The sequence below is a fragment of the Microcoleus sp. T2B6 genome (genome assembly GCF_036700475.1).
Lineage (GTDB): Bacteria > Cyanobacteriota > Cyanobacteriia > Cyanobacteriales > Microcoleaceae > Microcoleus.
The window spans coordinates 1-41,236 of the sequence record NZ_JAUBOZ010000043.1; the positions used below are offsets into that span (position 1 = coordinate 1).

Here is a 41,236-nt window from a genome sequence, read left to right on the forward strand (position 1 = left end):
TATTAATTATCTCACTAAAGCTATACCTTTCTTTATGTATCTTAACATAGTTTTGTTTTTTTTCGCCGACCTACTTAACGAGTAATTGCAAAACCCGCCCACCATTAATCCTCGATCCCAAATTCTGTCTTGAGTTGAGATACCCAAGATTTTACCCGTGCTTCCGTCAGATCGGATTGGTTGTCTTCATCGATCGCAAGACCCAAAAATTTGCCATTAACTACTGCTTTAGATTCATTAAAATCATAGCCCTCTACCGGCCAATAACCGACTGTTTCGCCGCCCTGTTCCGAAATTTTTTCAGCCAGAATGCCCATTGCATCCATAAAATTATCCGGGTAGCCCTCTTGGTCACCAGTTCCCACATAAGCTACTTTTTGGCCGCTAAAATCAATATCATCAAGTTCTGAGAAAAAGCCTTCCCAGTCGCTTTGCAGTTCGCCGATATTCCAGGTTGGACAGGCGATAATCAGACATTCATATTCAGCAAAATCATCATTTTCAATGCTGCCTATCTCGTGCAAAGTCACGATATCGCCACCAAATTCATCCCGAATCATTTCAGCGACAGACTCTGTTTTGCCAGTTGTAGTTCCGTAGAAAAGACCAATTGATTTCGACATTGTTACTCCGAAGGTGAAACTTGACAGGGTTTGAGATTTATTTTTTTTGATTCAGGATTTGGCATTTCCTGCCTGCAATTCATGCAAAAACAGTAGACGCGATTGTGGCAAACCTGATAAATTAGGGAGTCAAGACAGCAAGGACACTGTTTTTTCATTGGGTTAAATTTGAAAATTCATCAACCAAGCGGACTCGCTCATATCGGGGTCTGCTTCGCAGTCAATTAGTAACAGATTCAGCGTCGTTTGTACTTTTAGACTGCGCGGGATGCCGGCGGGTACAAACACAAATACTCCGGGTTTTAAAGTGACTGTTCGATCGCACACCGTGAGAGTTCCCCCTCCTTCTAAGACGGCGAGGGTTACATCTTTGGAGTTATCGAGGTCAGGTATTTCGGAATTTTTACCCAAACTCATCAGTTTTTGGCTGTCGGCGGGTTGTCCGTCGCTGATTTGATCGGCGGATGCGGAAACTATTGCTGCTGTCACGGTGATTGACCTCCAGGTACTATTAACTTCCGGCACTTATTGCAATTAATATTCAATAAGCTACCATGCAATTTAGATAAATTGTCAAGAGGAAAACATTAAGATTTGTTACACAAGGCTGTCAAACTCGGTTTACACTCAGCACAATCAGCCCCAAATTCACACGGGGCGGTGTTTTTGGATGTTCAGACAGCGCAGCGCCAGGGCTTAACGTAAAAAATAGTTGGTAATTATTTGCAGTTACTTCTTGAAAATACGTTTGTAGTGCGATCGCCAATATAGCAATTCTCACTTGCCCGCAATAGAGTAAGGATACGGCGTCGTGCCGTGTCCCTACGGAATATCTGTATTGCACTCAACAGGATAAGGTGTACCGCTGCGTGCGTACCCTAAAAAATGCAATAGAGGCGGGCTTTAGCCGGATTTGTCGATCGCAAAAATCCGTTTCCAACTCGCCCCAAATGACAACAGTTAACAATTAACTCGCTAATTCTTCGCCCCAACGCCAACATACATAATCGACTGATCCTCATTAATTTTGATTTTAAACAACCCAGACTTTTTGTAATCCATATAGTTAGCTAGATTAGAGGTTAGAGTTTGAGATACTTGTTTGAAAATACCCGCCGAAGGAAACACCTGCTTTCCGCGTGTAAAATCTTCCCAAAACCCGTGCATTGTGGCTAACATAGCGCCAATTTCGCCAAACATATCAAAACCTTTAATTTCAATCTTGCCAAAACCAATATCCTGCATTACCACAGATAGTTCCTCCGGGGTAATAAATTTTTCCCAATCGTGAACGCCCCGCCTAATCTCCTGCAAAATATTTTCCATCAGCCCAATCATCACAATTTGCGAAGAAAAAGTTCGGTTGATTGTATCAAAAAAGAACAGTCCCCCAGGCTTGAGAATCCTGTGAACCTCAGACACAACTTTTTTGTAATCGGCAACGTGTTCCAAAACATCCACGCAGATTACAACATCAAAGGTATTGTCGTCGTAGGGCATATTTTCGGCAAAACCTTGCCTGTAGTCAATCTCAAAACCGCTGGTAACTGCGTGATTTTGAGCGGCTACAATACATTTGTCCGATCGATCTATTCCAGAAACAATAGCACCTCTCTGGGCCATAAACTCGCAAGAAAAGCCGCCGCCGCACCCGACATCTAAGGTTTTCAGCCCTTGCCAATTAGTCGCGTGTCTGTCGAAAAACTCAAATCTGGGTTTGTTTAGATGGTATAAGGCATAAATTTTAGCATTTTCGTCCCACCAATTGTCGGCATTTTCCTCATAAAATTCTAAATCATTTTTTACTTCTGTTTTATGCACGATTTTCTCAGTCCTGCTTAGGGGAAAATATAGAGGGCGATTGCACTTTGGCTTGATTTTATAGGACGCCCCTCAACCTAATTTTTGTTAAAATTATGAGGTTTCGTGACGAGTTCGCAGGCAGACACCGGGTTTCTGAATCCGCGCGCGTAAGTTCTATTTTATCGTTAGTTGTGAATCGCCACAGTTTTTTATTATAATATCTCTGGCATAAATTTCAACCAGATGGATCGCGTTTCTATTATCATCCCAGCCCTCAACGAAGCGACTTGTCTGGAACGCACCCTCCGCCAACTCAGCATCCTCAATCCTCCCGCTTGGGAAGTGTTAGTGGTAGACGGCGGCAGTCAAGACGACACTGTGGCGATCGCACTTTCCGCCGCCACGCGCGTTATTTCTAGCAGTACAGCCGGACGTTCCGTGCAAATGAACTTAGGTGCTCAAGTCGCCACCGGTGAAATTCTGTGCTTTCTCCACGCCGATACTTTAGTTCCTGACGACATTGTAGCGGTCATCCAGAAAACATTGTCCGATGCCGAAATTTCCGGCGGCGGGTTTATCTCCCTGATGGCTGGTTCGCAGCAAACAAGATGGGGTTTTTCCCTCCACAATTACCTGAAAACTTATTACGCGCCGCTGTTATTTCGACCTCATTTATTTTTCAAAGGATTGCGCCTGCTGTTTGGCGACCAAGTTATTTTTTGCCGCCGTACCGATTTTTGGGAATGCGAGGGTTTCGATGCTGCGCTGCCAATTATGGAGGAAGCGGATTTGTGTTTGAAGTTAGTGCGACGGGGGAGACTTAAGTTAGTCAATCGGGTAGTGGAAAGTAGCGATCGTCGAGTTGCGAGTTGGGGCGAATTTAAAGCTATTGCCATCTATCTTTCGATTGGTTTTTTGTGGGGTTTTGGCGTTTCCCCAAGGTATCTCAAGCAGTTTTATGAAGACATCCGCTGACACACAAAATCAGATTAAATTCCCAGAATGTACTGGCTGTAATTTTTTGGCAAAACTTTCTGCAACAGGTAAATAATCGCCCAACAACCGAACAAAGTGCCTGTCACTAAAAAGCCGAGCTTCAGCAGCGGATGTACGGGGTCAATAAACTTATAAAACACTAACGCCACATATCTCACTACTGTCGAATCCAGGAGATATATAGGGAATGAGTAAGCAGCCAATATTTTGACTAACCCCGATACTCTACTGGGAAGTGCGATACTCTTAGAAAATGCGAGGATCGATAATACGAACAAAATTGCGTATCCTTGAGCAGATAGTTTAAAAAACGAGCGGAGAAACCATCCCTCCGAATTCACTCCACTTATCAGGTAATATTCCCAAATGCTCGCTAGATAAAAAAGTATCGTTGCCCCTAAAATTTGCATTTTTTTCCGTTCGAGAACGGGTTGAATTCTGTCATACGAGCCGCCCAAAAATAGACCAGTTGAAAATGGCAAAATCCAACTGAAAATCCAGCGCTCCATCAAAGGTAGAGGTATTGATATGTATTGGAAAGCGGTTAAGTAGAAGAAGATTGTAAAAATTGCTTGAATTGTTAAGCCCAAAGCCAAAACTTTTCGGGGTTGTAAAAATCTTAATTTCACGAGAAGCCACCACCAGCCGTAGCATTGAACAATCACAACGATGAAGTAATAGGGAGGCAGCACTGAACCCGTCAAGATATCTCGGAGTAATGAAAGTAAATCAAATTTTTGGAGTGCTCCCAAATTATTTAAGATGTACAAAGCTACTGACCAAAACAGATAAGGGGGTATAATTTTGGACAGTCTTTTTTTGACTACCAGTGCGGGATTATTTTGATTTTCCAGTTTGTTGGTGAGAAAAAAACCGCTCAACAGTAAAAATGCAGGTACGCAAAATAGTTGCAATGTATCGATCGCCACAAATAAAATTCTGCGATCGCGAAATGCGAAGAACCCAGCATGAGTAATCACAACACTGACGATCGCTAAAGCTCGGATCAAATCAAATTCAGCGAACCGATTAGAAACTTTTTGCATGGTAAAAATTAGATTGTAAAAATTAGAATCAAGTTAGGAATTTTTTGTCTGATACCCAATCCCGGTTTGCTACCCCTTTTATCATTCGGCGGTTGAAACCGCTGCATAGAGTCAAACGAAGTCCGAGCAAAGGGGGACTAAGAGATAAAGAGGGTTTTTAAGCCGGATTTGGTATGAGGATTACAATAGCATAAAATTTTATACTTGCTCCAATCTTCACAAAACTTATGTCTGCCAAAATAAGTCACCGAGTGCGGGGATTGAGGAAGAAAGACTATAGAGACTATTGCGAAAAAAAATCTACCTAAATTAGGTAGACTTTTAGAAATGTTCAAGCAATGAGTTCACTATTGGCTAACCGTTGTTGTGATGGATGTGCGACGCAGAAACACTATCCAACTGCTCGCGCCCGTTGCGGATCACGCGCAGCATATCGCTTAACTTGTGCTCGATATTATCGAGCACTTGGTCGGCATAATCATCGGCTCCGTTTTGAATTTCCTCGCATTCAGCCATCGCCCTGACTCTCATCTCTTCCAATTCCTCTTGAGCCTGGTAGCGAATTTGTTCGACTTCCGCCAGCGTGGCCTGCTGAATTGCCTCGCAGTCGAGCAAAACTTGCTGCCGCAACTGATCTGCCTCTATCTTCGCCTGCTGGAGCAGGCCCATATCGTTTAAAATTTCTGCTGCTCTCTGTTCTGCTGCTTCAATCACTTCCTGAGCGTAAAGTTCCGCCTCTTGAAGCAAGTCGTCCTTGTGCCGGATGATCGTCTCGGCTTCCTGAAAGGCGATCGGCAAATTTAGCCTCACCAAGTCTAACTGATCGAGCAACTGTTCTTCATCCACCAGAGTGCGTCTGGTCATAGGAATTCGCGGGCTGTCGAGAACAATTTCCTCAAGCCTGTTCAATTCCCGCTGGATGTCTACTCCTGCGGTTCGGGTGGGATCTCCGAAGACGGCTGTGTTCTGAGGTGATTCGTTCTCAGTGCCGAGGCCGGTAATGTCGGGTTCGATGCGAGTTGGTTCCTGCTGGCGTAACATTTGTAAATATCTAGGGCGACGTGTTTCGGAACAAGATGATCTACGGAGCCACCAAACTTGGCTATTTCTTTAACTACACTACTACTTAAAAAGCTGTACTCGTTAGAAGTTGCCAAAAAAACTGTTTCAATTTCACCCAGAAGGGTTTTATTGGTGTGGGCCATCTGGAGTTCCATTTCAAAATCTGTTAATACCCGGAGCCCCCGCAGCAGCACTTTGGCTTGTCGAATCTTAGCATAGTTTACTGTCAAACCCTCAAAACTGTCTACTTCTACATTTGGCAAGTGTTGGGTAGAGCGCCGGATCTGCTCGATCCGTTCCTCTACGGTGAAGAGAGGGGTTTTGCTGGGGTTTCTGACTACGGTAACAATTACCCGGTCAAAAAGTTTAGATCCCCGCTCGATAATGTCTGCGTGACCGAAGGTAATGGGGTCAAAGCTGCCTGGATAGATTGCAATCACGAGTTTGGCTCAACGAAGTGGGGGAGTGGGGGAATGTGGGATAGGGGGAGAGTGTGTGGGGGAGTGGGAGAGTCTATTATCCTTGTATCCGTGTAGTGCCTTCCTTCTGACAACTGTCAACCGACAACTGTCAACTGTCAACTGTCAACTGTCAACTGACAACTGTCAACTGTCAACAGACTTCTACTTTTTCATGGAATGAGCTTTGTAGAAAGTTTCGAGGCTTTGCTTGTCGCCCACAAACCGCCAATGCCAAGGCTCGTAACTGACGCCTTGGCGATTGTTTTTGGGGAAGGACATTTCAAAGCTGAAGGCGACGGCGTTGGCTTCTAACCACTTGAATGCTTCGGTATTTTCAAAACTGGGGCTGAGGTTGTGTTCCGGGGCGCTGCCGTCGCCGATGTCGATCGCATAACCGGTGTGGTGTTCGCTGTAACCTGGAGGAGCGCTGACTTCGGCTCGCTTGCTGGCGTTTTGCCTGCGTTCGGCTTTCACGTCAAAAAATACGTGCTGTTGGTCTTGCAGGGAGCGAAAGCCGGATATGGGAGCGAAATAGATGCCTGATGCCGCTGCGGCGTTGGCCATTTCCTGATATTTTGCTGCTGCTGAGGTGCGGAGTTTGACGCTACCGTCGGAGGTGACGCTTACCAAGTCTTTGGCTGGTGCTTCTGGGTACGGCAAGTGTCCCAGCAGGTTTTCTGGGATTGCGGGGACTTTTGGAGTGGTAGCTGGACTCGCGACAGACGGAGACGCGGAACTTGTCGGCGCTGAGTCTTGTTGAGTTTGCTCTGCCTGACTGGTGGCTGGGAACAAGTTAAAGTTGAGGTGCAGCCAGATGCTGACCCCAAAGGCTAATGCGGCCAACCCTAGCAGTTTCCAAATCAGCCCTTTTTTCTTAGACTGACTCTGCCCTGCTTCTGGGTATGGGTGATCTCGCACTGCTTCTGGAATTTCGTCGGCGACAAGCTCCGAGGCTTGCGCGGGTTTTCTTGACAGACTAGCGTTATCCAAGCCAGCTCCACTCCTGCACTTCAATAAGGCTCAACGTTACAAATTGTAGACCGATATGGGCGATCGGACAGCTACAATTGCCGCTGAGAGTATATCATCTCTTTCTGACCTCGCCCCGTCCCATCCGCCAACTCTCGCATTTGTTACTTGGGCCCACAGTCGATCGTCCCTGGGAGGTCGAACTGGTTGGCGCTGGTAGCGCTGGTTTATTTTAAGTGTAATTTGTTACTGTTGTTCGACAAAATCCAACAATTCTTCGATCGACACATCAAACGTCCGCGCCAATTTTAGCAGAGCACCGATGTCAGCCATTGCCATACCGGGCGATCGGGCATAACTTTTAACAGTATTGTAGGATACTCCAGAGCGATCGGCTACTTCCTTTAGCGTCCAGCCTTCCCTAGCAGCAAACTCTCTGATCCGCAATTTAACCACTTCGCCTCTTGACATTAGGGTGAAATTTCACCTCACACTATATATGAGATATAAAGCGCCGACCACCGCCACCGCACTCCCGGCGCCTAATCTTCCACAACCTCAAACAAATCTTCAATCAACAGGTCAAAAGTTCGAGCTAATTTTTGCAAATGAGTAACGTCAACCGTTGCTAACCCCGGCGAACGAGCATAATTCTTAAGCGTGCTGTAGTGAACTCCCGATCGCTCAGAAACCTCTGTCAAAGTCCAACCCTTCTCGGCAGCCAGCTCTCGAATCCGCAACTTAACCAATCCCATTTATTGACAATAGGCCAGTATTGGCCTTAAAATATTTACATCATAAATAGCGATCGCCCCCCGGCCTCGAAAACTGAAGAGCGAACAGCTATTTATTCAAATGACCGACAATTTGGCATTCACCAACAAAAAGTAGGATTCACCAACAAAAAGTAGGATTCACCAACAAAAAGTAGGATTCACCCAAAATTAAGTCGCCTTCACCCAAAAAAGTCGGAGTCACCCCAAACAAGTCGGAGTCACCAACCATGATACCAAAACAAAACTCAGAAGCCAAGCAAATAAATCCACTCTCTCGCTTTGTAACCAAAGAAGCAGTTGCCAAAGTCTTGAAAGTCAAGCCAGAACTGATTCGGGACATTCGCTGCTGGGCTTACGTCATCCACGTTGTGGGAGTTGGGATTAGTCGGTTTGTCAGCTACGGAGATATGCCGCCAATTTTAGGAGTCGAACCGCCGACGCTGCAAGATTGCAGTCGGTGGCGGAAACGCTGGAGAAGCAGCCAACATCAAGCACCGATATTTTGGGTAGATTTTTATGAGGGGAAATTTCGGCAGTCTCGCGGTGTGGAAGAACTCTTCAACTGGGGTAAGTTGGTAGGTAAGATTAAGCACGGGTTGTCAGAATTGCAGGTGCAGTTACTGCGGAACATTTATTGTCTGATGAAAGAGTGTATTCAGGCTTTTTGAGTAGAGTTTGTTTAGCAAACCCCTTAACTAATTTTATTCGTGAGTAGATCCATCGGGCATAATTGCACCAGTGAGTTTAGCATTTGTAAAGTTGGCTCCCCCTATTTTTGCACCAGTTAAGTTAGCGCCAGATAAGTGTGCATAACTTAAATTTGCTGCGCGGAGGTCGGCTGAAATTAGGTCAGCACCACTCAGTTTTGCACTGTTTAAGTCAGCTTGTCGCAAATCAGCTTCGGTTAAGTCTGCTGTAGTTAAATCGGCACTGTGTAATCTTGCATCGTTTAAGTTAACTTGTCTTAAATTAGCTCTGCTCAAATTTGTGCTATCCAGTGTTGATCCCTGAAGTTTTGCCCCACTTAAATTAACATCTCTCAAATCGGAATTATTCAATTGTGCCGAAATCAAATTAGCACCTTGTAAATTGGCTCCCATCAAGTTAACACTGCTCAAGTCCCTACCAGTTAGCTCGGCATTTTGCAGCGATACATAAGGAGCAATTAAGTAAGCGCCCGCTTTCACGGGATCGAAATCAGTAGGAAATAAAGTTGCTTGATTGCAAATCGCTCCTTGAAGTTGAACTCCTTTGAGATTTGCTCGATCGAGGTTGGCTTCTAAAAGGTTAGAATTACTCAGATTTGCATTTGTCAAATCAGCATTTTTCATGTCTACTTTCCTCAAGTTTAGCCCGCTTAAGTTAGTTTGAGCAAGGTTGGTCGTTGTGAATTTTGTTTGTTGATTGAGTTTAGCACCGCTGAGGTTTGCACCGTTCAAATCGGCTTCACTAAAATTTGCATATTCTAGCTTTGATCCTCTTAAGCTTGCTTTGCTTAATTTGGCTTTTTCTAGTTTAGCTGATTGTAAATTAGCCTGAGCGAGGTTGGCATAGATTAAATTTGCCTGATTCAGATTGGCACTGGATAAACTAGCCTGAGCAAGGTTGGCATAGATTAAATTTGTCTGATTCAGATTGGCACTGGATAAATTAGCCTGAGAAAGGTTGGCGTTGACTAAGTTGGCATGATTCATATTGGCACTGGATAAATTAGCCTGAGCAAGATTGGCATCGCCTAATTTTGCTTCGCTAAAATTGGTGCTACAGAAATAACCATCCCTCATATCTGCTCCCGTCAAAATTGCGCCGCTGAGGTTGAGGCTCTGCCAATTAACACCCCTTAAGTTAGCTTTTTTCAAATTAGCTTTACTCAGGTTGACATCAGAAGCTAGGTTTTTACCGGTTAGATTAGCATCGGCTAAATTAATCCCAGTAAAATCTCTTTCTCCCTGAGTGTAACGCTCCCAAAAATCCTCAACACTAACAACGGGTTCCAGACATTCCTCAGACTCATCCTCCACATCCTCACAGCTATCCTCTAAAGCCATATCTTCAGCATCCGGCGCCAATCCTTCCAAATAATCCGATCTATCCAAGTAATCCGAACTCGCTACAAACCGCCTTTCTATCTCCTCCTCATTTAATACTTCGCTGCTTTCAAATCGCTCAATTAATTGCTTGACTATTTGGCAGTCATTCGTGCGGATTCCCACTTCTTTCTCTGCACTTTGGTCGCTGTTAGTCAGAAAATTATGACTCCCCAACATGGCAAAACTAGAATCACACACTAAAAAGTTTTCGTGAGTTCCCAATAAATAGAGACAAAATTTATCGGGATATTCGCTGGCTAATTCTTGCAAATCAGCCAAAGCATTGTAGCGCCATCCCTTGCCGATTTTTTGCCTGTCTCCCAGATAACCCCACCCAATATTTATCAAACATCCTCGGTTCAAGCAATCCCTAAATTTTTGCAGCAATTCATCATTAATGCTGTTACAATTGAGCCAAGGGCAAACAATAATCAGCCGCTCTTGAGCTAGTGATAGCGCTTCCATCAACACAGCACGACTGTTGGGACGATCGCATACTAACTGATACTGAAAGTCTGACTTTTGCTTTTCTGTCTCCGTGTCAAGCTCGATCGGTCGATCGGCAATGACAGACATATCGCCATTTCCCAAATCACACGGCTGTTGCAGGGACGCAATTTCAGCAGTCAAACTTTCTAGCATTTGCGGTTCAGGGCGATCGTTAAATCGCTGTTCCTGTGCCTCTAACTGCCTCTTAAGTTTGGCTAAATATTTTTTCAGAATAACTTGCTCTTCTTCAATCTGCAATACTCTCGTGGCTATTGATACTAAATCTAGTTCGGTTTCTGACATAGTGCTACCCTAAAATCAAAAAAACTTAAAAAGCCATGTTTGGGAAATGGGCGAGTCATCAAACATTACCAACTTCCGCCAATTCAGCAGTACCAACAGAATCTTCCTCTTCCCCTTTATCCCCTTCATCAACCACAACCGTTAACTTCAATCCCAAAGCCTTCAGCCAATTAGCCAAAGCATAAATTGTGGCGCTTCCATTCTGCGACAACAAAACATCTAATTTTTCCAGATGCAATGAGGCCTCCTCATCAGACATAATTGGTTCGCCCAGAGCCTCAAATACATCTCGAAGCGATTTTCGCATTATTCCCATCTCTAAATCGCCTTCTTCCTCTTCTTCAAAGATCAGTGAGAGGTAAGCAGCAGCATAATTTGGGTCTTGGAAATTGGAAATTTTAAAAGAATGATAACTATCACTCGTCGGCACTTTGGCGTCTTTCATAATCTCTCCAGTATTCCTGAGCTTTAACAATGTCTTGGTCTTGAGTGCTTTTATCTCCACCGCACAGGATAAGCACAATCGTAGCTCCCGCTTGTCCAAAGTAGATTCGGTAGCCCGGGCCATAGTCAATCCTTAATTCCCAGACTCCTGCGCCAACTGAGCGATAGTCTCCTAAGTTGCCACCGCTAACCCGCTGAAGCCTTTTATCAATCCTAATTTTAGCGTTAACATCCCGCAGGGTTGTAAACCATTCTGCAAAGGGAACTGTGCCATTTTGTCTGATATAACGCTGAATTTCACGCTTGTTGTACTTCCATAAAGTCGATCGTACTTGCACCCTCATCTTAATACCGGCGATCGCCCCGTATCCAACCTTCTTCACCTGGGTCAACTCAACATCGCCGATCGAAAGAAACTCTGCCGTCATCGGTAGTGTAACGCTCAATTTATCTCGGTTGCGCTTCCATAATCTTGATTTTAGCGACGATCGCACTCCAATCTTACAGCCCCGCTCGATCGCCCCTTGACTTGATGCGCTACAATTATTAAGAAATCTTTAGTTAGATCCGTTTAACGTTCCAGACGCATTATGAGTCTTCCCATTCGCAACGTCGCCATCATTGCTCACGTCGATCACGGCAAAACCACCCTTGTGGACGCTCTCCTCAGACAGTCCGGGATCTTCCGCGAAGGGGAAGAAATCCCAGATTGCGTCATGGACTCCAACGACATCGAGCGCGAACGTGGCATTACCATCCTTTCCAAAAACACCGCCGTCAGGTACGGAGAAACCCTGATCAACATCGTCGATACCCCCGGACACGCGGACTTCGGCGGAGAAGTCGAACGAGTTCTCGGCATGGTTGACGGCTGTCTGCTGATCGTAGACGCCAACGAAGGCCCGATGCCGCAAACCCGGTTCGTGCTCAAAAAAGCCCTAGAAAAAGGACTGCGCCCGATCGTCTTTGTGAATAAGATCGATCGCGAGCGAGCAGACCCCCACAAAGCCGTCGATAAAGTTTTGGATCTGTTCCTCGAACTAGGTGCTGACGACGATCAGTGCGAATTTCCCTATCTCTTCGGTTCCGGCTTAAGCGGTTACGCCAAAAAACACCTCGAAGACGAAGGGGTAGATATGAAGCCCCTGTTTGAAGAAATCCTCGACCACGTACCACCCCCCGTAGGCGACCCCAACAAGCCACTACAACTGCAAGTAACCACCTTAGATTACTCAGAATACGTCGGTCGCATCGTCATCGGTCGCATCCACAACGGCACGATTAGAATTGGTCAACAAGCAGTCTTAATCACAGAAAGTGGCGCGCTTGTCAAATCAAAAATTACCAAATTGATGGGCTTTGAAGGCCTGAAGCGGATTGATATCCCAGAATCTTCTGCTGGTAATCTTGTCGCCGTTGCCGGTTTTGCTGATGCGTATATTGGCGAGACAATTACCTGCCCCAACGACCCGCAAGCGCTGCCTTTAATCAAGGTAGATGAACCGACTTTGCAGATGACTTTCTCTGTGAACGATTCGCCGTTCTGCGGTCAAGAAGGTAGTTTGGTGACATCTCGACAAATTCGCGATCGGCTAATGCGAGAACTCCAAACCAACGTCGCCTTGCGCGTCGAAGAAACCGACTCTCCCGACAAATTCCTCGTATCCGGCCGGGGCGAACTCCACCTCGGAATCCTGATCGAAAATATGCGTCGCGAAGGATACGAATTCCAAGTATCCCAGCCCCAAGTAATCTTCCGCGAAGTCGGCGGTCGTCCCTGCGAACCCTTTGAATGTTTGGTGTTAGACGTACCCGAAGAAGCCGTCGGCGGCTGCATCGAACGCCTCGGTCAGCGGAAAGCAGAAATGCAAGATATGCACGTCAGCAGCACCGGTCGCACCCAAATCGAATTTTCAGTCCCCGCTCGCGGTTTGATTGGATTCCGAGGCGAGTTCATGCGCTTGACTCGCGGCGCTGGAATTATGAACCACAGCTTCCTCGACTATCGCCCCCTCGGTGGAGAAATTATCGCCCGTCGCAACGGAGTATTGATTTCCTTTGAAGAAGGAGTTGCAACTACTTATTCACTGAAAAATGCTGAAGACCGCGGCGTGTTTTTCATTACCCCCGGAACCAAGGTTTACAGAGGGATGATTATCGGAGAAAACAACCGAGATGAAGACATGGAGCTGAATATTTGCAAGTCGAAGCAGTTGACAAACCACCGGGCATCTGGCGGTGAAGAATTGGCGCAATTGCAAGCGCCAGTCGATATGAGTTTGGAGCGCGCTTTGGAGTACATCGGCCAGGATGAATTGGTGGAAGTAACGCCAAAATCAATTCGTTTGCGGAAGGTTTCTAAGAAGTTAGTCAAACGCTAAAACAACTTGAGGGCTGGCAATTTTGCCAGCCCTTAGTGTCAACTTCAAACTCTATTTAATGGCCATATTAATAATTGTAAATAACCGAGTAATTATGAGAACCCTCTAAATTTGATAAGCAATTAAGCAGATGGCACCATGAAAACCACCGTTGAACTTAACTAAGAATTGGTTAAAGAAGCCTTTGGCTTAACCAATTTCAAGACATAAAAATAACTAATTGGCTTTGCTTTGCAAGTACAAAGTCTTGTGGGAGAACGGATGTATTTCTAATCGACCCTTAAATTGCTAATTATCCTAACGTTTATCAATAAAAATTATGCTGAAGAGAATTTATGTAAATAATTTTAGATGCCTGGTCAATTTTGAATTGACAGTAGATAGCTTAAATCTCTTTCTGGGTTCAAATGGATCGGGCAAAACTACCGTTTTCGAGGTTTTAAGAAAACTACAGAAATTTATTTTAGGCGATCAAGCTTTCCAGCAAGATTATAAAGTATCAGATTTGTTTGCAAGCAAGGATTTAACAAGATGGCAAAAATCAAACATTCAAAAATTTGAATTAGATATTGAAGGAAATGGTGGTATTTATAAATATACCCTAGAGATCGAACATCAAAGAGACTATGCACATCCTAGAATGCGACTAGAAAGCTTAACTTTTGACGGACAACCTCTGTTTAATTTCTGGGTTGATCCAGGCGATATAGGTATAACTGTAGGCCAAGCTAGGTTGTATAATGACGATCCCGATCGCGAAGGTGCTTTCGTGCCGTTCTTTGATTGGTCGCGTTCTGGCATTGGTTTTATTTACGAGAGGCCTGACAATCTAAAGCTTACATGGTTCAAAAAACGGATTTCTAACTTTTTTATTGTACAGATCAATCCTTATATAATGGAATCAGAAAGCCTTAAGGAGGAAAGTTCACCTAACTGGGATATGTCAAATTATGCAGCTTGGTACAGCTATTTATCTCAAGAATCTCAAGGTAAAATATTTAAGTTAACGCTGGAATTACAAAAGATTATCCAAGGATTTGATTCATTTCAAAATTCTAAATCCGGTGATGTTAGGATTTTGTCAGCATCTTTTACCCGTCCCAGCAAGGCTGCTTATAGGCTTAATGAATTATCACATGGTCAAAAAGCTTTAATTGCTCTATACACCTTAATATATTGTTCTCCTGATGATAATTTTACTTTGTGTATTGATGAACCAGAAAATTTCCTAGCTTTACCGGAAATAAAACCTTGGTGGGGTAGGGTGATGGACTATTGTCTGGAAAATCAAGCACAAGTAATGTTAATTTCTCATCACCCCTCATTAATTAATTACTTAGCAAGCAATTCAGGTTACTGGTTTGAACGAAGAGATAATGAAGCTGTCCGCGTGCGGCGAATTACTGATACTGAAGAAGAAGGTTTATCAGTTGCTAAGCTTATAGAACTTGGATGGATTTATGACGAGTAGAGATGATTTACCAGAAGTAACTATTCTCTGTGAAGATATTGACCAAGAGCGATTTATAAGACAATATCTGATCTGCTGCGGATTGGACGATCGCAAAATTAAAGACTTTGGCAATCCTAAAGGGAAAACAATTAAAAATAACAATGCTTTGATACTCAAGCATTATCCAGAGCTGATTAAAAGTTATAGAAGCCGTAAGTACAGAAATATTGCTGTAGTAGTGATGATTGATGCTGATGAAGATAGCTTGGACGATCGAATGCGTTCTTTAAATATAGCATTAGACGAAACAGCAGGTAATTTAAACAAAGATCCGCGACTGCCTAATGAGAAAGTTGCTATTTTTGTGCCCGCCCGAAATATTGAAACGTGGTTTTATTACATTAATAACAATATGGAAGGGCAAGAATGTAATGAAAATACTGATTATAAAGATAAAAAAATGAGTGCAGAAGAGAGGATTGAACTAGCTAAAAGAGCGGCAAAAAAATTGGCTAGAGAAATATGTCATCAGGGAGTCGATCGCATTACTTTGCCTTCTCTCCGTTATGCGTGTAGGGAGTTGCAAAGGCTACAGTTGTAAAGAATGAGTTAGTTGATGTGACATGATGTTCTGTTATATCCCCGATTTCTTAAAGCCATCGAGTATCGGCGTTTTCTGTTTTGTTTAAGTTCTTCTACTTAGTTAATGATATAATATCAAACTTTCCTTTTTATAGAAAAATTTGCACCTAGTGACCCTAATGCCCGATCGCGCGATCGACTAACCGCCACAATATGTTTTAATTTATATTTGAGCAAAATCCAAACAAAGCCAGCCATGAGTCCTAAATCAATAGCCGTAATCAACTTCAAAGGCGGTGTCGGGAAGACTACCGTCACTTGGAGTCTGGGAAATATTATATCCCAAGGAACCGACTTAGAAGTCTTGATGTTAGACTTAGATCCGCAAATGTCGCTCACAGAGGCGATCGGACTTAACGAAAATACAGGTCATTTAGATGATAAGTTTGGTAAGTGGTACGAACAATCTCTCAAGCATAGACTTACAATTTACGACGCTCTAGAAGTCTTTAAAAAAGCCGGACAGAATTTTAAATTTCCCGTTGGTTTCGACACCATTTATCAGATTGACGAACAGTTGCATTTTGTCCCTTCAGTTGAAGAATTGTATTGGTTGGATATCGATGGATTTGAGGGGAAAAGTGTTAAAGATTTCATCCGCAGATTCATCGGCAAAATCGCCAACTCTGCCAATCTCCCCAAATACGACTTGATGCTTTTTGACTGTTCGCCTTCCTTCAGTCTCCTCACCTACAGCGTACTCTCTTGCTGCGACTTAATATTAATTCCCGTCAATCCCGATTATTTTGGTTCTAGGGGATTAAGTTTAGTTTTAAACTCGCTTCAGAAACGGATTGAGCCTTATCCGTTTCCCAAGATAGCAGTCTTTATGAATAAAGCTAAAACCTATGGAGGATTGCTGACAAATGAAGTTCAGTTTTACATGAGAGAAGTAAAGAGACTTTGCGATGAGATATCAAAAGATAATAACATAGAAGTTAGATTTTTAGAATCGACGATTCGGGAAAGCGTCGGGCTAAAACGGGCGATAAATGAGGGAGAACTGCCGCGAGAATTAGTTAGAGAATTTGAAAAACTATGGCGCGAGTGTGAGGAGTATCTGAAATGAGTAAAAAAGAAATTTTGGCGGCTTCCGAACAAGAAAGCGGGGGGTTAGTTGAGGAAATTGGCGAACTTAAGGAAATCTTGCGGGACGTTGCTCGAAAACTAACCCGGCTTGAGACTCAAGTCAAGCGGGGAGTGATTTCTGCTGGCTCAAAAGCTTCGGATATCCCTAGGGGTGCTGATGTTAATAAACCTGCTAATTTATCGGCGACCAATGTTCTAGAAGTTTATGAAGAACTGCGTTTACAAGCTAAGAAGGGTAATGAAGAAGAGGTGAGGCAAAAGTTGTTGGCAATGAGTGCAACTGACTTGAACTTGATGTGTTGCGAGTTAGGGATGCCACCCAGCAGCAAGAATCCGTCCCGCAAAAAAATGTTTGAGCTAATTATTGGCAGAATTAAACAGAGTTTGAGGCTGTCGCGGCATATAGACCGACAAACACTTTGAAAATTAGCAGAGGAATCGATAAAATGCGTTTTAACTTGCATTTCCCGCTGCGATATGGAACAGGCAAGATGCCCGTTCCACAAAAGCTTGTTCCACAAGATTTTCAGTTGAGTGTGGGGAGTAGGGGTTGGGCATCTTGGCCGCCCCTGAAAAGCTTGTGGCAAATTCTGCAACTTTTCAGCTTCCATAAATTATGGCCGATAAGTGCGATCGGCCTATTTTCACTAACACTCTTAATCAGCTTGTTTTTGAGCCTTCACAGCCCTCCCCCAACCGCCGCCCAAAAACCAAGGATACTAGCGTTTACCGCCCTCCAGATGCGTGGCAGCGAGAACAGATCCCCTTTATTTGCGGTCAATGCTACCAGTTGGGCTCGCCGCGAACTTACACCTAATATAGATGTTATCGCTCCCCTAGTGTGGTCGCCCAACGGCCAGCGACTGGCTTTCGTTGGCGGATACAGCGACATCTATACAGTCAATGCTGACGGTTCTCGACTAACTAAACAGTTTGCTGAGGCTGGTTGCAAAGCAGCTAATTTTGAAATAGCTTGGTTTTCCAACAGCCAGAAACTTCTTTTTGCCCGTTCTTGCAACGGTTTTACCTCTGATGCTCCCGGCAGTGAGTCACTTTATATAAGCGACACTTCTGGCATCCAAGGAACTAAATTAGTTAGGAATTTGGAAGTAGGAGGATATCCGCCTAAAACAGAAATTTCATCGGAATTTTACATTTCACCCAACGACCAGCAGGTAGCATTTGTCAAGGATAAAAATATCTACAAAATGAATGCCGACGGTTCGGGAATGACCAAACTAACTAAAAGCCCCGGCGAATATATATCCGGCGGAAGTGAACTTGTTTGGTCGCCAGATGGCACAAAAATTGCTTTCCTGTTCGGCGCTTATCCGAAACAGCAAATTTACACAATTAATGCCGATGGAACCCACATCAAAAATTTGACAAACAACCCGCAAAATGAGGTTTACAACGTCAAACTATTTTGGTCGCCCGACAGCAGCCGCATTGCTTACTATTACAATAAACCCGGCGATTCATCAGGCGAACAGCAAGATATTTACCTGCTCGACATTAACCGGGGCACAGCAAAGAATCTCACCCAAAAACCCAGAAACTACGACGAATTTTCGTGGTCGCCGGATGGCAATTTTATTGCTTTCGTCACCGGAGAGTTCAACAATCAAAAACTCTACACAATCAAGGCTGACGGGAACCAGCTAAATCAACTCGCTCCTCGGCTAAAACCGTCGGGAATTTCAGAATTAGCTTGGTCTACAGACAGCCAGCAAATCGCTTTTATATTTAACGAAATCCAAGGAGACCAAAGCAACTTGTATGTAATTAATCGGGACGGTTCGGCCTTGACTAAATTGACAAACGACAAGGATTTGAATGCTAGCAATCCGGTTTGGCAACCGTAGTAAAGTTAAGAGCCACAATATGCTGTAGGGGTGGGTTTTAGCACAGATAAACCCAGAAGGGCGGGCTATATAGCAATCCTAAATGATTTGTGTAATTCTTGTAGGGGCAAAACCCACGCCCGGTTGCCCCGCCTTGACTGGGGTAGGCACTCTTAGCACTACCGCTACATATTTTTACAACTGATGCGAGGATTGCTATATTGCAATACGCTTGGGTTAGTGTTAAAAAAAACCGATCGTGCGTAGGTTGGGCGGAGTGGAACGAACCCTCCGTTTCACTCCGCCCAACATTTTCGCTACAATTTTCCACGGGCCCAAGCGTATTGGGCTATATTGGCATTACCCCGGAGCGAAAGCAGGTTACTGAACAAGAAAGAATCCACCAAACTCAACACTCAAAACTCTTCTCAAATTGGGGAAGATGCAATAATTTTTTTCTCATTTAATGCCTGGTGAACTTGCAATTCATTTGACTCAACTTCCTGATGTTTTTCATCCTGCACCTGTTTATCAATTTTGGGCAACTTTAAAATCGCCCCAGCTAAAACCCAATAATACACGGACACTGGATCTACATCCAGCGGATAGTATTGAGTATTGATCGTAATAAATGCAACAAACACCCAAAAACTAGCTCCGTAACTCCGCAAACTTTTGTCCTTGACTGATCGGTAAGCTCTAAAAGTTAGAAAAGCTAAGTGTAAAAGCATGATCTGAAAACTAATCATTCCCGGATAACCGAGTTCGTAGATTAACTTAGGTTGGAAAGTTTCAATTAGCTGCGTGGTACCAAATATTCGCGTTGAATTAGTCGCTCGTCCCACACCTTTACCGAGAGGTTTGTCAATGATAAAATTGTGGCTTTGCTCGAACTGATTAAAGAGAAACTGCTGGGGCGGTGCAGCATTCCAGCGACTAAGAAAACTCTCCCACCGCTGCTCGACAATTCCCGGGTTAATAGCTGCACCGACAAACAGCAGAATCGCCAGTCCTGCACCGATGGGAATAAATCGTTTTAAATTAACTAATTGACCGGTGAGAACTAGCAGGATTGCTGTAGCAAGGGGAACCATAACTAAAGCAGCTCTTTGACCGGAAATAACTGCATTGGCAAATACTAATGCCATGCCCAATAAACCGATAACTCGCCACCAGAATGAAGGATCGCAAAAGGCAGAGGCAAAGGTTAAAAAAGCATTAGAAATTAAAAACCAGGCCCACTGCCAAGGCGCGACAAAAGTTCCCGGCAAGCGGACCATCTTGACTTCTGGACTGAACACCAAAGAACCGCCGACAAAACATCTAGCTTGCAGCGTTGCTTTATATAATTCTGCTCCGGTCATTCCTCGGGTTCCGGCACACTTTCCACTTTGCAGCAACAGGTACTGAATCAAACCGAGAAGGCAGCAAACGATCGCCAAAACGATGTGCATTCGACTAAAAAATACCAAATCCTTCTTAGTGCGGAGCAGATAATAGGTACAAGCAATCAGCGGTATGTAACCTATCAATACTTTTAATCCGAGAATTCCTTGCAGAATTGGTTTGTCGCCCGCCCTAGGGTTGAGCTGCATCTCCCCGTTGACAAAAATTAAAGTCAGCATTGCCATCATCAACAGGATGCTGAAGGTAGAAAGCATTTGTTTGGGAATGAACATGGGCAACTGTTTCTTTTTGCAGCTTTGAATTAGGCCGATGAGGGCTGGTATGTAGAAAGCATCTTTGGCTACTTGAAATGCAGCATTCCCGCCGCCAACTGCGTAGGTAATTGTACCGCTGAAAGGCAGGTAAATTAGAAAAGTCCACAAAGCTTGACGGGGGTATTTGTAGGAAAGCAGCAAGATGGCTGCGGCGGCGCCTCCTGCAATAGCAATCTTAGGGCGGGCTACGAACAACAGGGGAATGCTGAGAGCAACGCTGACTAAGCAGCTTATGGCGATCGCCTGCACCAATTCATTGCGCTTTTCTGAAATTTTGCGTTTTTGTGCAGCTACTTCTTTTTTGCTTAGCGCTGTTGTTTTTTCGCTGTGATTGTGTTTGGATTTCTTGGATTTGCGCTTGGTTTTCAACATATAGCAGAAGCAAGAGGGAAGAAGGAAGAGGGAAGAGGGAAGAAGGAAGAGGGAAGAAGGAAGAAGGAAGTTCGGCAACGGATTATGTAACGGATGTAACGGATGTAACGGATGTCAGTCCGATGGAAGTCGGAAGAAGGAAGTCGGAAGAAGGAAGTCGGAAGAAGGAAGTCGGAAGAAGGAAGAAGGAAGAAGGAAGTCGGAAGAAGGAAGTCGGAAGAAGGAAGAGGGATTTAGTTGTCTAAGAGAGAAAGAAGAAGCAATCGAACCCTTATGTTTGTGCAATTAAGAAAGTCCTCCCCGTCAGGGCGGTTCCTAGAATTTTTATAAGGCACTTATGTAGAAGGCGGAAGACACTGTGATATAGAAGGCTGCAGATGTAGAAGGTAGAAGGCAGAAGGAATAGAAGCGAACAGATTTCTGCAGATGTGGTAACTTATTTTTAAAGTCAAGAACGAAAAAAAGTCTCGGTCGAGATGGTGGGTGTGACGCGGGCACAAATTACACGGGCGACATTGTAGAATATAACTGCTGCATCTATAATGTACAAAAATGTACAAATCTCGAAAAAATAATTTTAATCTAGCGGTGAATATGAAATTAACAAAATTTGTATCGATCGGCATTGCCCTACTTTTAGGAGCAAGCGGGAGCATATTATCTAGCAGCAGTAGAGCATTAGGGGCCGAAAAAGTTGTCCTCACATTTGGCCCGATCAGACAAGGCATCAATATCAGCGACTTAGAAGACTTTGCTAAAAACGGCACGACGACGCCAACCCTCCAACAAATTATCCGGTTCTCCAAAATGGACGCGCAAATGCTGCGGGGGTTCATGGGTTTAGAAATTGGTTTAAAGCCTGCTAATCTGGCGAGGGTAGTTTACAGCACTCCCGGAGAAAAAATCACTGACGACATCGGTCAAGCAATTCGGACTCAGCGCCGCACAGAAAGCGGGAAAGCTTTGCGGGCAGCGGTGATCCTGGCTGCCGGGGACGACGGTAAGGTATCGCTGCTGGAAATCCTGAAAAAGTATCCTCTTAACGAGGTTTACGTAGATGTTGCCAGCCTTCGCACCACTGTTGGGAAAGTTCAGAGTATAGCCGGAACTCTGCGAAGCCTGCTTGAAGATGTGACGCGATCGACAACTCGCACAACTGAAACAACTCCCACCGAAAGTCCGATCGAACCTCGCCGCAGCGTGCAGCCAACAACTCCGCCTCCAGCGCCGCGCCGCGCCGCCCCCTTGCCAGCACCCGCACCGCAGCCGGTGACGCCTGTCAGAGGGCTTTGGTAAAAAAATCATAAAAATGTCCTAAAGGCGGGTTGAAGCGGCTGTTGTGGCATTCTGCAGACACTTTTGATATCCAATCCCTTAGCATCGGAATAGGAAATCCGAGTTCACTGTTCACTGTTCACTGTTGACTGTTCACTGTTCACTGTTCACGGCGTCAACAGTCAACCGTCAACATCATGTATGAGTGTAACCGGAAATGATATGAGAGCAAACCCGCCCCCGCCCTACCCCTATCCCAACCCTCAAGAGGGTTAGGACTTTTGTGGAAACTCCAAACCAATCAATTTTTCTTGAGCAATTTTTTGAGCAACTTAGGAATCTCTGAAGGTCGAGCGGCCACAGGTATGTCGGCCTCTTCAAAGGCAGCCATTTTGTTTGGGGCCGAAACTCCAAAGGCTTTCTGGGCAGCCGCGCGAGAACTGATCAGGATGCCGGCGTGGCCCAAAGACGGCCCCTTGGGAGCGTAGCGGCCGGCCAGATAAGCAACCACGGGTTTGTCGATCGCCGAGGCGATGTAAGAAGCAGCAGCTTGTTCACTCCACCCGCCAACTTCCCCGACCAAAACCATCGCTTCCGTACTGTCGTCTTCGTCCAAAATTTGCAGCCACTGCATAAAAGAAGAACCGACAATCGCGTCGCAGCCAATACAAACCGCCATCGACTGTCCCAACCCAGCCTCCGTCAGTTCTAGGGCAACTTCGTAAGTCAAAGTGCTGCTGCGGCTGATTACTCCCACCGGGCCGGGAGTGTAAAATTCCTTGGGGTGAGTTCCCAGCAGCAGTTTGTCGGGCACAATAATCCCCGGACTGTTGGGCCCGATTACCAAAGTTTCGGTGGCTTCTGCTTTTCTGACTAAGCGCACCATATCCAGAGGAGGCACTCCCCCAGTGACGATCGCGATTTGCCGAATTCCTCCCGCGATCGCTTCTAGAGCCGCATCCAGCACCGAGTAAGCGTCTACCAAAATTACCGCAGTGTCAACGTGACCCACTGCCGCCACTGCTTGTTCTACCAAATCAAAAATCGGAATTCCCTCCACTTCCTGCCCCCCCCGACCGGGACTAACACCGGCAACTACATTCGTGCCGTATGCTTTCATCATCAGGGCGGCGCGGGTGGACGCGGGAGATTCTGTAATGCCCTGTACTAGGACTTTGCTTTCAGGAGTTAAATTCATTTTTTCCCAATTGACACTCGATCTGTAAAAAGCAGAAGGCCTTCATCTGTACCGAAATCTCGTTTTTTGCCGATCGACTGCCGCTACTTGGCGGAGGATACAGAAGCGGCCGCGGCCTCATCCAAAGTGCTAGCTAGCTGCACCGGCAACTGTCCCAAACGCTTTTTAACAGCATCAGCATCGATCTCTACCAGCCTCAGCACAACTTGGATGTGGCGGTTAGCGCGAGCTTTCCGTTCCAAATAGCCGGCTACTGCAGCGATTATTTCCTCGGTTTTGGAGGCGCTGCCCAAAATATTTACAAGTATCACCTTAACGCTTTTATCCTGAGCGACTAACTCCAGACCCAACTCCGTGCGATCGCGCAGGGCATTTGCTGCATAGTAGCGGTCTAGGGAACCAATATTCACAAAATTAGCTGGTTTTCCTCCTTGGTGGGTTACAGCATCTAAAGTTGCCATTGTCAGGCCCACTCCGTTGCACAAAATCGCGATATTCCCGTCTAGTTCGATTAATTGCACGGATTCGGAATTCGAGATTGAAGATTTAGATTTGGGGTCAAACTCCGGCGACTGCTGAACCTTGGACTGGGAATGGGAGCGATCGCCCCCAGCATGGGGACTTCTTCTTTCCCGTGCCAACCCGCCCAAGAGCTTCTTCTCCGAGAGTGCTGCCAAATCTGGATGTCGTCCCAAGGCATCGTCGTTGGCGGTGACTTTACCGTCTAAAGCCATTACCTCTCCCCTTGGACTGATGCCGAGAGGATTGATTTCTACTAGGTCTAAATCTTTTTCGACAAACAGCCGGTACATTTTTTCGACAATGGTGCTCACCGATTGAATCAAGTCTCCCTGCAATCCCATTTTCAGCGCGAGACGCCTCGCGTAGAATGGGGAAAATTCTTGATCTACGGCAACTTGCTGCATTTGCTCGATCGACCCTTCGACATCCATACCTCCTTGGCTCGAACCCAGAAGCACCGGGCGTCGTGCTACGGGGTCTAGGAGTACCGCTAAGTACAATTCTTGGTCGGCGTTGTACTTTGCTTCTGCCAGCAGGACTTGGGGATATTCATCCTCGATCGGCAAATTAAAAATTGTTTGAGCGGCTGCTACTGCATCGATCGTATTTTCCACAAACTTGATACCCCCCGCCCTGCCCCGTCCCCCAGCCCGCACTTGCGATTTGAGTACAACGGGGTAAGGAATTTTCAGTCCTTTGAGGTCGGCGGGATTGTCAATCCGCTGCGACGGCAAAATCGGAATTGCCATCTGGCGAAATAAAGATTTAGCTTGGTACTCTAACAAATCCATTTATCAATTACGGGTGACGGGTAGTTGGCAACAAGCAATTCGTCCTAATTGGCAATTCATAATTAATAGATAGTAATTGGTTTTTTGTCAAGTTAAAAGTTAAAAATTCTCGCTTTTATCTTTTAATTTTAGACTTTTGTATTGCCGATTACTTATTCGCTATTACCGCTCGCCGATTACCTATTACCTAAGCTGTTTCAAAGTGTTTTTTTCTCGGAATTGCCAAATTTTACTCTTAGGCTCTGGCGGGGAGATATTTGGCGAGCGTTGGTGTTTTTTTTGTCTCAGAAAATCTTCGGACGTTCGGCCATACTGTGCCGAGATATTTCTGCGAATTGTTTACTTGATGCTATTAACAGCGCCTTGATGGACGGTTTTGACCCATTTGAGCCGCTTGGGCCGTACCGCAATCCGAGCCGTCACAGTCCCTACCAGCAGCCAGTGGAACATATACACAGTACCCCGCAGCGTTTGCAGCAAGGTGAGAAAAACTCGCCTTACGTCCAATTTGGTCTCTTTGCGAGTGCGGCGCAAACCGACAAACATTCCCACCACCGACAAGGTAAGGGTCATAAAAGTTATGGGACTGGCGATCGGCATCCGGCGCAGCGCAATTGACATCACAAAGTCGGGTAGGGCTACTGTGGGTAAGAAATATTGAGATACCCAAAATCCAAATAAATCCCAAGTTTTCCCAGTTCCCATGCGGTTCCGCCAAATTAGCCGCCAGTAGTCAAGATAACGCTGATAGCCACCTTCTGCCCAGCGATTGCGCTGATGCCACAGGGCGCGAGCGTTAGTGACTCCTTCTTCTGACACGGCTGGGAAAGGGAGAAATTCAATGTCCCATCGGTTTAGGTGCAGCCTCACCGTCAAATCCAGGTCGTCGGTAATCGTCTCCTCGTTCCAGCCTCCGCAGCTTTCCAAGGCAGTGCGGCGCATGAATTGGCCGTTACCGCGCAATTCTCCAATGCCGCCGATCGCAATCCGCTGCTGCTGGAAAAAACTGTCGAGAGCCATTTCTGCTTCTTGGCCACGAGTCCAAAAATTTACCGAAGCATTGGCGATGGCTTTTCTGACTTGCACAGCGCCTACCTTTTCTCCTTGGAACACTGGCAGCACCCGGCGCAGCAAATCCGGCGTTACCGTCGCGTCGGCGTCAAATATTCCGACAAATTCCCCGCGAGTCAGCGGCAACACTTGATTCAGGGCTCCCGACTTGCCGCCGCTGGCATTTGCTCCCCTGCGAAATACTTTGAGCTGGGGGTACTTTTTGGTTAGCTGTTCCAATACTAGCGGTGTGCCGTCGCTGCTGTGATCGTCGATCGCCCAAACTTCGTAGCGGTCGATCGGATAATCTACATTGCAGATGGATTCTACGAATCTGGCAATCACCGCTTCCTCATTTTTCGCTGCCACCAGCAGCGACACGTAAGGCCAATCCTCTCGACTTTCATCGGCAAGAGGTGGCAGTGCGGGCTTGGGTTCGGCAAACAAAACTCGAAATGCTTGCATCCACAGCAATCCCGTCAACCCCCACACTACCCACGCACCCCAAGAAATCAAGTGCAGGGCGATCGTGCCGGCCCAAATCGCAGTCAGCACTGCGGCGGCTTTTCCGCGCCGTCCCCGGTACAGATTTTGAGGAAAAGAGGGAGTTCCCGGCACAGACACCGCAACCGGGAGCTCTGCTTTTGTTTCCGCGTCAAACACCTTGTCGCCAATGTCTGGTATAGCAAATACTTTGCTGAGCTTCGAGTGCGAGGTCAAACTCTTGAGCTCTTCTTGAGCTAAATCAGAGATGTCTAAGTTAAGCTCGCTGCGAGCGTCGTTTTCTGGCCAAGAACTCTCCTGCATAGGTTACTTGATTCAACCACCAATAGTTTTTGATTTTAGATATAAGCATCTACTGTATCAGTTTCTGGGCTTTTGTCGAAAGCGGACGGGAGGACTACCAGCGGGTTAGGTGCTTGTACGGCCCTGGTAAACGGGTACTGCATAGAGTATTTGGGTTGACTTTTGCTTGCGATCGACCTGGAATATCTGCTAGTTTTTTCTGGGGATCTAAACTATCTGTTAGTAATAATTGTCTGAGGTGGAAATATGTCTATTCCTCAACTCAAGCCAGCCGACGACAAAGAAGTGAAAGTCTACGCGCCTTTCTGTCAAGAGCCCAGGCGCAAGTTTTTGCCGCACGCGATTGCGCTCTACAAGCTCAAAAGCTTGGAGGGAGCAAGAAAAATTGACGGCGGGGACAGCGTGCCGTTTGTCGCTAGTTGGAATATCTCGTCGCTGCCGATCGACTTAACCCGCTGTCGGGTGTTGTTTGACGGCAATGCTGAACTCAGCTACGAAGTGACTATGCAAAGCTCTGAGTTTGTTAGTTGCTTAATTGAGGTTCTCCTGACTTTTCAGCGAACTCGTACCGTCGATTTTTCTAAAACATTTTACCGCAAGCTGATGCGAATGGATGAATAACTTTCACCGCAGCCACACTCCCGAAAGTCGGCAATTGACAATCAAGCAATTTAATCCGGGGCCCCCGGATTGATTCGTGGATCTAGAAAAAAGCTCCTCGCTCCCGATCGCCAGCCCCCGGATTTATCAGTGGGCTTGCTTTCTTCAATTCTTTAATCTAAAATCTAAAATCTAAAATCGATTGACGGGCGCTATAAATGGCGCACCAATAGTGTAAAGCCACGACGGCAACATTACATGATTGGTGCGCCAGTCCTATTTGAGAAGCGGGATAGTAACTGAGTTCTTGGATCATTCTCAATAATCCCTTTGGGGGTCAGCACTTATCCCCATTGGTAAAGTAAATCTACTGAAGTTTTCAGTTGAGCGTGATACAGATTTCGCGTAGGGACTCAGACAAAGCCTTAGTCCCTACCTGTATTTCATCCAATTGAAAACTGCTGTAGTTGTTGTGGGACAAGCCCAAAAGCCTATTTCAGACATTGGTACTGTGCGAGTACGCGCGAGCGAAGCTATCGCCGTGAGGCGAATCGCGCCGTCCGATTTTGTTCAAATTTTGCGACTCGGTAGCTGAGAGGAAAGGGCTGCAGATCCGCTCAAGGAAACTCAATCTACAGCCATTGAACTGCGATCGGGCCTAGCATCGCAATCAGCCTTGGGGCTGCCGAAATTCCAGCCCACGCCGCCCGACAATTTATGTGTTTAGAAGCTATAATCCCGATTCTAAGCAGCTTATTGCTGGCAGTGCCACCGCTCAGTTAGAACGCGGGCGATCGCACTAATAATGAATAACTAATCATACAACCTATCCATTTTTAATTATATGCAAAACTGCTTAGGCAAGCAGCGTGTTCTCTGGGAGCATCTCACCTTTGCAGCCCTCCGCTAGAAATTGGAGTTTTGAGGCAGGAGGCAGGAGGCAGGAGGCAGAAGGAAAGAGGAAGAAGGAAAGAGGAAGAAGGAAAGAGGAAGAAGGAAAGAGGAAGGAGGAAGGAGCCAGAAGAAGGAAGGAGCCAGAAGAAGTATTTTTACAAATATGAGATGCTCCCTGTTCTCTTCCTATACAATTCTCTATTTAGCCACTAGAAAAACTATTTTCAACCCTCTAAGTAGGCTTTTAAGGTAAGGTGAACCATTTTTGCCGTGTTATTTTTACTCGATAAAATTCGAGGTTGATATCTCAGCTACGCAATCCCAATGCCTAAAAATATTACCATTAAAATGTGTTTTTAAAGGAATCATGGGCGATAAATACTTATCAAAAACTGCGGGTAAAACAAACAATTTAAAAACTGCTTTCCCAAAATCAAGTAAAAAGAATGGGAAGAAAAGGGTTGCGAACAGGTGAATAAAAATTTTCCGCAAAAAAACAATTTGCCCAAAAGCGACAAAATCGAGTATAATAGTATTGCCAAATTGAGTCGCAGTTCAGAAATACTGTAGAAAAAACTAAATTTATTGAAATAGACAGGTGCAAATTGAGGATTGAAGGCGTACCAAAATTGACTAAATATTTGCTGATCGGTTCCACAAAAGCTTACAGTGGCAAGTCGGCCATCGCCCTGGGGATGGCACTCGGACTCCGGGGAAAAGGACTGGCCGTCGCCTACGGCAAACCTCTGGGAACCTGTTTCAGCTCGCCCGGAGCTGGGATCGAGGACGAAGACGTGCGGTTCGCGGTAGAGACGCTGAATCTCTCAGAAAGTCAGATGCCGTCAACATTGCTGTATTTGGATGAAGAGACGGTTCACAAGCGTTTGCGGGGAGAAGACAAGACAGATTACCGCCAGTCTTTAGCGCAATATTTGCAAGCTCCCAGCGGAGACTTGGCGCTGTTAGAAGGCCCAGCTAATTTGGAGGAAGGCAGTCTGTTTGACTTGTCTTTGGCTCAAATCGCTGAGGCAATTGATGCCTCTGTGCTGTTGGTAGCCCGCCCGATCGATCTGTATGTAGACGATTTGCTGTCTGCTAAACAGCGTTTGGGTTCGCGGTTGCTGGGCGTGGTACTCAACGACGTTCCCTCGGACAAACTCGAATCCGTAACGGCGACTGTGCGGCCTTTTCTGGAGGCTGCGGGTATTCCAGTTTTGGGAATGCTGCCGAGAAGTGCTTTGCTGCGAAGTGTCAGCGTCAAAGAATTGGTGCACCAATTGAAAGCTGATGTGCTCTGCCGTAAAGACCGTTTGGACTTGATGGTGGAAACCTTGACAATTGGCGCGATGAATGTTAGTTCGGCTATGAAGTATTTCCGCAAAGCGAGAAATATGGCGGTGGTGACGGGGGGCGATCGCACGGACATTCAGCTAGCGGCTCTGGAAAGCTCGACTCAGTGCTTGATTTTGACAGGTCACTTGCCTCCTTCTCCCTTGGTGATTGGCAGGGCAGAAGAAATGGAAATTCCGGTTTTGTCTGTTGATTTGGATACCTTAACCACGGTGGAAATTATCGACAGCACCTTTGGCAGCGTGCGCCTGCACGAACCGATCAAGGTGGAATGCGTTACTCAGCTAATGGCAGAACATTTTGACCTTGAGGGCATGATGGCATCCTTGGGGCTGAGCGATCGAGTCCATTAAGAAGAGAGCCGGAGCTGAGGGAAGAAGGTATTCGGCAGAGAGAACTTTTTGTTTAAATAAATAAAAAGCTAAAATTCTTAAATTCTCAATTTTTCTTGAATTCTACCTTGAGCTCCGGCTGGCCAATGTCGGAAGACATTCTGCCTTCTGGCTTCCTCAAATCTCCCCATCCTCTAGTCTGATCCGGTAAATCAGCAATTCTTAACTTCTTTTTGGCGGCAATGGCTAGTGAGTCTGCTAAAATCCACAACGTAGTTTTATTTAATTTAATAAATTCTTTGAGTCAATCAATTGAGCTACCCAGAGTAGATGATTTTTTACAAGAACTAGCGGCGATCCAGCAAACCAGCTCCAAGCGGATTGCTCTTTTGGGTTCTCGCCACGTTCCTATTACCCACCAGCAGCTAATTGAGATGCTGAGCTACGCCATAGTTCTGGGAGGCAATCAGCTCATCACTTCTGGCGCTACAGGCACCAATTCAGCAGCAATTCGGGGGGCAATGCGAGCAGATCCTAATCTGCTGACGGTGATTTTGCCACAAAGCATGAGTCGCCAGCCTCGGGAGTCTCGCGACCAACTCGAACAAGTGATACATTTGGTAGAAAATCCCAAAAATGATAGCTTGTCTCTCCCGGAAGCAAGCGCCATGTGCAATCAGGAGATTATTTCTCGCTGCCAGCAACTGATATGTTTTGCTTTTCACGAAAGCCACACTTTGCTGAAAACTTGCCAGGATGCGGAGGAACAGCGCAAGGTGGTTACTCTGTTCTATTTTGATTGAACTGCGAGGCGGATGATGCTGTTGGGATTACCTGTGTCGGTTATTCTGCTTGATTGTATTGCAGCTGCTGCTGCGCTGGTTTACGCACCGTTTTTGGTGGTTGCGTTCGCCCGCTTGCAGCTAGGCTACGATCGAGCAGCCCCCCGCGCTATGTTTGAGAGGTTGCCTGCTTACGCTCAGCGGGCAACTTGGGCTCACCAAAATTCGTTTGAGACGTTTATGCTGTTTTCAGCGGCGGCTTTGATGGCTTTTGTGACGGGGGTAGATTCCGAACCGGCGGGTTGGGCTGCGATCGCTTTTACGATCGCCCGGTTGTTGTTTTCGGTTTTCTATATTCTGAATGTGCCGCTGGGGCGATCGCTCATGTTTGCGATTAGTTCTTCTTGCACTGTTTCTTTATTCTATTTCAGTTTAATGGCTGTTAACGGCTAATTTTCAGTAGTCATTGGTTATTGGTTATTGGTTATTGGTTATTGGTTAGTTGTTAATGCCCAATGCCCTGTTTCGCCAATGCCCAATGCCCAATGCCCTGTTTTGCCAATGCCCCCTTACCAATTACTAATTTATGGCTGCTAGTTATTCCTTTGATATTGTCAGCGAGTTCGATCGGCAAGAATTAGTTAACGCTGTTGACCAAACAACGCGAGAAATTCAAAGCCGCTACGACTTGAAAGATACCAAAACTACCGTAGAATTGGGTGCAGAATCCATTACTGTCAATACGGACAGCGAATTTACTCTCGACGCAATTCACACTGTTTTGCAAACTAAAGCCGCCAAGCGCAATTTGTCTCTGAAAATTTTTGATTATGGGAAAATTGAAGCTGCTAGTGGTACTAGAGTACGCCAAGAAATCAAACTGAAAAAAGGGATTGACCAGGAAGTTGCCAAGAAAATCACTAAATTAATTCGAGATGAGTTTAAAAAGATTCAAGGTTCGATTCAAGGTGATGCAGTGCGCGTTTCGGCTAAGGATAAGGATGATTTGCAGTTGGTAATTCAACGGTTGAAACAAGAAGATTATCCGATGGCTTTGCAGTTTACCAATTACAGGTAAATTTGATATTTTTTCGGGACTTCAGTCCTCATCCGTGGTGACGAATCAGGACTAAAGTCCTGACTAAAAACAAGTTTTGATCGACTTAATATTAAATATCTAAACCGATGACTGTTAAGTCGGGAGGATGTTCGACAACAAACTGGTAATATAACTCTTGCTTGGCTTGCGGAGGCAGAGACATTATCCATTCTAGCAGTCCCATTTCACCTGCTACTATCTTCGGATTAGTGAGAGTCGATCGCACTTTAATTTGTTCATTGCGGCTGACTGGCAATTGCTCTTGTAGTGTCAGGTGTACCTGCACCTGCCGCAGGTTAGTCACACTCAAACGATAGGCGTAACTCGTGCGCCGCTGATTGCCGATAAGTTTTTTATCTACTTGTCTTTCCACTAATTGCCGCTCTATTTTTAACCCTTCATCTATTCCTAAATTCAGTTTATATTCTTGGCCGGGGGAAACATTTTCTAACTGCACAGTGCCGACAAAAGTGTTGTCGCGAAAGATATTTGCTTTACCGGGAAGCAGAGTTGCACCCGTCAGCGGATTCACAACCACTGCTTGCAAATAGGCAAAACTGACTAAGCGCGGAACTGCAATATATTCAGGTTGAAAGGGATAATTTTCGCTAAAAATAGTCACTTTCTGCCTCGAACTGTCGCTGGGAATATTGGTATTTCCGGCTATTTGAAAAGAGACTGTGCCGCCTTCTCTGGATACTTGAGCTGTTGCTATTTCAGCTTCTATGCGCCGTCCTCCACCGCGGAATGAATTGCCTGCATAACCTTCTTCTAGGATCTCTTCTAGGTCAAATAAATCATCCTCTGACGAGCCCCGACCAGCGGGTTCCTTTAACTCGAAGATCTCGATATACCAAGGCTTTAGTTGTGGTGGGAGACTTCCCAATCCGGGTTTTGCTGTAGATAATGTCAGCGCTACTCCTGTCCAATCTTCGCCTGTATTTTGTTTGACATCGGCTAGGTAATGGAGATTAATTTGGTTGTTGGTGGTATTGACTCGCAAGTCGTAAATGGGAGTCCAAGATGCTCGCTTTACTACATAGGAAAGTTCTAGTTCAAAGTTGCCGCTGCCGCTTGGTTCTATGGCGACAATGATTTTAAAACTTTGCTGGGAATGGGGAGTCTTTACTTGTTGTAACTGGTGCTGTAAAGCTTGTATTTGATTGTCTAATTCGTGCTGTTGTCTTTCGTGCTGCGCGATCGCACTTACATATTTTAGGTAATTGGTTCCTAAAAAGTTGAGCATTTCGCCAGTTTCGTTTAAACCTACCTGCTGTTTGGCGATGCTGCTGGAAAAGAAACCGACGCTTTTTTCGCTTAAATCTTCGACAAATTTGAGTTGAATTCTTCGGGCAACTAACTTGTCTTTTATTGCCACTTTTTGGGTTTCTAATTCTTGGATCTGTTGGGTTAATTCGGCGATGCCATCCGCTACAGGTTCCCTGCTAAACACTCTGTCGCTGCGTACTCCCAGCAATCGCACAGCAACTGTACCCGCACCCGTGGCCCTGACTGACTCTGTTTCGAGGGTTGCGGGGAGAGAGACGATCGCCAATTTTCGCTCGTTTCCCGTCAGAGATACCGTACCGCGGCGCGTCACCAAAGCGCGATCGGTGTAAACTGTCACTTCTGATATGGTAGTTTCTAGTGTTTTGATGGTATCAGAATTAAGAATTTCTGAGTCAGTCATTGCCAGTTGCTCCTATTTCATAACCGTTTAGTCGATCGAGCATTTTTCAAAGTAGTTTATTAATCAAACTCAGAAGTTATTGGATTATCTACAGCGGGGGAGGGCGGGTTTACGAACTCATTAGTTTTATACATTGATGGTTGGTCAAACCCGCCCCTACAGTTTGATCTTCAAAATGCTAGCGCGGGGGTGGGCAGGTTTATAAGATCGTTAATGTTAGGCATTGATAGTTGGTAAAACCCGCCCCAACGGTTAATTTTAGCTCAGTGGTTCGATTCCTGCCAAATCCAAAATTTGAGGAATTAAATCTTCTCGTTTGACGGCCATCATGTGAACTCCTTGACAAATCTGCCGCGCTAGCTTGACTTGTTCGGCAGCAATTTTTATGCCTTCCTGCAAGGGTTCTGGAGCTTTAGCCAAACGGTCGATCGTCTCTTGCGGAATGTGAACTCCCGGCACGTATTTTTTAATAAATTCAGCATTTTTAGCTGATTTAAACAAAAATATTCCTGCTAAAACTGGCTTGTTGCAGCCTGCAGCAACGTGGTGCATGAACTTATCCAAAATTTCAAAATCTGTAATTAATTGACTCTGAAAAAACTGTGCTCCAGCCTCTACTTTTTTCTCAAATCGACTTTGCAAACCAGACCAACTGGGGCATTGCGGATCGACGGCAGCACCGACAAATAAATCGGTAAATCCGTCTGTTAAAGGTTTGTCATTCCAGTCTTTGCCGCCATTCATTTTTTGAATGACTTGTAACAGTCGTACAGATTCAAAGTCGAATACACTTTTTGCTTTAGGATGGTCGCCCGCTTTGACGGGATCACCTGTAAGTGCTAATACATTGCGAATGCCTAAAGCGTGAGCTCCCATGAGATCGGCTTGCAGGCCAATTTGATTGCGATCGCGACAAGCAACTTGACAAATTGGCTCAATTCCGTGCTGCACTAAAATCGCCGAAACTGCTAGGGGGCACATTCCCAGCACTGCGCGACTTCCGTCGGTGATATTAATGGCGTGCACTCTGTTTTTGAGGCGTTCAGCCATTTGAATTGTGTGAGTCATGTCGCCGCCTTTTGGGGGGGCAACTTCGGCGGTAATTATAAATTCTCCGGGGGTGGTGCAGGCTGTGCGAAAACGGTTCATGATTATTTGTCTGTTATGGGTTATTTGTTATTTGACAGTTGACAGTTGTTAGTTGACAGTTGACAGTTGACAGTTGTTAGTGGGTAGTTGGCAGTGGTCATTCTTAACCAGTAACCAATAACAACTAACCACTAACAACTAAACAGGTAAAGAATAACCGAAAGCTGTCTTAACCTTAGTTAGAGTTTGATTAGCAATAGCTTCTGCTTGTTCTCTGCCGCGACGTAGTACAGACTCTAAATATCCCGGATCGTCCATTATTTCCTTGTATTTATCCTGAATTGGTTTGAGCGCATTAATTGTCGTCTCTGTCAGCAAGGGTTTAAAATCTCCCCAACCCATGTTTTCACACTCCGCTGCTACTTCTTCCTTAGATTTGCCGGAAAGCAGGAGATAAAGTGTCAGCAAATTTCTAGCTTCGGGGCGATCGGGGTCGTCAAAAGTCAAACCGCGCACGGCATCTGTTTTGCAGCGCTTGATTTTTTTGGCGATCGTATCTGGCGAATCCAATAAATTAATTCGACTTTGTTCGGAAGGGTCTGATTTCGACATTTTGCGCGTGCCATCTGTCAAACTCATCACCCTCGCACCGTCAGTCCGAATTAAGGGTTCGGGAAGTTTCAATACTGGCTTTTCGGGTGTACCGAATTGGTGATTTAATCTGATGACAATATCGCGGGTGAGTTCCAAATGCTGTTTTTGGTCTTCTCCCACTGGCACTTTGTCGGCATCGTAAAGCAAAATGTCTGCTGCCATTAGCACCGGATAATTTAGCAAACCGGCGTTGACATTTTCGCCTTGTTTAACTGCTTTTTCTTTAAACTGAATCATATCTTCGAGCCAGTTAATCGGCGTAATACAGTTGAGCAGCCATGCTAGTTCTGTGTGCGCCGAGACGTGGGATTGCACGAAAATAGTAGAATATTCTAAATCGATGCCGCAAGCTAAATACAGTGCGGCGATCGTGTAAGTGTCGGAGGCTAGAGTTGCTGGATTGTGCGGTGCGGTAATTGCGTGCAAATCGACTACGCAGAAGTAATTTTCGTACTGACTTTGATTTTCTACCCAGTTGCGAATGGCACCGAGATAATTGCCGAGGTGAAGATTGCCGGTTGGCTGAACTCCAGAAAGAACGCGCTGTTTGCCCATGAGGAAAGAATAGAATTGAATGTCACATTTCTATATTGACACGTTATTTTGATTTAAGATACTCTTGGTTGAAATTCGAGCGATCGGCAACGATCTAAATCCCAGCCTTAAAAAGCTCGCTGTCAAGTGTCAACTGTCAACTGTTTTTCGGTTTAGTGCGCCACCAAGTGATGCCGGCTGCGAAAAGAGCGATCGCAAAACTCAAGGCAAACGAAAATAGAAAGGGATGCCATTGCATTAAAATTGGGATTTGATGGTTTTGCACTGTCTGGAATACTTTGTCTGTGCCGCTGGAGGCTGCGATGCCGCCGGCTGCTAAACCGACGCCGATCGCCTGTACTGTGCTTTCTAGGCGATCTTCCCGATTTTTCTCTGCTATCTCGCTGTTGCGGAGTGCGATTTGGTTGGTGCGATCGCTCCTGGCTTGTTCTATTTCTACTATGCCGCGAATTGAGGCGATCGCCTGTTCGATTAAGCTTGTTCCGTGTCGGAAATATCCTAAGTCTCCGGCAATTTGCGATCGCATATAAGGAGCAGTTTTTCTACTGAAGTTATTTAATATTGATAGTTCTTCCTTATCAATTCCTAGTATATCACAAATTTTCGACAAAATGTCAGTGTAATTGTTAAGATTTAGCGCAATTGTATTGTCATAATCTTCGAGTTTCCGCAGCAGGCGAGTATAAGTTACTGCTTTGCTGAAGAGTTGCTTTAACTGTTCCTGAAATTCCTGCAATTGGGCGGAAGTTAATACAGTTCCTCTGGAAAATTGAGCCTGCAAAATCTCCATATTTTTCTCAATGATGCGGTATTCGCGATCGAGTTCGCGGTAAATCTGGCGGCTGTCTTGAAAAGCTTTGATAATTTTGTTGCGGTGAAATAGTAGGTCGAGTATTTCTTCCTGGCAAGTGTTAAAATCCTTGTCGGTTTGTTTGTCGGAAAGCAGCCAGACAAGCAGGTGGCGGTAATTCGCAATATCGCTAATTGAACCGTATTCAAAAATCGGACTACCGAACAGTTTACTCGCTCGGTAAAATACAGGCGGCGAGTCGCCCTGAAATAAAGCATCGCGACATTTATCGGCGAGGGGTTTGAGGGAATCTAAATTATTTGGTGAGTTTTCGGGAAGCCATGCGGTAATCAGAAGAGTTTGACCTAAAAAGTTATCATCTCCACTGATGAGTAAGGCTTGATTTGGGTTGAATTGCTGGATTAGATCGACATCTATATTATCAGCAGTGCCGTCTTCCGGGCAACCTATATTTAAGCAGAAAGCATAGCTGTCTTGAATTTGTAGCGGTTGGGCAAAACCTTCTACGGGCGGATTGCTGTTAAATCGTAGTGCGACTGTTTGCAACAAATCCTCGCGGTAGCTGTGGGAATTTTGCGGGAAAACTAGGTTGGATGTTAGCTGTTTATCGGTGAAGTTGGCGAGGATATTGTCGCAGTGTTTCCACAGAGGATTATTGCTGCCCTGACTGTCATTGTACAGTTGGAAAGCATATAAATAGACATTGGGGGCAGAAATTTTGTCGCTCATGTTATTGGCGCGGTGGCTGTGAATTGGGGAGGCGTTTTTTGAGGCTTTCGGGTAACTCTGGATAGCGGTTTAATAGTTTTGGTTCTTGCTCTTCTTTTTTGGTGGGTTGGGGTTCTGGTTTTCTATTAATAATTGAACGGAGGGTATCTCTGATTTTAGGATATTTTTTGCACCATATCCCAATAGTATCCGCTACTTCCTCATCAGATTCATCAACCATCTGAGATATCATCTGGTTGAGGTTTGCTAAATCTTCTACTGCTCCCACATCCTCTAATAATTCGGCTTTAGTCTCAAAAACTTGCAGAAATGCTGATATATAACGTTGGTCGTCATTCATGGCAGATTTTCTATTGTGTTAATTGAATTTGGAGATTTTTAGGATTTTTGTTCGAGCATTGTCTCTATGTGAATTCTATGATACCATCGGAGACAATTTAGTGTCAATTTTTTTAGGAGTTGCAAGCATTGACCTCAAGTGATGAAGTAATTCAAGGTGCGGGATTCACGGTCAAATCTAGTAAATTTGACTTCTTTTTTGGTCGCGTCACCTCTACTCCCACAAATACTAGGCGGTCTTTAGATAATTTAAGAGATTTGAGAACGCTAGGAATTGACGAAGTATCTGGGGGGAAAGAAAAGCTATTAGAAATATTGGCCGAAGGATTAAATGCACCAGAAGTTGAAGGCGATCGAACAATTAACGAATATGGCGCAAACATTTCTCGTAAAGTAGAATTGAGAGGGGGAGAAAAACCGGGGGCGATTGTGGTTCGATATTTTTATCCTGAAGGCGACTTAGATGCAAATCCTCAAGTTACTTCAATTGTACCGTTAATTTATCAATAACCAGCTACCATGAAAATTGAAACTATTAGCAAATCAGAATTCGACAAAATTCCAGGCATTCGGCAAATTATTGGCCACGAATACGCTCAAACATTTGCTTGCCTTGACTTGGGGGAAGTTTTGGGATGTTACGGACTGAGTTGGCGGGGTCAATTAGTTGAGTTAAGCATCGAGCATTCTCACGAGAAAAAGATGCTATGGATGGGAATTGAACAGCAGTTAGTAGCTATTTGCCTGGAAAGCGGCCGCATTTGTCTGGCAATGCCTTTGACGGGTAATTTAATTCAGATGGCTGTTATTCACAAAGTAACTGCTGTTTTGACTGAAAATGAGATATTATTATTTAACTCGAATGGTTCCCTCAGATTTAATCGCGGATTGCCCGATGTTCCCGAACAATTTTCGGCGAGCGATGATAACTTAGTAATTGAATTAATGGAGGGCGATCGTTTCAGCTTAAATTTGCAAACGGGACAATTCCGAAAATTAGTTGGGGAGGTTTTAAGTTCATAAAATCACCTATTCCGATAAATTTGTAGGGGCGGGTTCGCCGATGTTTTGGAATCAAACCAACCAACTAATAAACCCGCCCCCACCCACGATGCCGGGGCGGGTTTTTGAGATTTACGGTGTGGTTTCACAGACAGTCGCGAACCCGCCCCTACAGCAATTATATCTATTTTTTACAATATCAAATCCCCAATTTTAACAAATTTGTAGGGGCGGGTTCGCCGAGATTTATAAATCAAACCAACCAACTAATAAACCCGCCCCCACTCATGCAAAAAACCTTTGGGTTATTGTCCAACGGCACAAAAAGCCGCCCAGTATACAGGGGATTGGCAAGGGCGATCGTCATCATCGTAATCGCGTTTATAATTCTTTTGAATCCTGTTTTTACTTTCACTATCCAGTAACTTTGAACGCTCGGCCCAATCTACCAAATCTTGCACCGTTGCATCCCGCAGCCACATTTGAGAATCGCGCAAAGCAATCGCCACAGGCGGGCGAGTTTCAGACAGCAAAAGTTCGTAAAACTTAATCATCAAAATCGCGGTAGATACATCATTCACCGTCCACAAAGTGCTAATTATACTCGTTGCCCCGGCATATAAAAAACCGCTAGGCAATCCGATATACTCATCAGTGCTATCTCCAATATCCGTTAACCCAGTTTCGCAGGCGGAAAGCGTAACTAAACTGCACTTACTCAGCGGCAAATCAAAGATTTCTTCCAGCGTCAGGCATTTTTCAATGTCCAACAATTCGTCTTGGGGGGAACGAATATAACTTTTGTTCTCTGAGTCAACGTTATCGGTGGCAATTTTCGCCCCTGCTAAGATTAAAGCTGATTTCCGAGGATTGGAAAAATCGAAAAAGCCGTGACAGGAAAAGTGGGCGATGTCGGCATTGTGCAACGCTTCAAGCTGTTGCTGCAATCCTGTCTTGCTTGCCTTTTCTCGAATCAAAACTTCGGCAGGATTAAAGAATTTGGCAATTGCTTCAACTTCGATGTCGGTGAAGTCTAAATCTTCTGTCGGGTTTTGAATGGCAAACAATCTTGTGGGTGATGACTCTTCCCCAGTCGGATTTATCCGCTGAGATAATTGTAATAGCTGACAACTGGGAGTGTATCTCACGCCGCCGGGAAAAAGTTCGAGGAGACTTCCAGTTTCTTCGGCATTCTGCCTTAGCCTTTTGCTAGTTAATGCGTGCAGCGGTAACAAGTGCAAATATCGGAAGGGAACTAATATTAATTTTTGGCAGTTTTCGGGGAGGCGGGCAATTATTTCGTCGATGTGGAGAATTTGGGCTAATTTTTCCAGGCGGGTTTCTAGCTGGTTTCTCCAGTTGTCGGTTTCCTCGATGTAGCCGTCGATATATTCCCCCGTAAACTCTGCTAATGCTTCCAAGTCTTCAGAGGAAGATTGCCAGATATCGGGTTGGGTGGAGTCGCGGGCGATAATGAAAACTTTAAAGTGGTTAAAGGTAATGTACCATTCTAAAATTGCTTCATTTTCAGCTAATAAACTGCGAATTTTGGCAAAACTAATAGGTTTTGGCTGTAAATTTTCTCGGTTGCTGCGGGATTTGTGAAACAATTCTACTAATAAACTGCGAATTTTGGCAAAACTAATAGGTTGTGGCTGTAAATTTTCTCGGTTGCTGCGGGCTTTGTGAAATAATTCTACGAGGTTGCGGGTTTTGCTGCGTTCGACGTACTCTAGGGCGGCAGTATTGTTTCCCATTTCTAGGCAAACTTCTACCATGTTATGATAAAGATTATTCCATTCTTCAGCTAATTTCTGCTTGTCGGCTTCGCCGCCGATAATGATTTCTCTCCGCATTGATTCGACAGTTTCAATGGCAGAGTTAAAAGTATTGTAAGCTTCTGGGAGTTGGGAATTATCTTGGTAGGCAAGTCCGAGATTACATAAGCTTCCAGTATGGTAGAGCGGAAATGCCCTTCGGGTGTAAATTTCTAATGATGCTAGATAAGCAGCGATCGCCAGTTCCAGATTCTCTGCTTTTTCCCCTGTGATTCTTTCTCTGTAAGCATTCCCCAAATTATTTTGAGTCATGGCCCATTCAAAGGGAAATGCCTCGCGGGTGCAGATTTCTAATGATGCCCGAAAAGCAGCGATCGCCAGTTCCAGATTCTCTGCTTTTTCCCCTCTGATTCTGTTGCCGTAAGCAATACCCAAAGTAATTTGACTCCTTGCCCATTCAAAGGGAAATGCCTCGCGGGTGTAAATTTCTAATGATGCCAGAGAAGCAGCGATCGCCAGTTCCAGATTCTCTGCTTCTTCCCCTCTGATTCTGTTGCGGTAAGCTTCCCCCAAATTAATTTGACTCCTTGCCCATTCAAGGGGAAATGCCTCGCGGTTGTAAATTTCTAATGAGGCCAAAGAAGCAGCGATCGCCCGTTCCTGATTCTCTGCTTTTTCCCCTCTGATTCTGTATAAGTAGGCAGCTCCCAAATTATTTTGAGTCATTGCCCATTCAAAGGGAAATGCCTCGCAGGTGCAGATTTCTAATGATGCTTGATAGGCAGTGATCGCCCTTTCGAGATTCTCAGCTTTTTCCCCTCTGATTCTGTTCCTGTAAGCAATGCCCAAATTAATTTGACTCCTTGCCCATTCAAAGGGAAATGCCTCGCGCGTGTAAATTTCTAATGATGCCAGAGAAGCAGCAATCGCCCTTTCGAGATTCTCTGCTTTTTCTCCTCTGATTCTGTCTAAGTAGGCATTCCCCAAATTATTTTGACTCCTTGCCCATTCAAAGGGAAATGCCTCGCGCGTGTAAATTTCTAATGATGCCAAAGAAGCAGCGATCACCCGTTCCAAATTATCAGCTTTTTCCCCTCTGATTCTGTTGCGGTAGGCATTCCCCAAATTATTTTGACTCCTTGCCCAATCTTCGGGAAATGCCTCGCGGGTGTAAATTTCTAATGATGCTTGATAAGCAGCGATCGCCCGTTCCAGATTCTCAGCTTTTTCCCCTCTGATTCTGTCGCTGTAGGCATTCCCCAAATTATTTTGACTCCTTGCCCAATCTTCGGGAAATGCCTCGCGGGTGTAAATTTCTAATGATG

41 protein-coding genes are annotated in these 41,236 nt (G+C 45.2%); 18 read left to right on the forward strand and 23 right to left on the reverse strand.

The annotated features are described in order from the left end of the window. Window positions 1-104: 104 nt before the first annotated feature. From fldA to ubiG, 3 genes are all read right to left on the reverse strand, one after another. On the reverse strand, window positions 105-623 hold the full coding sequence (fldA, locus tag QUA00_RS19015; RefSeq protein WP_333410798.1) for a flavodoxin FldA: 519 nt from the start codon (window positions 621-623) through the stop codon (window positions 105-107). Window positions 624-785: 162 nt separating this feature from the next. Beyond that, entirely contained in the window at window positions 786-1,112 is a 327-nt protein-coding gene (locus tag QUA00_RS19020; protein ID WP_333410799.1) for a cupin domain-containing protein, read from the reverse strand. Window positions 1,113-1,598: 486 nt separating this feature from the next. Further along, window positions 1,599-2,444, reverse strand: coding sequence for a bifunctional 2-polyprenyl-6-hydroxyphenol methylase/3-demethylubiquinol 3-O-methyltransferase UbiG (gene ubiG, locus QUA00_RS19025; protein WP_333140867.1), 846 nt, complete (start codon window positions 2,442-2,444; stop codon window positions 1,599-1,601). 225 nt (window positions 2,445-2,669) lie between these two features. Between ubiG and QUA00_RS19030 the strand changes: the two genes are divergently transcribed. Further along, window positions 2,670-3,401, forward strand: a complete 732-nt coding sequence (locus QUA00_RS19030; RefSeq protein WP_333410800.1) for a TIGR04283 family arsenosugar biosynthesis glycosyltransferase — start codon at window positions 2,670-2,672, stop codon at window positions 3,399-3,401. A gap of 14 nt (window positions 3,402-3,415) precedes the next feature. Here the strand turns inward: QUA00_RS19030 and QUA00_RS19035 are convergent, their stop codons facing one another. The 6 genes from QUA00_RS19035 to QUA00_RS19060 form a co-directional block, all read right to left on the reverse strand. Continuing rightward, window positions 3,416-4,468: an acyltransferase gene (locus QUA00_RS19035; protein ID WP_333306153.1), complete on the reverse strand. Its 1,053-nt coding sequence runs from the start codon at window positions 4,466-4,468 to the stop codon at window positions 3,416-3,418. A 354-nt stretch (window positions 4,469-4,822) separates the two neighbouring features. Continuing rightward, complete coding sequence (locus QUA00_RS19040; RefSeq protein WP_333140873.1) at window positions 4,823-5,509, reverse strand: DivIVA domain-containing protein; 687 nt, start codon at window positions 5,507-5,509, stop codon at window positions 4,823-4,825. Continuing rightward, window positions 5,392-5,970: a pantetheine-phosphate adenylyltransferase gene (gene coaD / locus QUA00_RS19045; RefSeq protein ID WP_333140875.1), complete on the reverse strand. Its 579-nt coding sequence runs from the start codon at window positions 5,968-5,970 to the stop codon at window positions 5,392-5,394. The genes QUA00_RS19040 and coaD overlap by 118 nt, the downstream gene beginning before the upstream one ends. A gap of 183 nt (window positions 5,971-6,153) precedes the next feature. Further along, entirely contained in the window at window positions 6,154-6,981 is an 828-nt protein-coding gene (locus QUA00_RS19050) for a M15 family metallopeptidase (RefSeq protein WP_333140878.1), read from the reverse strand. Between the two features lie 225 nt (window positions 6,982-7,206). Then, complete coding sequence (locus QUA00_RS19055) at window positions 7,207-7,431, reverse strand: helix-turn-helix transcriptional regulator (RefSeq protein ID WP_333410801.1); 225 nt, start codon at window positions 7,429-7,431, stop codon at window positions 7,207-7,209. A gap of 71 nt (window positions 7,432-7,502) precedes the next feature. Further along, entirely contained in the window at window positions 7,503-7,715 is a 213-nt protein-coding gene (locus tag QUA00_RS19060) for a helix-turn-helix transcriptional regulator (protein WP_333140882.1), read from the reverse strand. Window positions 7,716-7,963: 248 nt separating this feature from the next. Between QUA00_RS19060 and QUA00_RS19065 the strand changes: the two genes are divergently transcribed. Continuing rightward, a complete protein-coding gene (locus QUA00_RS19065) occupies window positions 7,964-8,404 on the forward strand; it encodes a hypothetical protein (RefSeq protein ID WP_333201552.1) in 441 nt (146 codons plus the stop codon). A 33-nt stretch (window positions 8,405-8,437) separates the two neighbouring features. On the opposite strand, the gene QUA00_RS19070 is transcribed toward QUA00_RS19065, so the two are convergent. From QUA00_RS19070 to QUA00_RS19080, 3 genes are read right to left on the reverse strand one after another with little or no spacing between them, the layout of a single operon-like run. Then, window positions 8,438-10,618, reverse strand: coding sequence for a pentapeptide repeat-containing protein (locus QUA00_RS19070; RefSeq protein WP_333410802.1), 2,181 nt, complete (start codon window positions 10,616-10,618; stop codon window positions 8,438-8,440). A 58-nt stretch (window positions 10,619-10,676) separates the two neighbouring features. Next, window positions 10,677-11,063, reverse strand: a complete 387-nt coding sequence (locus QUA00_RS19075; protein ID WP_333410803.1) for a transcriptional regulator — start codon at window positions 11,061-11,063, stop codon at window positions 10,677-10,679. Continuing rightward, window positions 11,035-11,406 carry a type II toxin-antitoxin system RelE/ParE family toxin gene (locus tag QUA00_RS19080; protein WP_333410827.1) on the reverse strand — a complete coding sequence of 124 codons (372 nt, stop codon included), beginning with the start codon at window positions 11,404-11,406 and terminating at the stop codon, window positions 11,035-11,037. The genes QUA00_RS19075 and QUA00_RS19080 overlap by 29 nt, the downstream gene beginning before the upstream one ends. Before the next feature lie 246 nt (window positions 11,407-11,652). On the opposite strand from QUA00_RS19080, the gene typA reads away from it, so the two are divergent. The 6 genes from typA to QUA00_RS19110 all read left to right on the forward strand — a co-directional run bounded on the left by typA (window position 11,653) and on the right by QUA00_RS19110 (window position 18,492). Next, on the forward strand, window positions 11,653-13,443 hold the full coding sequence (gene typA / locus QUA00_RS19085) for a translational GTPase TypA (protein ID WP_333212007.1): 1,791 nt from the start codon (window positions 11,653-11,655) through the stop codon (window positions 13,441-13,443). Between the two features lie 319 nt (window positions 13,444-13,762). Continuing rightward, window positions 13,763-14,914 (forward strand): AAA family ATPase, encoded by a 1,152-nt coding sequence (locus tag QUA00_RS19090; RefSeq protein ID WP_333410804.1) that lies wholly within the window; start codon window positions 13,763-13,765, stop codon window positions 14,912-14,914. Continuing rightward, window positions 14,904-15,497 carry a hypothetical protein gene (locus QUA00_RS19095; RefSeq protein WP_333410805.1) on the forward strand — a complete coding sequence of 198 codons (594 nt, stop codon included), beginning with the start codon at window positions 14,904-14,906 and terminating at the stop codon, window positions 15,495-15,497. Before QUA00_RS19090 ends, QUA00_RS19095 begins: the two co-directional genes overlap by 11 nt. A 237-nt stretch (window positions 15,498-15,734) precedes the next feature. Continuing rightward, window positions 15,735-16,607, forward strand: a complete 873-nt coding sequence (locus QUA00_RS19100; RefSeq protein WP_172192852.1) for a ParA family protein — start codon at window positions 15,735-15,737, stop codon at window positions 16,605-16,607. Beyond that, window positions 16,604-17,050, forward strand: a complete 447-nt coding sequence (locus QUA00_RS19105; protein ID WP_333410806.1) for a hypothetical protein — start codon at window positions 16,604-16,606, stop codon at window positions 17,048-17,050. The genes QUA00_RS19100 and QUA00_RS19105 overlap by 4 nt, the downstream gene beginning before the upstream one ends. 68 nt (window positions 17,051-17,118) lie before the next feature. Continuing rightward, window positions 17,119-18,492, forward strand: a complete 1,374-nt coding sequence (locus QUA00_RS19110; protein ID WP_333410807.1) for a DPP IV N-terminal domain-containing protein — start codon at window positions 17,119-17,121, stop codon at window positions 18,490-18,492. Between the two features lie 407 nt (window positions 18,493-18,899). Here the strand turns inward: QUA00_RS19110 and hpsL are convergent, their stop codons facing one another. After that, window positions 18,900-20,564 carry a hormogonium polysaccharide biosynthesis protein HpsL gene (hpsL, locus tag QUA00_RS19115; protein WP_333410808.1) on the reverse strand — a complete coding sequence of 555 codons (1,665 nt, stop codon included), beginning with the start codon at window positions 20,562-20,564 and terminating at the stop codon, window positions 18,900-18,902. Between hpsL and QUA00_RS19120 the strand changes: the two genes are divergently transcribed. Both QUA00_RS19120 and QUA00_RS19125 read left to right on the forward strand, forming a co-directional pair. Next, complete coding sequence (locus tag QUA00_RS19120; RefSeq protein ID WP_333410828.1) at window positions 20,477-20,809, forward strand: hypothetical protein; 333 nt, start codon at window positions 20,477-20,479, stop codon at window positions 20,807-20,809. The two genes, hpsL and QUA00_RS19120, sit on opposite strands and share 88 nt — an antisense overlap. 349 nt (window positions 20,810-21,158) lie before the next feature. Then, window positions 21,159-21,860, forward strand: a complete 702-nt coding sequence (locus tag QUA00_RS19125) for an alpha/beta hydrolase (RefSeq protein WP_333140907.1) — start codon at window positions 21,159-21,161, stop codon at window positions 21,858-21,860. A 280-nt stretch (window positions 21,861-22,140) separates the two neighbouring features. Here the strand turns inward: QUA00_RS19125 and QUA00_RS19130 are convergent, their stop codons facing one another. The 3 genes from QUA00_RS19130 to QUA00_RS19140 form a co-directional block, all read right to left on the reverse strand. After that, window positions 22,141-23,037, reverse strand: coding sequence for a CoA-binding protein (locus QUA00_RS19130; protein ID WP_333410809.1), 897 nt, complete (start codon window positions 23,035-23,037; stop codon window positions 22,141-22,143). A gap of 83 nt (window positions 23,038-23,120) precedes the next feature. Next, the gene (locus tag QUA00_RS19135; protein ID WP_333410810.1) at window positions 23,121-24,350 is read right to left on the reverse strand and encodes an ATP-grasp domain-containing protein; all 1,230 of its coding nucleotides are present in this window, start codon (window positions 24,348-24,350) and stop codon (window positions 23,121-23,123) included. Between the two features lie 339 nt (window positions 24,351-24,689). Next, complete coding sequence (locus QUA00_RS19140) at window positions 24,690-26,207, reverse strand: glycosyltransferase family 2 protein (protein WP_333410811.1); 1,518 nt, start codon at window positions 26,205-26,207, stop codon at window positions 24,690-24,692. Window positions 26,208-26,453: 246 nt separating this feature from the next. Here QUA00_RS19140 and ebsA point away from each other — a divergent pair, with 246 nt between their 5' ends. The 3 genes from ebsA (at window position 26,454) to QUA00_RS19155 (ending at window position 29,404) form a co-directional block, all read left to right on the forward strand. Then, the gene (gene ebsA / locus QUA00_RS19145; RefSeq protein ID WP_333140917.1) at window positions 26,454-26,828 is read left to right on the forward strand and encodes a type IV pilus biogenesis protein EbsA; all 375 of its coding nucleotides are present in this window, start codon (window positions 26,454-26,456) and stop codon (window positions 26,826-26,828) included. 872 nt (window positions 26,829-27,700) lie between these two features. Then, on the forward strand, window positions 27,701-27,868 hold the full coding sequence (locus QUA00_RS19150) for a hypothetical protein (protein WP_333410812.1): 168 nt from the start codon (window positions 27,701-27,703) through the stop codon (window positions 27,866-27,868). A 438-nt stretch (window positions 27,869-28,306) separates the two neighbouring features. Then, entirely contained in the window at window positions 28,307-29,404 is a 1,098-nt protein-coding gene (locus tag QUA00_RS19155) for a phosphotransacetylase family protein (protein ID WP_333102570.1), read from the forward strand. A gap of 85 nt (window positions 29,405-29,489) precedes the next feature. On the opposite strand, the gene QUA00_RS19160 is transcribed toward QUA00_RS19155, so the two are convergent. Further along, the gene (locus tag QUA00_RS19160; protein ID WP_333181088.1) at window positions 29,490-29,654 is read right to left on the reverse strand and encodes a hypothetical protein; all 165 of its coding nucleotides are present in this window, start codon (window positions 29,652-29,654) and stop codon (window positions 29,490-29,492) included. Window positions 29,655-29,682: 28 nt separating this feature from the next. Here QUA00_RS19160 and QUA00_RS19165 point away from each other — a divergent pair, with 28 nt between their 5' ends. The 3 genes from QUA00_RS19165 to QUA00_RS19175 all read left to right on the forward strand — a co-directional run bounded on the left by QUA00_RS19165 (window position 29,683) and on the right by QUA00_RS19175 (window position 31,243). Then, window positions 29,683-30,186 carry a hypothetical protein gene (locus QUA00_RS19165; RefSeq protein WP_039887610.1) on the forward strand — a complete coding sequence of 168 codons (504 nt, stop codon included), beginning with the start codon at window positions 29,683-29,685 and terminating at the stop codon, window positions 30,184-30,186. Window positions 30,187-30,201: 15 nt separating this feature from the next. After that, window positions 30,202-30,618: an MAPEG family protein gene (locus tag QUA00_RS19170; RefSeq protein ID WP_333102629.1), complete on the forward strand. Its 417-nt coding sequence runs from the start codon at window positions 30,202-30,204 to the stop codon at window positions 30,616-30,618. A 133-nt stretch (window positions 30,619-30,751) separates the two neighbouring features. Further along, a complete protein-coding gene (locus QUA00_RS19175) occupies window positions 30,752-31,243 on the forward strand; it encodes a YajQ family cyclic di-GMP-binding protein (protein WP_333102569.1) in 492 nt (163 codons plus the stop codon). A 91-nt stretch (window positions 31,244-31,334) separates the two neighbouring features. Here the strand turns inward: QUA00_RS19175 and QUA00_RS19180 are convergent, their stop codons facing one another. The 5 genes from QUA00_RS19180 to QUA00_RS19200 all read right to left on the reverse strand — a co-directional run bounded on the left by QUA00_RS19180 (window position 31,335) and on the right by QUA00_RS19200 (window position 37,132). After that, window positions 31,335-32,954: a mucoidy inhibitor MuiA family protein gene (locus tag QUA00_RS19180; RefSeq protein ID WP_333410813.1), complete on the reverse strand. Its 1,620-nt coding sequence runs from the start codon at window positions 32,952-32,954 to the stop codon at window positions 31,335-31,337. 258 nt (window positions 32,955-33,212) lie between these two features. Then, the gene (locus QUA00_RS19185; RefSeq protein WP_333410814.1) at window positions 33,213-34,103 is read right to left on the reverse strand and encodes a methylenetetrahydrofolate reductase; all 891 of its coding nucleotides are present in this window, start codon (window positions 34,101-34,103) and stop codon (window positions 33,213-33,215) included. Window positions 34,104-34,241: 138 nt separating this feature from the next. Then, window positions 34,242-35,252: a tryptophan--tRNA ligase gene (gene trpS, locus QUA00_RS19190; RefSeq protein ID WP_333410815.1), complete on the reverse strand. Its 1,011-nt coding sequence runs from the start codon at window positions 35,250-35,252 to the stop codon at window positions 34,242-34,244. 136 nt (window positions 35,253-35,388) lie between these two features. Beyond that, window positions 35,389-36,792, reverse strand: a complete 1,404-nt coding sequence (locus tag QUA00_RS19195) for a hypothetical protein (protein WP_333410816.1) — start codon at window positions 36,790-36,792, stop codon at window positions 35,389-35,391. 1 nt (window position 36,793) lies between these two features. Then, window positions 36,794-37,132, reverse strand: a complete 339-nt coding sequence (locus tag QUA00_RS19200) for a hypothetical protein (protein WP_333140929.1) — start codon at window positions 37,130-37,132, stop codon at window positions 36,794-36,796. Window positions 37,133-37,260: 128 nt separating this feature from the next. Between QUA00_RS19200 and QUA00_RS19205 the strand changes: the two genes are divergently transcribed. Further along, window positions 37,261-37,641, forward strand: a complete 381-nt coding sequence (locus QUA00_RS19205) for a hypothetical protein (RefSeq protein ID WP_333410817.1) — start codon at window positions 37,261-37,263, stop codon at window positions 37,639-37,641. 9 nt (window positions 37,642-37,650) lie between these two features. Further along, window positions 37,651-38,154 carry a hypothetical protein gene (locus tag QUA00_RS19210; protein ID WP_333108020.1) on the forward strand — a complete coding sequence of 168 codons (504 nt, stop codon included), beginning with the start codon at window positions 37,651-37,653 and terminating at the stop codon, window positions 38,152-38,154. 284 nt (window positions 38,155-38,438) lie between these two features. Here QUA00_RS19210 and QUA00_RS19215 read toward each other — a convergent pair. Continuing rightward, window positions 38,439-41,236 (reverse strand): CHAT domain-containing protein (locus tag QUA00_RS19215; protein ID WP_333410818.1); only part of this gene is annotated, 2,798 nt, incomplete at its 5' end.

Bases quoted from the DNA above. Each gene is read 5' to 3' on its own strand.
- QUA00_RS19180 (WP_333410813.1), bottom strand. From the start codon at position 32,954: ATGACTGACTCAGAAATTCTTAATTCTGATACCATCAAAACACTAGAA.
- trpS (WP_333410815.1), bottom strand. From the start codon at position 35,252: ATGGGCAAACAGCGCGTTCTTTCTGGAGTTCAGCCAACCGGCAATCTT.
- fldA (WP_333410798.1), bottom strand. From the start codon at position 623: ATGTCGAAATCAATTGGTCTTTTCTACGGAACTACAACTGGCAAAACA.
- QUA00_RS19185 (WP_333410814.1), bottom strand. From the start codon at position 34,103: ATGAACCGTTTTCGCACAGCCTGCACCACCCCCGGAGAATTTATAATT.
- ebsA (WP_333140917.1), top strand. From the start codon at position 26,454: ATGTCTATTCCTCAACTCAAGCCAGCCGACGACAAAGAAGTGAAAGTC.
- typA (WP_333212007.1), top strand. From the start codon at position 11,653: ATGAGTCTTCCCATTCGCAACGTCGCCATCATTGCTCACGTCGATCAC.
- QUA00_RS19130 (WP_333410809.1), bottom strand. From the start codon at position 23,037: ATGAATTTAACTCCTGAAAGCAAAGTCCTAGTACAGGGCATTACAGAA.
- QUA00_RS19175 (WP_333102569.1), top strand. From the start codon at position 30,752: ATGGCTGCTAGTTATTCCTTTGATATTGTCAGCGAGTTCGATCGGCAA.
- QUA00_RS19040 (WP_333140873.1), bottom strand. From the start codon at position 5,509: ATGTTACGCCAGCAGGAACCAACTCGCATCGAACCCGACATTACCGGC.
- QUA00_RS19140 (WP_333410811.1), bottom strand. From the start codon at position 26,207: ATGCAGGAGAGTTCTTGGCCAGAAAACGACGCTCGCAGCGAGCTTAAC.
- QUA00_RS19065 (WP_333201552.1), top strand. From the start codon at position 7,964: ATGATACCAAAACAAAACTCAGAAGCCAAGCAAATAAATCCACTCTCT.
- hpsL (WP_333410808.1), bottom strand. From the start codon at position 20,564: ATGTTGAAAACCAAGCGCAAATCCAAGAAATCCAAACACAATCACAGC.
- QUA00_RS19210 (WP_333108020.1), top strand. From the start codon at position 37,651: ATGAAAATTGAAACTATTAGCAAATCAGAATTCGACAAAATTCCAGGC.
- QUA00_RS19060 (WP_333140882.1), bottom strand. From the start codon at position 7,715: ATGGGATTGGTTAAGTTGCGGATTCGAGAGCTGGCTGCCGAGAAGGGT.
- QUA00_RS19125 (WP_333140907.1), top strand. From the start codon at position 21,159: ATGAAATTAACAAAATTTGTATCGATCGGCATTGCCCTACTTTTAGGA.
- QUA00_RS19090 (WP_333410804.1), top strand. From the start codon at position 13,763: ATGCTGAAGAGAATTTATGTAAATAATTTTAGATGCCTGGTCAATTTT.
- QUA00_RS19075 (WP_333410803.1), bottom strand. From the start codon at position 11,063: ATGAAAGACGCCAAAGTGCCGACGAGTGATAGTTATCATTCTTTTAAA.
- QUA00_RS19055 (WP_333410801.1), bottom strand. From the start codon at position 7,431: ATGTCAAGAGGCGAAGTGGTTAAATTGCGGATCAGAGAGTTTGCTGCT.
- QUA00_RS19195 (WP_333410816.1), bottom strand. From the start codon at position 36,792: ATGAGCGACAAAATTTCTGCCCCCAATGTCTATTTATATGCTTTCCAA.
- QUA00_RS19170 (WP_333102629.1), top strand. From the start codon at position 30,202: ATGCTGTTGGGATTACCTGTGTCGGTTATTCTGCTTGATTGTATTGCA.
- QUA00_RS19030 (WP_333410800.1), top strand. From the start codon at position 2,670: ATGGATCGCGTTTCTATTATCATCCCAGCCCTCAACGAAGCGACTTGT.
- QUA00_RS19100 (WP_172192852.1), top strand. From the start codon at position 15,735: ATGAGTCCTAAATCAATAGCCGTAATCAACTTCAAAGGCGGTGTCGGG.
- QUA00_RS19095 (WP_333410805.1), top strand. From the start codon at position 14,904: ATGACGAGTAGAGATGATTTACCAGAAGTAACTATTCTCTGTGAAGAT.
- QUA00_RS19070 (WP_333410802.1), bottom strand. From the start codon at position 10,618: ATGTCAGAAACCGAACTAGATTTAGTATCAATAGCCACGAGAGTATTG.
- QUA00_RS19110 (WP_333410807.1), top strand. From the start codon at position 17,119: ATGCCCGTTCCACAAAAGCTTGTTCCACAAGATTTTCAGTTGAGTGTG.
- QUA00_RS19035 (WP_333306153.1), bottom strand. From the start codon at position 4,468: ATGCAAAAAGTTTCTAATCGGTTCGCTGAATTTGATTTGATCCGAGCT.
- QUA00_RS19080 (WP_333410827.1), bottom strand. From the start codon at position 11,406: ATGAGGGTGCAAGTACGATCGACTTTATGGAAGTACAACAAGCGTGAA.
- QUA00_RS19200 (WP_333140929.1), bottom strand. From the start codon at position 37,132: ATGAATGACGACCAACGTTATATATCAGCATTTCTGCAAGTTTTTGAG.
- QUA00_RS19135 (WP_333410810.1), bottom strand. From the start codon at position 24,350: ATGGATTTGTTAGAGTACCAAGCTAAATCTTTATTTCGCCAGATGGCA.
- QUA00_RS19105 (WP_333410806.1), top strand. From the start codon at position 16,604: ATGAGTAAAAAAGAAATTTTGGCGGCTTCCGAACAAGAAAGCGGGGGG.